Origin of the sequence: Achromobacter sp. MFA1 R4, assembly GCF_900156745.1 — a bacterium.
Lineage (GTDB): Bacteria > Pseudomonadota > Gammaproteobacteria > Burkholderiales > Burkholderiaceae_B > Achromobacter.
Genome location: NZ_LT707065.1, coordinates 5,902,317 through 5,958,089, shown reverse-complemented (window position 1 = coordinate 5,958,089; position 55,773 = coordinate 5,902,317). Strand labels below are relative to the sequence as shown.

At 68.0% G+C, this 55,773-nt stretch carries 51 protein-coding genes, 1 tRNA gene and 1 riboswitch (2 of these 53 running past the window's edge); of the genes, 29 read left to right on the top strand and 23 right to left on the bottom strand.

What is annotated here, in order from left to right:
* Window positions 1-279, top strand: partial view of an SDR family oxidoreductase gene (locus BXA00_RS27255; protein ID WP_076521489.1) — the 3' portion only. 444 nt of this gene lie to the left of the window's left edge; the window shows 279 of its 723 coding nt (coding positions 445-723); its start codon lies beyond the left edge, outside the window; it ends in the stop codon at window positions 277-279.
* A gap of 86 nt (window positions 280-365) precedes the next feature.
* Entirely contained in the window at window positions 366-1,040 is a 675-nt protein-coding gene (locus tag BXA00_RS27250; RefSeq protein ID WP_076521488.1) for a DJ-1/PfpI family protein, read from the top strand.
* Between the two features lie 52 nt (window positions 1,041-1,092).
* Here BXA00_RS27250 and BXA00_RS27245 read toward each other — a convergent pair whose 3' ends face one another.
* Together BXA00_RS27245 and BXA00_RS27240 are read right to left on the bottom strand one after the other, a co-directional pair.
* Window positions 1,093-2,979 carry an ABC transporter ATP-binding protein gene (locus tag BXA00_RS27245; RefSeq protein WP_076521487.1) on the bottom strand — a complete coding sequence of 629 codons (1,887 nt, stop codon included), beginning with the start codon at window positions 2,977-2,979 and terminating at the stop codon, window positions 1,093-1,095.
* Window positions 2,980-3,333: 354 nt separating this feature from the next.
* The gene (locus BXA00_RS27240; RefSeq protein ID WP_076521486.1) at window positions 3,334-6,936 is read right to left on the bottom strand and encodes an ABC transporter ATP-binding protein; all 3,603 of its coding nucleotides are present in this window, start codon (window positions 6,934-6,936) and stop codon (window positions 3,334-3,336) included.
* 94 nt (window positions 6,937-7,030) lie between these two features.
* On the opposite strand from BXA00_RS27240, the gene BXA00_RS27235 reads away from it, so the two are divergent.
* Window positions 7,031-7,966, top strand: coding sequence for a LysR substrate-binding domain-containing protein (locus BXA00_RS27235; protein ID WP_076521483.1), 936 nt, complete (start codon window positions 7,031-7,033; stop codon window positions 7,964-7,966).
* A gap of 38 nt (window positions 7,967-8,004) precedes the next feature.
* On the opposite strand, the gene BXA00_RS27230 is transcribed toward BXA00_RS27235, so the two are convergent.
* The 4 genes from BXA00_RS27230 to BXA00_RS27215 form a co-directional block, all read right to left on the bottom strand.
* Window positions 8,005-8,793 (bottom strand): ABC transporter ATP-binding protein, encoded by a 789-nt coding sequence (locus tag BXA00_RS27230; RefSeq protein WP_076521482.1) that lies wholly within the window; start codon window positions 8,791-8,793, stop codon window positions 8,005-8,007.
* Complete coding sequence (locus BXA00_RS27225; RefSeq protein ID WP_076521480.1) at window positions 8,781-9,551, bottom strand: ABC transporter permease; 771 nt, start codon at window positions 9,549-9,551, stop codon at window positions 8,781-8,783. The genes BXA00_RS27230 and BXA00_RS27225 overlap by 13 nt, the downstream gene beginning before the upstream one ends.
* Window positions 9,552-9,569: 18 nt before the next feature.
* Window positions 9,570-10,568, bottom strand: coding sequence for an aliphatic sulfonate ABC transporter substrate-binding protein (locus tag BXA00_RS27220; RefSeq protein WP_076521478.1), 999 nt, complete (start codon window positions 10,566-10,568; stop codon window positions 9,570-9,572).
* Between the two features lie 208 nt (window positions 10,569-10,776).
* On the bottom strand, window positions 10,777-11,532 hold the full coding sequence (locus tag BXA00_RS27215) for an SDR family NAD(P)-dependent oxidoreductase (protein WP_076521477.1): 756 nt from the start codon (window positions 11,530-11,532) through the stop codon (window positions 10,777-10,779).
* A gap of 152 nt (window positions 11,533-11,684) precedes the next feature.
* On the opposite strand from BXA00_RS27215, the gene BXA00_RS27210 reads away from it, so the two are divergent.
* From BXA00_RS27210 to BXA00_RS27190, 5 genes are all read left to right on the top strand, one after another.
* Window positions 11,685-12,593 (top strand): AraC family transcriptional regulator N-terminal domain-containing protein, encoded by a 909-nt coding sequence (locus tag BXA00_RS27210; protein ID WP_369825587.1) that lies wholly within the window; start codon window positions 11,685-11,687, stop codon window positions 12,591-12,593.
* Window positions 12,594-12,713: 120 nt separating this feature from the next.
* The gene (locus tag BXA00_RS27205) at window positions 12,714-13,901 is read left to right on the top strand and encodes an FAD-binding oxidoreductase (protein ID WP_076521475.1); all 1,188 of its coding nucleotides are present in this window, start codon (window positions 12,714-12,716) and stop codon (window positions 13,899-13,901) included.
* On the top strand, window positions 13,885-14,568 hold the full coding sequence (locus tag BXA00_RS27200) for a HutD family protein (RefSeq protein ID WP_076521474.1): 684 nt from the start codon (window positions 13,885-13,887) through the stop codon (window positions 14,566-14,568). The genes BXA00_RS27205 and BXA00_RS27200 overlap by 17 nt, the downstream gene beginning before the upstream one ends.
* 98 nt (window positions 14,569-14,666) lie before the next feature.
* Complete coding sequence (locus BXA00_RS27195) at window positions 14,667-15,416, top strand: electron transfer flavoprotein subunit beta/FixA family protein (RefSeq protein WP_076521473.1); 750 nt, start codon at window positions 14,667-14,669, stop codon at window positions 15,414-15,416.
* Window positions 15,416-16,348, top strand: a complete 933-nt coding sequence (locus tag BXA00_RS27190) for an electron transfer flavoprotein subunit alpha/FixB family protein (protein ID WP_076521472.1) — start codon at window positions 15,416-15,418, stop codon at window positions 16,346-16,348. The genes BXA00_RS27195 and BXA00_RS27190 overlap by 1 nt, the downstream gene beginning before the upstream one ends.
* A gap of 9 nt (window positions 16,349-16,357) precedes the next feature.
* Here the strand turns inward: BXA00_RS27190 and BXA00_RS27185 are convergent, their stop codons facing one another.
* The 3 genes from BXA00_RS27185 to BXA00_RS27175 form a co-directional block, all read right to left on the bottom strand.
* The gene (locus tag BXA00_RS27185; RefSeq protein WP_076521470.1) at window positions 16,358-17,371 is read right to left on the bottom strand and encodes a LysR family transcriptional regulator; all 1,014 of its coding nucleotides are present in this window, start codon (window positions 17,369-17,371) and stop codon (window positions 16,358-16,360) included.
* A gap of 45 nt (window positions 17,372-17,416) precedes the next feature.
* Window positions 17,417-18,220: an N-formylglutamate deformylase gene (gene hutG / locus BXA00_RS27180; protein WP_076521469.1), complete on the bottom strand. Its 804-nt coding sequence runs from the start codon at window positions 18,218-18,220 to the stop codon at window positions 17,417-17,419.
* Between the two features lie 173 nt (window positions 18,221-18,393).
* Window positions 18,394-19,437, bottom strand: coding sequence for a LacI family DNA-binding transcriptional regulator (locus BXA00_RS27175; protein WP_076521467.1), 1,044 nt, complete (start codon window positions 19,435-19,437; stop codon window positions 18,394-18,396).
* Window positions 19,438-19,578: 141 nt separating this feature from the next.
* Here BXA00_RS27175 and BXA00_RS27170 point away from each other — a divergent pair, with 141 nt between their 5' ends.
* From BXA00_RS27170 to BXA00_RS27155, 4 genes are all read left to right on the top strand, one after another.
* Window positions 19,579-20,928: an MFS transporter gene (locus tag BXA00_RS27170; protein WP_076521466.1), complete on the top strand. Its 1,350-nt coding sequence runs from the start codon at window positions 19,579-19,581 to the stop codon at window positions 20,926-20,928.
* A complete protein-coding gene (locus BXA00_RS27165; protein WP_076521464.1) occupies window positions 20,925-22,304 on the top strand; it encodes an amidase in 1,380 nt (459 codons plus the stop codon). The genes BXA00_RS27170 and BXA00_RS27165 overlap by 4 nt, the downstream gene beginning before the upstream one ends.
* Window positions 22,305-22,399: 95 nt before the next feature.
* Window positions 22,400-23,083, top strand: coding sequence for a MarC family NAAT transporter (locus BXA00_RS27160; protein ID WP_076521463.1), 684 nt, complete (start codon window positions 22,400-22,402; stop codon window positions 23,081-23,083).
* A 316-nt stretch (window positions 23,084-23,399) separates the two neighbouring features.
* Window positions 23,400-23,582 carry a hypothetical protein gene (locus BXA00_RS27155; RefSeq protein WP_156902878.1) on the top strand — a complete coding sequence of 61 codons (183 nt, stop codon included), beginning with the start codon at window positions 23,400-23,402 and terminating at the stop codon, window positions 23,580-23,582.
* 39 nt (window positions 23,583-23,621) lie between these two features.
* Here BXA00_RS27155 and BXA00_RS27150 read toward each other — a convergent pair whose 3' ends face one another.
* Together BXA00_RS27150 and BXA00_RS27145 are read right to left on the bottom strand one after the other, a co-directional pair.
* Complete coding sequence (locus tag BXA00_RS27150) at window positions 23,622-24,827, bottom strand: fatty acid desaturase (RefSeq protein WP_076521460.1); 1,206 nt, start codon at window positions 24,825-24,827, stop codon at window positions 23,622-23,624.
* A 161-nt stretch (window positions 24,828-24,988) separates the two neighbouring features.
* The gene (locus BXA00_RS27145; protein WP_076521459.1) at window positions 24,989-26,275 is read right to left on the bottom strand and encodes an LLM class flavin-dependent oxidoreductase; all 1,287 of its coding nucleotides are present in this window, start codon (window positions 26,273-26,275) and stop codon (window positions 24,989-24,991) included.
* A 201-nt stretch (window positions 26,276-26,476) separates the two neighbouring features.
* Window positions 26,477-26,583, top strand: a riboswitch (TPP riboswitch).
* A gap of 99 nt (window positions 26,584-26,682) precedes the next feature.
* Here BXA00_RS27145 and BXA00_RS27140 point away from each other — a divergent pair.
* A complete protein-coding gene (locus tag BXA00_RS27140; RefSeq protein ID WP_076521458.1) occupies window positions 26,683-28,134 on the top strand; it encodes a sodium:solute symporter family protein in 1,452 nt (483 codons plus the stop codon).
* 70 nt (window positions 28,135-28,204) lie between these two features.
* Here BXA00_RS27140 and BXA00_RS27135 read toward each other — a convergent pair whose 3' ends face one another.
* The 3 genes from BXA00_RS27135 to xth form a co-directional block, all read right to left on the bottom strand.
* Window positions 28,205-28,627, bottom strand: a complete 423-nt coding sequence (locus BXA00_RS27135; protein ID WP_076521457.1) for a type II toxin-antitoxin system VapC family toxin — start codon at window positions 28,625-28,627, stop codon at window positions 28,205-28,207.
* A 173-nt stretch (window positions 28,628-28,800) separates the two neighbouring features.
* A tRNA-Ala gene (locus BXA00_RS27130) sits at window positions 28,801-28,876 on the bottom strand.
* 70 nt (window positions 28,877-28,946) lie between these two features.
* Complete coding sequence (xth, locus tag BXA00_RS27125; protein WP_076521456.1) at window positions 28,947-29,729, bottom strand: exodeoxyribonuclease III; 783 nt, start codon at window positions 29,727-29,729, stop codon at window positions 28,947-28,949.
* Between the two features lie 274 nt (window positions 29,730-30,003).
* Here xth and BXA00_RS27120 point away from each other — a divergent pair, with 274 nt between their 5' ends.
* Both BXA00_RS27120 and BXA00_RS29320 read left to right on the top strand, forming a co-directional pair.
* On the top strand, window positions 30,004-30,216 hold the full coding sequence (locus BXA00_RS27120; protein ID WP_076521454.1) for a hypothetical protein: 213 nt from the start codon (window positions 30,004-30,006) through the stop codon (window positions 30,214-30,216).
* Window positions 30,216-30,440 (top strand): Fic family protein, encoded by a 225-nt coding sequence (locus BXA00_RS29320; RefSeq protein ID WP_231952162.1) that lies wholly within the window; start codon window positions 30,216-30,218, stop codon window positions 30,438-30,440. The genes BXA00_RS27120 and BXA00_RS29320 overlap by 1 nt, the downstream gene beginning before the upstream one ends.
* Before the next feature lie 247 nt (window positions 30,441-30,687).
* On the opposite strand, the gene BXA00_RS27110 is transcribed toward BXA00_RS29320, so the two are convergent.
* Window positions 30,688-31,470 carry a 3-oxoacyl-ACP reductase gene (locus tag BXA00_RS27110; protein ID WP_076521453.1) on the bottom strand — a complete coding sequence of 261 codons (783 nt, stop codon included), beginning with the start codon at window positions 31,468-31,470 and terminating at the stop codon, window positions 30,688-30,690.
* Between the two features lie 18 nt (window positions 31,471-31,488).
* Complete coding sequence (locus BXA00_RS27105; RefSeq protein ID WP_076521452.1) at window positions 31,489-32,292, bottom strand: FadR/GntR family transcriptional regulator; 804 nt, start codon at window positions 32,290-32,292, stop codon at window positions 31,489-31,491.
* 294 nt (window positions 32,293-32,586) lie between these two features.
* Here BXA00_RS27105 and BXA00_RS27100 point away from each other — a divergent pair, with 294 nt between their 5' ends.
* Complete coding sequence (locus BXA00_RS27100; RefSeq protein WP_172805928.1) at window positions 32,587-34,023, top strand: aldehyde dehydrogenase family protein; 1,437 nt, start codon at window positions 32,587-32,589, stop codon at window positions 34,021-34,023.
* A gap of 100 nt (window positions 34,024-34,123) precedes the next feature.
* Complete coding sequence (locus BXA00_RS27095) at window positions 34,124-34,828, top strand: riboflavin synthase subunit alpha (RefSeq protein ID WP_076521449.1); 705 nt, start codon at window positions 34,124-34,126, stop codon at window positions 34,826-34,828.
* Window positions 34,829-34,873: 45 nt separating this feature from the next.
* Here BXA00_RS27095 and BXA00_RS27090 read toward each other — a convergent pair whose 3' ends face one another.
* Window positions 34,874-36,370: a M81 family metallopeptidase gene (locus BXA00_RS27090; protein ID WP_076521448.1), complete on the bottom strand. Its 1,497-nt coding sequence runs from the start codon at window positions 36,368-36,370 to the stop codon at window positions 34,874-34,876.
* 300 nt (window positions 36,371-36,670) lie between these two features.
* On the opposite strand from BXA00_RS27090, the gene BXA00_RS27085 reads away from it, so the two are divergent.
* The 9 genes from BXA00_RS27085 (at window position 36,671) to BXA00_RS27045 (ending at window position 46,654) form a co-directional block, all read left to right on the top strand.
* The gene (locus BXA00_RS27085) at window positions 36,671-38,104 is read left to right on the top strand and encodes an amidase (protein ID WP_076521447.1); all 1,434 of its coding nucleotides are present in this window, start codon (window positions 36,671-36,673) and stop codon (window positions 38,102-38,104) included.
* Between the two features lie 62 nt (window positions 38,105-38,166).
* Window positions 38,167-39,750 (top strand): ABC transporter substrate-binding protein, encoded by a 1,584-nt coding sequence (locus BXA00_RS27080; protein ID WP_156902876.1) that lies wholly within the window; start codon window positions 38,167-38,169, stop codon window positions 39,748-39,750.
* 18 nt (window positions 39,751-39,768) lie between these two features.
* Complete coding sequence (locus tag BXA00_RS27075; RefSeq protein ID WP_076521444.1) at window positions 39,769-40,710, top strand: ABC transporter permease; 942 nt, start codon at window positions 39,769-39,771, stop codon at window positions 40,708-40,710.
* An 8-nt stretch (window positions 40,711-40,718) separates the two neighbouring features.
* Window positions 40,719-41,582, top strand: a complete 864-nt coding sequence (locus BXA00_RS27070; RefSeq protein WP_076521443.1) for an ABC transporter permease — start codon at window positions 40,719-40,721, stop codon at window positions 41,580-41,582.
* 5 nt (window positions 41,583-41,587) lie between these two features.
* On the top strand, window positions 41,588-43,240 hold the full coding sequence (locus BXA00_RS27065) for an ABC transporter ATP-binding protein (RefSeq protein WP_076521442.1): 1,653 nt from the start codon (window positions 41,588-41,590) through the stop codon (window positions 43,238-43,240).
* An 11-nt stretch (window positions 43,241-43,251) separates the two neighbouring features.
* Window positions 43,252-44,178 carry a glyoxylate/hydroxypyruvate reductase A gene (locus BXA00_RS27060; protein ID WP_076521441.1) on the top strand — a complete coding sequence of 309 codons (927 nt, stop codon included), beginning with the start codon at window positions 43,252-43,254 and terminating at the stop codon, window positions 44,176-44,178.
* A gap of 76 nt (window positions 44,179-44,254) precedes the next feature.
* On the top strand, window positions 44,255-45,235 hold the full coding sequence (locus BXA00_RS27055; RefSeq protein WP_076521440.1) for an alpha/beta hydrolase fold domain-containing protein: 981 nt from the start codon (window positions 44,255-44,257) through the stop codon (window positions 45,233-45,235).
* 9 nt (window positions 45,236-45,244) lie between these two features.
* On the top strand, window positions 45,245-45,892 hold the full coding sequence (locus BXA00_RS27050; protein ID WP_076521439.1) for an FMN-binding negative transcriptional regulator: 648 nt from the start codon (window positions 45,245-45,247) through the stop codon (window positions 45,890-45,892).
* Window positions 45,893-45,910: 18 nt separating this feature from the next.
* A complete protein-coding gene (locus BXA00_RS27045) occupies window positions 45,911-46,654 on the top strand; it encodes a class II aldolase/adducin family protein (protein WP_076521438.1) in 744 nt (247 codons plus the stop codon).
* Between the two features lie 37 nt (window positions 46,655-46,691).
* On the opposite strand, the gene BXA00_RS27040 is transcribed toward BXA00_RS27045, so the two are convergent.
* The gene (locus BXA00_RS27040; RefSeq protein WP_076521437.1) at window positions 46,692-47,483 is read right to left on the bottom strand and encodes an IclR family transcriptional regulator; all 792 of its coding nucleotides are present in this window, start codon (window positions 47,481-47,483) and stop codon (window positions 46,692-46,694) included.
* A gap of 167 nt (window positions 47,484-47,650) precedes the next feature.
* On the opposite strand from BXA00_RS27040, the gene speG reads away from it, so the two are divergent.
* Window positions 47,651-48,235, top strand: a complete 585-nt coding sequence (speG, locus tag BXA00_RS27035; protein ID WP_076522144.1) for a spermidine N1-acetyltransferase — start codon at window positions 47,651-47,653, stop codon at window positions 48,233-48,235.
* Window positions 48,236-48,249: 14 nt separating this feature from the next.
* Here speG and BXA00_RS27030 read toward each other — a convergent pair whose 3' ends face one another.
* The 5 genes from BXA00_RS27030 to BXA00_RS27010 form a co-directional block, all read right to left on the bottom strand.
* Window positions 48,250-48,567, bottom strand: a complete 318-nt coding sequence (locus tag BXA00_RS27030; RefSeq protein ID WP_076521436.1) for an NIPSNAP family protein — start codon at window positions 48,565-48,567, stop codon at window positions 48,250-48,252.
* A gap of 34 nt (window positions 48,568-48,601) precedes the next feature.
* Window positions 48,602-49,591, bottom strand: a complete 990-nt coding sequence (locus BXA00_RS27025; RefSeq protein ID WP_076521435.1) for a tripartite tricarboxylate transporter substrate binding protein — start codon at window positions 49,589-49,591, stop codon at window positions 48,602-48,604.
* A 50-nt stretch (window positions 49,592-49,641) separates the two neighbouring features.
* On the bottom strand, window positions 49,642-51,327 hold the full coding sequence (locus BXA00_RS27020) for a thiamine pyrophosphate-binding protein (RefSeq protein ID WP_076521434.1): 1,686 nt from the start codon (window positions 51,325-51,327) through the stop codon (window positions 49,642-49,644).
* A 168-nt stretch (window positions 51,328-51,495) separates the two neighbouring features.
* Window positions 51,496-52,395: a helix-turn-helix domain-containing protein gene (locus BXA00_RS27015; RefSeq protein ID WP_076521433.1), complete on the bottom strand. Its 900-nt coding sequence runs from the start codon at window positions 52,393-52,395 to the stop codon at window positions 51,496-51,498.
* A gap of 66 nt (window positions 52,396-52,461) precedes the next feature.
* Window positions 52,462-54,906 (bottom strand): cation-translocating P-type ATPase, encoded by a 2,445-nt coding sequence (locus BXA00_RS27010; protein WP_076521432.1) that lies wholly within the window; start codon window positions 54,904-54,906, stop codon window positions 52,462-52,464.
* Window positions 54,907-55,004: 98 nt separating this feature from the next.
* Between BXA00_RS27010 and cadR the strand changes: the two genes are divergently transcribed.
* Together cadR and BXA00_RS27000 are read left to right on the top strand one after the other, a co-directional pair.
* Window positions 55,005-55,439 (top strand): Cd(II)/Pb(II)-responsive transcriptional regulator, encoded by a 435-nt coding sequence (gene cadR / locus BXA00_RS27005; RefSeq protein ID WP_076521431.1) that lies wholly within the window; start codon window positions 55,005-55,007, stop codon window positions 55,437-55,439.
* A gap of 104 nt (window positions 55,440-55,543) precedes the next feature.
* On the top strand, window positions 55,544-55,773 hold the 5' portion of the coding sequence (locus BXA00_RS27000; RefSeq protein WP_076521430.1) for a nitroreductase. The gene runs 364 nt beyond the window's last position; only the first 230 of its 594 coding nucleotides appear in the window; the start codon lies at window positions 55,544-55,546; its stop codon lies beyond the right edge, outside the window.

The window sequence follows — 55,773 nt, the reverse complement described above, 5'->3', positions numbered from 1 at the left end:
GCGGGCATGACCCGGACCTGGGCCCTGGAGCTGGCGGCCGACGGCATCACGGTGAACACCGTGGCGCCGGGGCCGGTCGCCACCGAGCTCTTCAATCAGTCCAATCCGCCGGGCGAGCCCAGGACGGTGGCGCTGGAAGCATCGATTCCGATGCGCCGCGTCGGCCGGCCCGACGAGGTGGCGCACACGGTGGCGATGTTCCTGGACCCGCGGGCCGGGTTCGTGACGGGGCAGGTGCTGTACGTGTGCGGCGGGATGTCGGTGGGATTGGCGGGGTAGCACGGGGCCGGCCCCGCGCAATGCGCCGTGTGCTCGGGGCCGGGCTCGCCTATGCTGGACGCTGGCGTTTTCAACGGAGCATCGTCATGCATGTGAATTTCGTCTTGTTTGAAGGATTGACCCAGCTGGACATGACCGGCCCCTACGAGGTGCTGGCGAACGCGCCGGGCTTTACCGTGGATTTTGTCGCGAAAACGGCGGAGCCGGTGCGCTGCGACCGGGGGCTGCGTTTCGTGCCCACCCAGACGCTGGCGTCCGCCCCGCCTTGCGACCTGCTCGTCCTGCCGGGAGGCCCCGGCACGGACGACGCCATCGTCGACCCGGACTGGGTGGCGTTCACGCGCCGCCAGGGGCTGGGCGCGAAATACCTGTTCGGTATCTGCACGGGGTCGCTGCTGCTGGGGGCGGCCGGGCTGCTGCGGGGCAAGCGGGCGTCCAGCCATTGGCGCGCGCGCGAGCTGCTGGCCCGCTTCGGGGCGACGCCGTGCGATGAGCGCCTGTGCGTGGACGGCAACGTGTTCACGGCGGGCGGCGTGACCTCGGGCATCGACATGGGCCTGAAGGTGGTGGCGGCGCTGTGCGGCGAGGACGTGGCCAAGCTCATCCAGCTACAGATCGAATACGACCCGAAGCCGCCGTTTCCCGGCGGCACGCCCAAGACCTCGGAGCCGGCGATCGTGGAACGCTATCTGGCGCTGTCGCAGGCGCGTTTCGAGCGCCGCAGCGCAGCCGTGGAGCGGGCGGCGGCGGCCATGCCGTGACCGCCGGCCGTCCCGCAGCCCAGCGGCTTCGGCCGATTGCGCGGGCGCGGGCTTACTTGCCGAAGGCGAAGGACGAGGCGTCCACCTCCTGCGTCCGGGCGGTCGGGGCCGCGGCCCCGTCTCCCAGCAGGTCGGCGGGGTCCAGGCCCTTGGTCAGCTCCAGCGCCTGGCGCTCGAACAGGCGCCGGTACAGGCCGCCCTTGAGCCGGATCAGCGCGTCGTGGCTGCCTTCTTCGATGACGCGGCCATGGTCCATCACCAGCAGGCGGTCCAGCGCCCGGACCGTCGACAGGCGGTGCGCCACGACCAGCGTCGTGCGGCCTTGCATCAGGCGGTCCATCGCGCGCTGGATCAGCACCTCGCTCTCGCTGTCCAGGCTGGAGGTGGCTTCGTCCAGGATCAGGATGGGCGCGTCCGCCAGGAACGCCCGCGCGATCGCCACGCGCTGGCGTTCGCCGCCCGACAGCTTCACGCCGCGCTCGCCCACCAGCGTGTCGTAGCCCTTGGGCAGCGCCACGATGAAGTCGTGCGCGCTGGCCAGCCGGGCCGCCTGCTCGATCTGCGCCTGCGTGGCGCCCGGCCGGGCATAGGCGATGTTCTCCGCCAGCGTCCGGTGAAACAGCACCGGCTCCTGCTGCACGATGGCGATCTGGCTGCGCAGCGACGCCTGCTTCACCTGCGCGATGTCCTGCCCGTCGATGGTGATGCGGCCGCCGTTTACGTCGTACAGGCGCTGGATGAGCTTGATGAAGGTCGTCTTGCCCGATCCCGAGTGGCCGACCAGACCCACCCGTTCGCCCGGCGCGATCCGCGCCGAGAACCGCTCGTACAGCGCCGTCTCGTGCGCGCCATAGCGAAACGTCACGTCCTCGAAACGGATCTCACCCGCGGTCACCGCGATGTCGCCCGCGCCCGGCCGGTCCTCCACGCCCAGCGGCTGCTTTTCCAGCGACACCAGTTCCTCCATGTCGTTGACCGAGCGCTGCAGGTTGCGGATGTGCATGCCCACGTCGCGCAGATAGCCTTGCAGGACGAAGAACATGGTCAGCGTGAACGTGATGTCGCCCACGCTGGCCTGGTTGCGCGACCACAGCAGCAGCGATGCGCCCAGGATGGCCGCCTGCATGGCCACCAGCATCGCGCCCTGGATGCCGCCGTTGAGCGTGCCGCGGATCCAGGTGCGGCGCGTGCGCCGGCGCCACTTGTCGATCACGCGCTCCAGGCGGGCCTCTTCGCGCGTCTCCGCGCCAAAGGCCTTGACCACGGCGTTGCAGCTCACGGCATCGGCCAGCGCGCCGCCCATGCGCGTGTCCCAGGCATTGCCCAGCCTTGCAGCGGGCGCGACGTAAGCCAGCGACAGGGCCGTCGTGACGGCGATATACAGCACCGAGCCCAGGCCCACCACCAGTCCCATCACGGGCCAGTACGCGCCCAGCAGGGCGGTGGCGCCCACCAGCATGACGACGGACGGCAGCAGGGCCACCAGCAGCGTGTCGTTCAGGAGGTCGACCGCCCACATCCCGCGCGTGATCTTGCGCACCGTGGAGCCGGCGAAGCTGTTGGCATGCCAGTCGGTCGAAAAGCGCTGCACACGGTAGAAGGCATTGGAGGCGATGCCGTTCATCATCTTCAAAGTGAACGTGATGATGTTCTGGAACACGGCCTGGCGCAGCAAGGTGCCGCCTACGCCCAGCGCGACCAGCAGCCAGAAGGCCGCGATGGCGGCGTCCCACGCCAGCGTGTCGCCGGCCGCGCCCGACGCCACCGCGTCGACCAGGCGGCCGGCGTACATCGGGGTCAGCACGTCGGCCACGGCGGACAGCAGCGCCAACGCCACGATGAGCGCGATGCGCAGGGGTTGCCGTCCCCAATAACGGAAGGTAAAGCCCAGGACATCCTTGAAGGCCTGTCCTCGAAAGTCGATTTTTTTTCTAGCCATTGGCATGGCCCGGCGCCAGGAGACGCGCCAGGTTCCTTGTAAGAAAGGAGGGAAAACATGCCGCGCGCCTGTCGGGCGTCGGCAACTGCGTTCAAGGGTTCAGATGGGCGCGGCGGACCCGTCGCCAGATAGGGAACTGGCGAGGAAGCCGCGCGGGCGACGACTTAATGGCGTCGCGGAGACACGCGCGGGACGGCGTTCGGCATGGGGTACATCATGCAGCCTCCCTGTCGGTGGGTGAGGGTGAAAAAAGAAGGGCGAAGGCCCGAACTGCCGATTCTAGCGAAGCGGTCCGGGCGAATCAACGGGCCTTGCGCGGCCGACGGCGGGCGCTGTCGGCTTTTTTCAACGCGGCTAGCCGCGCAACGACGCCGCGCCCGCGGATGCGTAGCCGCCCTGATGGCTGGCCAGGCGCGCATACACGCCCTGCCTGCGCAGCAACTGGTCGTGCGTGCCGGCCTCCGCCAGCGTGCCGCGGTCCAGCACCAGGATCAGGTCGGCGTCGCGGATGGTGGACAGGCGGTGCGCGATGACGAGCGTGGTGCGGTGGCGCATCAAGACGTCGAGCGCGCCGCGCACCTGCATCTCGGACAAGGTGTCCAGGTGCGACGTGGCTTCGTCCAGGATCAGCACGGGCGCGTTCTTCAGGAAGGCCCGCGCAATCGAAATGCGCTGGCGCTGGCCGCCCGAAAGCTGCATGCCGCGTTCGCCCACGCGTGTCGCCAGTCCGTCGGGCAGGCTCTTGACGAAGTCCGTCAGCGCCGCCTGTTCCAGCGCGCGCGCCAGGTCTTCGCGGCTGGCCTCGGGACGCGCCAGCCGGATGTTGCCTTCCAGCGTGTCGTTAAAGAGGTAGGTGTCCTGCGTGACCAGCGCCACGCGCTCGCGCAGTCCGTCCAGCTTGAGCTGACGCACGTCCATGCCGTCCAGCTTGACGGCGCCCGCGCGCGGATCCCAGAAGCGCAGCAGCAGGCTGGCGACCGTGCTCTTGCCGGCCCCCGAGGCGCCCACGATGGCGACGGTGGCGCCGGCGGGCGCCGTGAAGCTGAGGTCGCGCAGCGTGTCCTCGGTCTTGCCCGGGTAGGCGAAGCTGACATGCTCGAACGCGAGCGACAGGCCGTTCGCGGCAACCGGGGCGGGCAGGGGGCCGTCCACCACCGGCTCGGGTTCATTGGCCACCACGTGCAGGCGGCGCGTGGCCGCGATGGTGTCGGCCAGTTGCCGGCTGACCTGCGATATCTCCGACACCGGCAGGAACGTCGCCAGGGCGATCAGCACCAGCAAGGGCAGCATGCCGGCGGCCAGCGCGCCCGCCTGCACCTGCAGGGCGCCCACGACGGCCACGGCCAGGCCGCCCAGGCCCATCGCGGTCTCGAACCAGGCGGTCTGGCGCGACAGGTCGCGCAGGATCTCCAGGCGCCGCGCGCGGTACTGGTCGGCGACCTTCAGGAACTGGTCGCGGCGGCGGCCGGTGGCCTGGAAGGCGGTCAGGTCGGCCAGGCCCTGGATGGTGTCGGTGGTGTGGGCGCTCATGTCGCCCAGGGCCCCGCGCGCCTTGTCGCCCAGGGCGTCGACGCGGCGCCGGCCGCGCACCGGCGAGACGAGCGCATAAGCCAGGAACGGCAGCAGCGCCAGCGCCACGGGCCAGCTGTAGACGCCCAGGAAACCCAGCACGGACAGCGGCACCAGCACCGACACGATGGCGGGCGCGATGGTGTGCGCGTAGAAATACTCCACCATTTCCACGTCCTGCGTGGCCAGCGCGACCAAGTCGCCCGAGCGGCGCTGCAGCAGATACGCGGGCGCCAGCCGCTCCAGCTTGTCGTAGAGCTTGACGCGCATGTCGGCGAGCAACTGATAGGCCATGGCGTGCGCCAGCCAGGATTCCAGCCAATGAAAGAGCGCGGCCAGCGGCGCCGCGATCAGCAGGCCGGCGATCAGGGCGGACGTGTCGCGGCCGTCGCGAATGGCTGCGACGATCAGCGCGCTGAACACACCCACGCCGATGAACGCGGCCACGCGCGCCACGCCCAGCAGAATGGTCGCGATGAGCGTGCCGCGCCAGGGCCGCACCACCGACAGCAGGGTGCCCAGCGTGGCGCGCCAGCCGACCTGGGCCGCGTCGGCGTCCAGCGGGCGCAGGGCAGGGCCCTGGCCGCCGTCGCCGACGGGCGCGGCCGTGGCGTCCGGCCGCTGCGCCGCCGCGGGCTGCCCGGCGGCCGGATTGCGGTGCGCCGCGGCCTGCTCGTGCATGAGGCGGTAGTACAGCCCGCCCTGGCGCATCAGGTCGGCATGCGGACCGGCTTCGGCCACGCGGCCCTGGTCCAGCACCAGGATGCGGTCGGCGCCGATCACGCTGGCCAGCCGGTGCGCCAGGATCAGCGTCGTGCGGCCTGCCATGAGGCGGTCCAGCGCCTGCTGGATCAGCGCTTCGTTTTCGGTGTCCACGGACGACAGCGCCTCGTCCAGGATCAGGATGGGCGCATCGCGCAGCAGGGCGCGGGCGATGGCCACGCGCTGGCGCTGCCCGCCCGACAGTTGCAGGCCGCGTTCGCCGATGCGCGTGGCGTAGCCCTCGGGCAGCGCCATGATGAAGTCATCGATGTTGGCGGCGCGCGCGGCGGCGCGCACCTGTTCATGGGTGGCATCCGGACGGCCCAGGCGCAGGTTGTCGTCGATGGTGCCGTGGAACAGGGTGATGTCCTGGCTGACCAGCGCAATGTGCGACAGCAGCGCCTGCGTGTCCAGCGTGTTGATGTCGTGCCCGCCGACGCGCACGGTGCCCGCCTGCGGCACGCATTCGCGCAGCAGCAGCCGCACGATGGTGGACTTGCCCGCGCCGCTGGGTCCGACGATGCCGACCCGCTCGCCCGCCGCGATGTGCAAGTCCAGGCCCTGGTGGGCGCGCCGCTCGGGCGTGTACGAGAACGTGACGCCGTCGAACGCGATGGTCGGCGCGAGACGGGCCGGGGCCGATTGCGCGGCGCGCGCCTGCGGGGCGGGCGTCAGCGGTTGCGCGTCCAGCAGCGCGTGGATGCTGGCGGCGGCCGACTGGCCGAGCATGCCTCGGTGCAGCACCGCGCGCAGGTCGCGCAGCGGGCGGAAGATTTCGGTTCCCGCCATCAGCACGATCAGCAGCGCCTCGATGCTCATGTCGCCCGAGGCCACGCGCCAGGCGCCCAGCGTCAACGCCAGCGCTGCGCCCAGCGCCACGCCCAGGTCGCTGATGCCGCGTGTCAGCAGGCTGACGGACAGCACCCAGAACGTGTTGTCCGACAGGGCGCGCGCGCGGGCGGCCAGCCGCTGGCCCCAGGCCTTGCCCTGGCCATAGGACTTGAGGGTAGGCAGGCCCTGCACGGCGTCCAGGAATTCTTCGCCGAAATCATTGAGCGACCGCGTGCGCGCCAGGCTGGCGCGCCGGTCCAGCATGTGCACCGCCATCGGCCCGAACAGCGCAAAAAGCGCCGCGGCCAGCAAGACCAGCGCGGTCGGCACGTCCCAGAACGCAATGACCGCGAAGATGGCGAAGGGCGCGGCCGCGGCAATGGCCACTTGCGGCAGGTATTGCCCGAAGAAGGTCTGCAACTGCTCCACGCCGTCCACCACCGTGAGCATGACGCCGCCCGTGCGCTGGTTGGCGAACCACGCCGGCCCCAGCGCGACGATGCGGTCGTACAGCCGCGCCCGCAGCGTGTGCTGGATGGCGGCGGACGTGCGATTGGCCTGCACCGTGCGCCAGTCGTCGAAGAACGCACGCAACAGCACCATGGCCGCCACGCACAGCGCCGGCGCCATCCAGTCCTGCCAGGGCGCGCCGTCGAACACGCGCGCGAGCAACTGTCCCAGGAACACGTAGCGCGCAATGCCGGCCGCCAGGGCCAACAGACCCAGGAATATGCCGCCCGCCATGCCGGCGCGCAGACCCTCGGTCAGGCGCCACAGCCTCGAATCGAAATACATAGCCATTACTCCATCCAGAGCCTGCATGGTCCCCGATCCGGCGCGCGTGCGAAAGCGATGATTTTTCAATCTTGGGTTGAGATAAACTCAACCGATGCCCGACACCCCCCACCGCACTCCGCCTCTTGCCGCCTTGCGCGCGTTCGAAGCCGTTGCCCGATTGGGCAGCCTGAGCCGCGCCGCCGCGGAGCTGAACGTCACGAAAAGCGCCGTCAGCCATCAGTTGCGCGCGCTGGAGGCGGATCTGGGGACGCCGCTGTTGCTGCGCGGCGGCACGGTGCGCCGGGCGCAGACCACCGAAGCTGGGGCCGCCCTGCTGGCTTCCGTACAACAGGCCTTGACCCTTTTGGAGACCGCCTGCCGCAACGTCCGGGCCGCCGCGCGCGGCAAGCGCCGCTACACGCTGAATGTGTCCGCCAACCCGTCGCTGGCCGCGCTGTGGCTCGCGCCGCGCATCGGCCGCTTCATCGAATTGCATCCGGACATCGACATCCAGGTGTATCTGCACGCCAGCCAGGATCCGGCCTGGAAAACCCAGGACATCGATCTGGCCTTCCTGCACGTGCGGGCGCGGGGGCCGCACACCGCCGAGCCCGGCGACATCCCGCTCATGACCGAGACGGTCGTGCCGGTCTGCAGCCCGGCGCTGGTCGCCGAGGCCGACCGGAACGATCCGCGCGTGTTCCTGCGCCACCGCTGGCTGGAAGAGAAACACATCGACAGCCCGGAGACCGACTGGCGCACCTGGAGCCCCAGGCTGGGCCTGGCGGATGCCGACTGGCAGGATCCGATGGTGCTGAGCGGGCTGAGCACCGTGGTGGCCGCCGCCGCGGCGGGCGTGGGCATCGCGCTGGGCCGCGCCCCGCTGATCGACGAAGACCTGGCGAGCGGCCGGCTGGTGCCGCTGGTGCCGCACCTGCGCATGGCCGGGTCGTGGGGGTATGTGATGCGCATCCACGCCAACCGGCCGATGGACCCGTCCCTGCCCGCGCTGGTGGAGTTCCTGGCCGAGGAAGGCCGCCGGGTTTAGTGGGGCACGCCGAGTGGGGCGCGCCGAGTGGGGCGCGCCTAGTCGGCGGTCAGCTCCATGCTGCGCGTGACCTCTTCCTGCACGCGTTCCCAGATCGCGCGCTTCAGGTCCACGAAGCGCGGCGACAACTGCACGTCGGCGCTGCGGGGATGCGGCAGGTCGTTCTGGATGTCCTGCACGATGCGTCCCGGCTTGGAGCCCATGACCGCCATGCGCGTGGACAGGGTCAGCGCCTCGTCGATGGAGTGCGTGATGAAGACGATGGTCTTGCCGCTCTGCTCGTAGATGGACAGCAGCTGGTCCTGCAGCACCTGCCGCGTCATGGCGTCCAGCGCGGCGAAGGGCTCGTCGAACAGCATCACGTCCGGGTCGTTGGCCAGCACGCGCGCGATCGACACGCGCTGCTTCATCCCGCCCGACAGCGCGTGCGGATATTTGTCCGCCGCATGCTTCAGGCCCACCATCTCGATGAACTTGCGGGCGATCGGCGCGCGTTCCTGGCGCGACATGCCGCGCATCTTCAGGCCGAATTCCACGTTTTCCTGCACCGTGCGCCACGGGAACAGCGCGTATTGCTGGAACACCATGCCGCAGGCGGCGGTCACGTCGGTGACCTGCTTGCCGTTGATTTCCACCGAACCCGTGTTGGGCGTGATGAAGCCCGCCATCAGGTTCAGCAGCGTCGACTTGCCGCAGCCCGAGGCGCCCAGCAGGACCAGGAATTCCCCGCGCTTGACCTCGAGGTTGACCTTGTCCAGCACGGTGACGTCGCCGTAGGCCTTGGAGACATCCGTCAGCCGGATCATCGTGTCGTTCATCGCTGCCATGCCAGCACCCATCGTTCAAGAAGCCGCAAACACAGATCGGTCACCAGCACGGTGAAACTGATCAGCACCATGCCCAGCACCACGGTATCGGTCTGGAAGAATTCCTTGCCGTTCATGATCATGAAGCCCAGGCCTTCCTTGGAGGCCACCAGCTCGGCGGAGATGACGCAGGTCCAGGACAGGCCCAGGATGATCTTCATGCCCGACAGGATCTGCGGCAGACAGCCCGGGAAGAGCACCTCGCGCATGACCTGCCAGCGATTGGCGCCCAGGTTGCGCGCCGCGCGCACCAGCACCGGATCGATGCTGCGCGAGGCCTCCATCACATACAGCAGGGCGGGCACGAACGAACCCATGAACACGATGCTGTATTTCTGCGTTTCGGTGATGCCGAACCACAGCAGCGACAGCGGAATCCAGCTCATGGACGGCAGCGGGCGCAGGAACGAGATGATGGGGTCGAAGACCGCGCGCGCCACCTTCGACGTGCCCAGCAGGATGCCCAGCGGGATGGCGACCATCACCGCGGCCAGGAACCCGACCATGACCCGGCGCGTCGAGGCCAGCACGTTGTAGAACAGCGTGCCCTGGTCCGACATGGACAGCGCCCGCGCCAGGACCTGGGACGGCGCGGGCAGGAAAATGGGATCGACCGCGCCGGCGCGGCACAGGCCTTCCCACAGCAAGAGAAAGCTGAGCAGGGAAAACACGCTGACCCAGAGCAGGCGTGTTTCCCGTGAAGACGAACGCGAGGACATAGGCAGGCCGTCCGGGGTTCAGAGGTACGAGGACTGGACCCAGTCCCTGACGGCGGGCGCGCGGTCGATCTGCTTGAGCGACACCAGCATGTCGGCCAGCTTCTGCATGCCGTTGACGAAGTTGCCCGGTTCCACCATCAATGCTTTCTGGTCTTCGGCCGAGTACCACTGCGTCTGCTTGATGACGGCAAGCTGCTCGTCCTTGGACAGGCCGGTCAGTTCCAGCAGCACCGCGGCGGCTTCCTCGGGCTGGTTGCTCAGCATGGCGTTGGCCTGGAACACCGCCGCCAGGAACTTGCGCACCGCTTCCGGATTCTCCTTGCCCAGCTTCGCATGGGTCAGCAGCACGTCGGGGCCGGGGGTGATGGCGTATTGCTTGTAGAGAGAGAACGCGGTGTCGTCCAGCAGGACGCGGGTGCCCGGCACGGCCTTGATGCGGTCGAAGGCCGGCGTCCAGGCCACGGCCGCGTCGATCTGGCCGCCCTGGTAGGCCGACAGCAGGTTGGTGGCCGGCAGGTTGATGATGGAGACGTCGCGGTCCGGGTTCATGCCCGCCTGGCGCAGCACGTCCAGCAGCAGCACATGGGCGCTGGAGGCATACGTGACGCCGATCTTCTTGCCCTTCAGGTCGGCGACCGACTTGACGTTGTCGCGCACCAGCACGCCCTCGGCGCGGCCGAAGTTGTTGGGGGTGGCGATGACCTGGAACTGGCGCGCGCCCGCCGCCATCAGCGCCAGCGACGACACCACGCCGGTGCCCGCCAGGTCGATGTTGCCCGCCATCACCGCGCTCATGCGGTCCGATGACGTGGCGAAACTCTGCCATTTGATGTCCAGGCCCTGCTTGGCGAAGAGCCCCGTCTTCAGCGCGATGTAGGCGGAGTAATGGCCCAGCCACGCGGAGCCGCCGTAGGTGTAGGACGCGCCCGCGGCGCGGCCGATCATCGGGAAGCCCAGGGCGCTTGCGCCCGCGAGCGCGGCGGTGCGCACCAGCATGGCGCGGCGATTCATGTTCATATTTTTCCCCTACTTGAATGTAGATTGACCGATAGATTCCATGTCGCCAGCACTCTGGGGTGCGGCAGACGAGACTTTCGCCCGAGCGCCTGGCGGCGGCATGAATATAAGGAGCGGCGATGGTCAACATCAGCAGCGCTTAAGAGGAAGAGGCGCATGCCTTCGCAGGGGGAGGGGATGACGGGCCGCGCGGCGCGGCCCGCAGGCGTCAGATGCCTTGCCCGCCGGACACTTCGATGCGCTGGGCGTTGACCCACCGGTTGTCTTCGGACAGCAGGCTGGCGATCATCGGCCCGATGTCGTCGGCCACGCCCACGCGGCCCAGCGCGGTCATGTCCGCAAAGGCGCGGTTGAATTCGGGCGTATCGCGCACGGCGCCGCCCAGGAAGTCGGTCTCGATGGCGCCGGGCGCCACGGCGTTGACCGCGATTCTGCGCGGGCCGAGTTCCTTGGCCATGTAGACCGTCAGCACCTCGACCGCGCCCTTGGCCGCGGCATACGCCGCCCAGCCCGGCGCCGACACGCGCGTCAAGCCGCTGGACAGGTTCACGATGCGGCCGCCGTCGGCCAGCAGCGGCAGCAGGCTCTGGGTCAGGAAGAACACGCCCTTGAAATGCACGTCGATCAGCTTGTCGAAGGCCTGCACGCTCATGTCGGCGATCGGCGCCATGTCGCCGTGCCCGGCATTGTTGACGAGGTGATCGAAGGTGTCGCGCCGCCAGGTTTCGGCCAGCGCGGCCTTCAGGCGCGCCACGAAGTCGGGAAAGGCGGCGACATTGCCCGCGTCGAGCTGCAGCGCCACGGCCTTGCGGCCTAGCCGCTCGATCTCGGCGACGACCTCCCGGGCTTGCGCCTCGCGGCTCTGGTAGGTGATGACGACGTCGTCGCCCTTGCGGGCGATGGCCAGGGCGGCGTTGCGGCCCAGGCCCCGGCTTGAACCCGTGACGAGAGAAATCTTGCTCATGGATCGGCTCCTTGGTGATCGGTGGGGGGAGGCTTCATTCTGCGGCGCGGGCGGCGGATCTCCTTTGCCTGAACGTTGGCGTTGTTGGCCTGATCCTCCAAATGTGCGTGCGGACGGACCAGAACCCATTACGATGGCCTCGTGGAAAATCCTTGCCATTTCTGCTCATGAACGACACCTTGCTCGCCGCCGTCAGCCGCTATGCTCAGGCCCTGGCCAGCCCGTCCGGCGTGGCGCTGACGCCCATTCCGGGGCTGGCCGTCATCCGGGCGCTGCAGCCCAGCGGCCTGGACCATGCGATTTCGCGGCCGCTCGTCTGCCTGGTGCTGCAGGGCGGCAAGCGCGTGGCGCTGGGCGCCCAGTCCTTCGATTTCATGGCGGGCGATTCGCTGCTGATCACGGCGGACGTGCCCACCGTCAGCCAGATCACCCGCGCCAGCGCCGCGCAGCCCTATTTTTCGTTGGTCCTGGAACTGGATCTGGCGGTGATTTCCGAGCTGGCCCTGGAGATGAAGCTGGGGCCCGAGGACCCCGGCGCGCCAGTGCGGATGGAACAGACCGACACCGAGGTCGCCGACGCCGCGCTGCGCCTGATGCGCCTGCTCGAGCGGCCGGCGGCGCTGCCGGTGCTGCAGGCCCAGCTTGTGCGCGAAATGCACTATTGGCTGCTGGTGGGCCGGCACGGGCAGGCGATCCGCCAGCTGGGCTGGCCCGGCAGCGGGACCCAGCGCATCGCGCGCGCCGTCGCGCTGCTGCGGGCCGAGTTCGCGCAGCCGCTGCCGGTCGAGCGGCTGGCGGCCGTGGCCGGGATGAGCCCCTCGTCGTTCCACCAGCACTTCCGCGCGGCCACGTCGCTGTCGCCGCTGCAGTTCCAGAAGCAGTTGCGCCTCATCGAGGCGCGCCGGCGCATGACCGTGGAAGGCGCCTCGGCCAGCAGCGCGGCGTTTGCGGTGGGCTATGAGAGCGTCCAGCAGTTCACCCGCGAGTACCGCCGGATGTTCGGCCTGCCGCCCGGCAAGGACGCCGAGGCGATACGCGGCGCCGTCGGCGCGGCGGCCTAAGCGCAGCCGGGGCGCGCCGCGCTGCACGGCGCGCTTTTATTAAGTATTCGCGGCGCTTATATTGCAGCGGCTCCGAAATGCCGGGTCCACACTCGCGGCACTTGTCCTTGGAGCCTTGTCGTGAAAAGTTTTGACGTGATCGTGATTGGTGCCGGCGTGATCGGCAGTTCGGTGGCCTTTCACCTGGCCGAGCTCGGCGCGAAGAACGTGCTGGTGCTGGACCGCGCGACCATCGGCGCGGGCACCACATCGCAGTCGTCCGGCATCCTGCGCACGCATTATTCCGTGCGCGAGAACGTGGAGCTGGCGCAGCGGTCGTGGAGCGTGTTCAACAACTTCGCCAGCTATCTCGGCGACGAAGAGGCCTCCTGCGGCCTGGTCAAGTGCGGTTACCTCATTACCGCGGCCGATGACGACAAGCTGGAGCCCCTGCGCGGCGCGTTGGCGCAGCAGCAGGCGCAGGGCATCGCGCTGGAACTGCTGGACGCCGCGCAGGCCCGCGAGCTGCTGCCCATTGCCTCCTTCGACCATGCCGCGCTGATCGGCTATGAGCCCGAGGCGGGCTTTGCCGACGCGTATCTGGTGGCCACCAGCTTTGCGCGCGGCGCCCGCCGCCGCGGCGTCACCATCCGCGAGAACGTCAACGTCCAGCGCCTGCTCATCGACAATGGCCGCGTGACTGGCGTGTCCACGTCCGAGGGCGACTACGCCGCCCCGCTGGTCATCAGCACCCAGAACATCTGGACGCCAGAGCTCGCCGGCTGGACCGGCGTTTCCATGCCGGTGGTGCCGGAGCGCCACGCCGTGCTGGCGCTGGAATGCGACGCGGCGCCCTATACGTATTCGATGCCGGTCTTCAAGGACCTGGCCTCGCCCGGCATGCTGTATTGCCGCAGCTACGGCGGCAACCAGATGCTGGTGAGCGAAGGCGTCGTGGGCGAAGCGCTGCAGAAGAGCGACGCCGAACAGGGCGATATTCCGCTGGACTACGTGGCCGAAGTGGGCGCGCAGGTGGCGGACCGGTTCCCGGCCTATGAGACCGCGGGGCTGGCCTCGTCCTGGACCGGCGTGTACGACGTGACGCCGGACTGGAACCCGGTGCTGGGCCGCGTGCCCGGCGTCCAGGGGCTGATCGTGGGCTTCGGTTTCTCTGGGCACGGCTTCAAGCTGTCGCCCACCGTGGGCCGCGTGCTGGCGCAAGAGGCGCTGGGACTGCCGACGGACGTCTCGCTCACGCCCTACGAACTGGGCCGCTTCCAGCGCGGCGCGCTGCTGACCGGGAAGTACGGCCTTGGCGCGGTCTCCTGATCCGCGCGCCCCGGTGCGCGCGAGCTGGCTGGCGCTGCCGCCCGAGCCCTGGAAGAACGGCGGGGGCGTCACCCGCACGCTGGCCGCTGACCCGGCCGGGCGCTGGCGCGTCAGCATCGCCGACATCGGGCAGGACGGACCGTATTCGCGCTTTCCCGGCTACGACCGCGTGTCGGTCGTGCTGTCGGGCGAGGGCGTGGCGCTGCAAGGCGAGGGCGTTGCCGTGGCGCTGCGGCCCCGGTCGCCCACCTTGTTTGCCGGGGACGAGGTGCTGCAGTCGCGCCTGGTCCAAGGGCCGGTGAGGGTGCTGAACCTGTTCGTGCTGCGCGGCTCGGCCGAGGCGCGGGTGGAATGCGTGACGGGCCCGGCGTGCAGGGCGGGTTCGCTGGCGGGCGCGGGCGGGCGGCGGGTGACGCGGATCGTCGTGGCGGTGGACGCCGGCCGGTTCCCGGGGGCGCCCGGGGGCGCGCCTTGGGTGCTGGACGGCGGGGACTATGCGTGGGACGCGGACATCGGCGCGGCGTGGGGGGCGGCTTGGGACTCGGCGTGGGCGCCGGCTTCGGAAGCCGATTCCATGGCGCCGCCCGGCCTGGCCTGTGCCCCCGCCCCGGACGCCCCGTTCGCCGTGGGCCTGGACATCGCGGTCCACACGCACGGCGCTGGCTGACCCGGCGAGGCCCGTCCCCCCAGGCGGAGGGCCGGCCTTGATTTCTCATTGATTTCTCATTGATTCCTCATTGATCTCATTTACCCAGGAGTGATCCCATGAAGGTGCTTGCCGCGGTCAAGCGCGTGGTTGACTACAACGTCAACGTGCGCGTCAAGGCCGACCAGAGCGGCGTGGACATCGGCAACGTCAAGATGTCGATGAACCCGTTCGATGAAATCGCCGTCGAGGCGGCTGTGCGTCTGAAGGAGCAGGGCGTTGCGGCCGAGGTGGTGGCCGTGTCTTGCGGCACGGCGCAATCGCAGGAGACCTTGCGCACCGCGCTGGCCATCGGCGCCGACCGGGGCGTGCTGGTGCAGACCGACGTGGCGCTGCAACCGCTGGAAGTGGCCAAGCTGCTGCGCGCCGTTGTGCAGAAGGAAGCGCCCGCGCTGGTGATCCTGGGCAAGCAGGCCATCGACGACGACGCCTGCCAGACCGGCCAGATGCTGGCGGCCCTGCTGGGCTGGCCGCAGGCCACCAATGCCAGCGCCATCGAGATCGGCGCCGGCACGGCGCGCGTCACGCGCGAGGTCGACGGCGGCCTGGAAGTGGTGGAACTGACGCTGCCGGCCATCGTCACGGCGGACCTGCGCCTGAACGAACCGCGCTACGTCACCCTGCCCAACATCATGAAGGCCAAGAAGAAGCCCCTGGACGTCGAAACGCCGCAGGCCCTGGGCGTGGACCCCGTGTCCCGCCTGCAAACGCTGCGCGTCGAAGAGCCCGCGGCGCGCGCGCCCGGCGTCAAGGTCGCCGACGTGGCCGCGCTGGTCGACAAACTGAAGAACGAAGCCAAGGTGATCTGATGACGGTCCTAGTTATTGCCGAACACGACAATCGGGCGCTCAATGGCGCCACGCTCAACGCCATCGCCGCGGCCGCGACGCTGGCCATGCCGGTGCACGTGCTGGTCGCGGGCGCGGAGGCCGGACCGGCGGCCGAGGCCGCAGCGCGGGTCGCCGGCGTCGACAAGGTATTGCTGGCGCAGGCGCCGCAGCTTGCCGACGGCCTTGCAGAAAACCTGGCCGCGCAGGCAGCCGCCGTGGCGGCGGGCTACTCGCACGTGTTCCTCGCGGCCACGGCGCAGGGCAAGGGCGTGGCGCCGCGCGTCGCCGCCTTGCTGGACGTGGCTCAGGTGTCGGACGTGATCGAGGTGCTGGCGCCCGACACGTTCAAGCGTCCCATCTACGCCGGTAACGCCATCGCCACGGTCAAGAGCGGCTATCCGGTGATCGTGGCCACGATACGGCCGACGGCGTTCGACCCGGCCGCCGCCGAGGGCGGCAGCGCGTCGGTGGAAGCCATCGAAGCCGTGGCCGGGGCCGGGCTGTCGCGTTTCGTCAGCCGCGAAATCGCGGTGTCCGAGCGCCCCGACCTGGGCAGCGCCCGCGCCGTGGTGTCGGGCGGCCGGGGCCTGGGCAGCGCCGACAACTTCAAGCTGCTGGATCCGCTGGCCGAGAAGCTGGGCGCGGCCCTGGGCGCCTCGCGCGCCGCCGTCGACGCGGGCTACGCGCCGAACGACTGGCAGGTCGGGCAGACGGGCAAGATCGTCGCGCCCGACCTGTACGTCGCGGTCGGGATCTCGGGGGCCATCCAGCATCTGGCGGGCATGAAGGATTCCAAGGTCATCGTCGCGATCAACAAGGACGGCGACGCGCCGATCTTCGGCGTGGCGGACTACGGCCTGGTCGGCGACCTGTTCGAGGCCGTGCCGGCCCTGACGTCTTCGCTGCCCTGAACCGCGCGCCTAGCGCCGCAGGCTGCGCCAGAGCGTGGCCGGCGGCAGCCCGAGGGCCGGGGCGAGCTCCTTGTGGATCAGGCGTTCCATCGCCATCAGGATCACGTCCCGCGCCTCGGCGGGCAGCTTGCCCACCTCCTGCTGGCGCGCCGCCAGGTACAGCGTGCGCGACAGGCTGGGGTCGTCCGCGCGCGTGGCGCCCAGGTAGGGCGCCAGCGGCAGCACGCGCAACTGATCCAGGAAGTGGCGCGACTGCCAGATGCACAGCGGGGTGCTGATGCCGAATCCCAGGCCGGCCGTGACCAGGCTGAGCAACGGATCGGTGTTGTCGAATTCGTAGGTGCGCTCGATCATCACGCCGTGCGATTCGACCAGCCGGTCGATTTCGGCGCCGATGAACGAGCGGGCGCTGTAGCGGATGAACTGGGCGCGTTTGCCCAGTTCCTTGAGCGTATCGAGCCGGTCCATGTTCATCGACCGCGGCACGATCAGCACATAGGGTTCGCTGAACAGGCTGTATTTGCGGATCGTGGGCTTGCCGGCCGACGCGCTGGTGGTCACCACCAGGTCGAGCTGACGGTCTTCCAGCTGCTTGTCCAGCACCGGGGTGATGCCGGACCACAGGCGGATCTGGCGCGACGCGCCGGACAGCCCATGGATCAGCGTCGGCCCCAGCGTGCCCGCGAACGAGTCCACGCAGCCGAACCGCACGATGTTGCGCTTGGCGCGGCTGAGATTGCGCACGCTCTCGGTCATGTCGCCAGCCTGCGCCAGCAGGCGCGCGGCGTGTTCGAACAGCAGCTCGCCCGCGGGCGTGGGCCGCGCCGGGCGGGTGCTGCGGTCCAGAAGCTCGGTCGACATGGCGGCCTCGAGCTGCTTGATCCGCTGCGACACCGCCGCCTGCGAAAACCCCAGCAGACGCGCCGCGCCCGAGACCGAGGCGGCTTCGACCACCGCCACCCAGGTCAGCAGCAGGCTCCACTCGGGATAGTTTTCCGTGGTGGTGAACGAAAAGCGGTTCATGGCGGCGTCCTGCTCGCGGCGCGCAATCGGTGTCGGCGCGGGGTGTCAGCGCGGACGCGCGACGGTCTGGCGCAAGGCGGCCGTCACCATGCCTTCGACCACCGGAATGACCTTGTCGGCCAGGTCGGGGCGATAGCCGTACGGATGGGTCTCGTCCATGTAGGTGGACTGGCACATCTCGAGCTGGATGGCGTGTACGTTGTCGGCCGGCGCGCCGTAATGGCGCGTGATGTAGCCGCCCTTGAAGCGGCCGTTGACGGCCCAGGTGTAGTCCTTGCAATCGTCCAGCCGGGCCTGCACGGCGGCCAGGATGTCGGGCGCGCAGGCGGCGCCGTCGGACGTGCCGATGTTCAGGTCGGGCAGCTTGCCCTCGAACAGGCGCGGCAGCACGCTGGCGATGGAATGCGCTTCCCACAGCAGCACGGTGCCGTGCTCGGCCTTGATGCGGCCCAGTTCTTCGCGCAGCTTGGCGTGGTAGGGCTTCCAGTAGGCGTCCAGGCGGTGCGCGCGTTCCGCGTCCGTCAGCACGGCCTCGTCCTGGTACAGCGCCTCGCCGCGAAACGTCTGGGTGGGGCACAGGCCGGTCTTGGTCTGGCCGGGGTACAGGCTTTCATCGTTGGGCGGGCGGTTCAGGTCCACCACATAGCGCGAGTAGCGCGCGCCCAACACGGACGCGCCCAGCGCCTCAGCGAAGCGGTACAGCGTGTCCAGGTGCCAGTCGGTGTCGCCGGACTGCAGGGCCAGCGGCGTCATCTGCGGGCGCTGCGCGTCGGGAATCTGGCTGCCGAGATGGGGAATGGAGATCAGCAGCGGCGCGGCGCCGCGGCTGAAGTGATAGAGGTCGCTCAAAGGGAAACTCCGGGGTGGCAAGGGCAATGGCAAGGGCGATGCGCCGCGGCACCGCCGCGGACGGCGGACGTTCGTATGCTAGGCAGCACGGCCCGCCGCGCGTTTTGCATCAGTTTAATGGATGTTGATGATCAGCCCCGCTGATGCAATGGGCGGGGGAGCCCCGGCGCGCCTCAGCCCGCAATCCTGCGGTTGCTGCTGTCGCGCACCACCAGCCAAGGCGCCAGCCGCTGGCTTGGCGGCTGGCCGCCGGCCAGCTTCTGCAGCAGCAACTCCAGCCCCAGCCGGCCCATCTGGTGCATCGGCGAATGAATGGTGGTCAGGCCGATGGGCAGGGCGCCCGCCAGCGGCGTGTCGTTGTAGCCCACGATGGCGACGTCGCGGCCCGCCTCCAGGCCGTGGTCGCGCGCGGCGCCCATCACGCCAACGGCCAGGAAGTCGTTGACGGCGAAGATGGCGGTGGGGCGGTCGGCCGTGTCCAGCAGCCGGGCGCCCAGCGCCCGGCCCGCATCGGTGTCGAAGGGGCTGGCGATGCGCCAGTGCGCCGGAACCTCCACGCCGTGGCGCGAGCAGTAGTCCAGGAAGCCATTGGACCGGTCCCGGCCCGTGCTGGCGAAGGGTTCGCCCATCATGACGGCGATGCGCCGGTGGCCCATGGCCAGCAGGTGTTCGGCAGCCAGGCGTCCGCCCTCGATGTCGTCGCAGGTGACGGCGCAATGGCTGCCGGCATGGCGGCTGACCAGCACGAACGGGACGTCGCGGGCCGCCAGGTCGGCCAGCAGCGGATTGGGCGGCGCGTCGTCCGGACCGCTGTGCGCGTCGCCCAGGATCAGGCCATCGACGCGGCGCGCGACGGCCATGTCGATGAGCTTGCGCTGCTTGTCCGGCACGTCCTGGGTGTTCGACACGAAGGTCAGGTAGCCGTGTTCGGCCGCGGCTTCGTCGATGCCTTCGTAGATGGTGGCCAGCACCATGTCGGACAGCCGGGGCACCAGCACGCCGATGGTGCGGCTACGCCGCGTTTTCAGGCTGGCCGCATGGGGATTGGTCTGATAGTGCAACTCGGCGGCAAGCGCCCGGATGCGTTTCACGGTGTCCGGCGCGGCGGCGCCGCGCGCGTCGTCTTCGGATCCGTTCAGGACCCGCGACACGGTCGAAACGTTCAAACCGAGCTGCCGCGCCAGGCTTTGCAGGGTGACGGGGCGCGTTTTGTTCATGGGGCTGGAGGATACACGCGGAAATAGCGCAGGGGTGCGCATGGCGGCAACCTAGGGTTTACACCGAATCGATTTTTGGTTTTTTACCCCGTAGCATTGCCCGACCCAAACGTTTGGGTAAACCGATTGGATCGAAACGCTATGACAACTGAAAGCCAGAACTCCCGGTTCAGGTACCGGATCTTCACCATGGTCGTGCTGCTGGCGCTGATCAACTACATCGACCGCGGCGCCATGTCCTATGCCGCCGCGCACATCACCGGGGAATACGGCCTGGACCGGGGCGAGTGGGGCTCGGTGCTGGGTTACTTCGGTTACGGCTACATGGTCGGCGCGCTGTTCGGCGGCATGCTGTCCGACCGCTACGGCCCGCGCAAGGTCTGGATCGTGGCCGGCATCGCATGGTCGCTCTTCGAAATCGCCACCGCCTGGGCGGGGGACTTCGGCCTGGCCTTCCTGGGCGGGTCCGCGCTGGCGGGCTTTGCCACCATCCGCATCCTGTTCGGCGCCGCCGAGGGGCCGGCGTATTCGATCATCAACAAGACCATCGCCAACTGGGCCACGACGCGCGAACGCGGCTTCGTGGTGGGCTTTGGCCTGCTGAGCACGCCGCTGGGCGCCTTGCTGACCGCGCCGGTGGCCGTGGGCCTGCTGACGCTGACCGACAGCTGGCGCGCCATGTTCTTCGTGCTGGGCGGGGCAGGGCTGGTCGTGCTGGTGTTCTTCATGCGCATCTTCACCGACCGCCCCGAAACCAATCCCCGCGTTTCCCCGCAGGAACTGGCAGAGATCCAGGCGTCGCGCGTGCAGTCTGCCGCCGCCGCCGAGGCGCCCGACGCGCCGGCGCTGCCCTGGTGGAGCTTTTTCCGCAGCAAGACGCTGGTGCTGAACACGCTGGGCTATTTCTCGTTCATGTACGTGAACTTCCTGCTGCTGACCTGGACGCCCAAGTACCTGCAGGACAACTTTGGCTACAGCCTGTCCTCGCTCTGGTACATGGGCATGATCCCGTGGGTGGGCGCCTGCTTCACGGTGCTGCTGGGCGGCCGCATTTCGGACCTGCTGTTCAAGCGCACGGGCAGCCTGAAAGTCGCGCGCAGCTGGTTCGCCGCGGGGTGCCTGCTGGCCACCACGCTGTGCTTCCTGCTGGTGTCGCAGGCGCAGTCGGTGTTCGCCGTGATCGCCCTCATGACGCTGGCCAACGCGCTGAACGCCTTGCCCAACTCGGTCTACTGGGCCGTGGTGATCGACACCGCGCCCTCCAACCGCGTCGGCACCTTCAGCGGCCTGATGCACTTTTTCGCCAATATCGCGTCCATCCTGGCGCCCACGCTGACCGGCTACCTGACCGCCCGCCACGGTTATTCAGTGATGTTCATCGCGGCATCGGTCGCCACCGCGGTCGGCATGTTCGCTATGCTTCAGGTGCGTCCCGGCGTCGGGCCCCGCATGCCCGCCCGCCCGACGCTGCAACCTGGAGCCGCCAAATGACCGACCGCAGTGTTTCCGTCCCTCCGCTGGCCGTCGAGCCCGGCTTCTTCCGTGGCCGCACCATCGCCGAACTGCAGCAGGCCATGACTGAAGGCGGCCTCACCGCGCAGGACCTGGTGCGCCACGCCGGCGCGGCGATCGAACGGCTCAATCCGCAGCTGAACGCCTTCGTCCACGTTGATATCGACGCCGCGCTGGCCGCGGCGCGCGAACGCGACGCCGAACGGGCGCAGGGCAGGGTCCGCGGGCCCCTGCACGGCATTCCGGTCGCCATCAAGGACAACGTCGATACGGCGGACATGCCCACCACGATGGGGGCGGCCCACTTCCTGGGCCACCGTCCGGGGGCGGACGCGCGTTGCGTGGCGCTGCTGCGCGAGGCCGGCGCCATCGTCGTGGGCAAGACGCTGACCCACGAATTCGCCTACGGTCCCACCGGCGACCGCAGCGCGCAGGGCGCCTCGCGCAATCCCTGGCGGACCAGCCAGATCACCGGCGGCTCCAGCGCGGGCAGCGCCGCCGCCGTGGCCGCGGGCATGGTGCCGGTGGCGCTGGGCACCGACACCGGCGGCTCGGTGCGCGTGCCCTCCGCGCTGTGCGGCCTGGTCGGTTTCAAGCCCACGCATGGCCGCATCGCGTCCGAGGGCGTGTTCCCGTTGTCGCCCACGCTGGAAGATCCCGGCGTGCTGGCCAATTGCGTGCAGGACGCGCAAATGTTCATGCTGGCGATGAGCGCGGGCGCCATCGCCCCAACGGCTGGCGGCGATGACGCGCCGCGCGTGGCCTGGGTGCCCAACGCGCCATTCGCGATGGACGATGCGGCGGTCACGGCCTGCGTGCGCGAAGCGGCGCAGCGCCTGGCCGGCGGCCCGCTGAACGAGGCCCCGCAGGTCACCCGCCATGCGCGCGCGCTGCAAACCGCGCTGGGCGCCATCCAGCGCGCCGAAGCCTACGAAGTGCACGCCGAACGCGTCGACAGCCAGCCGGAGAAATTCGACCCGGAAGTGCTGGAGCGCCTGCGCGCGTCGCGCGGGGTGCTGGGCTGGGAATACGTACGCGCCCTGAAGGAGCGAACCCGGCTGCAGGCGGAGTTCGCGCGCCTGTTCCAGGAATTCGACGTCCTGGCCATGCCTGCCGTGGCCATCACCGCGCCCGCGCTGCAGCAGCGCAGCGTGGCCGGTCCGGGCAGCGCCGGCGTGCGCGAGACCCTGCTGGGACTGACCAATCCGTGGAATGTGCTGGGGCTGCCGGCCATCAGCCTGCCGGCGGGCTGGGTGAACGGCCTGCCGGTCGGCCTGCATCTGGTTGCGGCGGCAGGCGCCGACGAGGCCTTGCTGGCGCTGGCCGCGCGCCGCTGGCATCCGCCGGGGGAATGACGCGCAAAGGCTGGTAAGGTAGAGGCGCGTGGCGCACCCCGCCGGCCGGGGTCCGATTGTGCGGGCGCATGCCGCGCCCACTCTAGCGAGCCTCCATGACCGATGAACTGATCCAACTGGCCAAGCTGGTCAGCCTGGGCCTTGCGCTGATGCTGCCGCTGGCCAATCCGCTGACCTCCATGACGCTCCTGTTGTCGCTGGGCCAGCAGATTCCCTTCAAGGAGCGGCAACGCCAGGTCACCCAGGCGGCGTTCTACGTGGTCGGCATCATGCTGGTGACGTACTACGCCGGCGCGCTGCTGATGAATACCTTTGGCATCTCCATTCCGGGCCTGCGCATCGCGGGCGGCCTCATCGTGGTGACCATCGGCTTCAGCATGCTGTTCCCCTCGGACCAGCCGCGCGCGCTGGAAGCCGAGGCGGCGGCCGACGCGCTCGAGCGCCAGAGCCCCAACATCGCGTTCGTGCCCCTGGCGCTGCCGGGCACGGCGGGGCCAGGCACCATCGCCATGATCATCAGCGGCGCTTCGTCCGTGGATACCGCCATCGCGCCCGATTACGCCAGGTGGGTCGTGGCCGTGACGCCGGTCATCGTGTTTTCGCTGCTGGGCGTGCTGTTCTGGGTCTGCCTGCATTGGGCGGGCCGGATCGTGGCGGTGATCGGCAAGAGCGGCGTCGAAGCCATTTCGCGCGTCATGGGCTTCCTGCTGGTGTGCATGGGAGTGCAGTTCGTCATCAACGGTGTGCTCGAAATCATCGGCAAATATCCGAACGTGTGAACAGCCCTCCCTTTTGTCCGAAAAGGTCCGAAACGGGCTTGGCTGGCTGCTGTAACCAGGTAATGTGGAGTACATTGCGGTGTTGAAACTCATTTCGCAATGGCGTGGCTGCCTGGCTACGCGTTGCAGCGGTCTTGCAAGACCGAATCATGACTGCTTACCTCGTTCAGTCGGACGCGGGGGCCAGCCCCGGGCCGATGTTGCATCCTGACTTGTCGCATCCCTCCAGTTACGCCTTTTGCATTGCGTCCGTGACCGCCGTTGCCGGCAGCCGTCGCACGGCCTGCGCGCGCGCCTGTCCATGCCGGAGGCCGCGATGACGGCCTGGCTGTTCTGGGTTGTCGGCGCCTTGGCGGCCATGGGTGTCGTCATGGCGCTGGTGCGCCGTCCCGGCGTTGTCCTCTACGACTGGTGCGCCACGCGGGCCCGCAGGCCGGCAACGGCTGACCAGACGCAGCTTGACGATGACGCGCCCAAGCCGGCCACCCAGGCTGGCTGACGGGTTGCCTCTTCCGCGCCGGCCCGCCCGCGGCGGCGCTCAGGCGTAGCGCGACAGGTCCCGCGCAAATCGGGTCAGGCCAGTGATGCCGCTGCCGCTGGCCTGTGTCAGCCACGCGCGCAGTTGCTGCAGCAACTGGTCGCTGCTTGCGGACGAGCTTTCCCACAGTCGGGCCAGCGCCTGCCGCATGTCCACCAGCCGCTGCAACTGCTCCATCCCGCTGAGCGCGGAGTCCAGCTGGCTGCGCTGGGGCTCGCTCAGCAGCGCTTCCTGGCGCAACAGAAATTTGCGCAGCACCGACCGGCGCCATTTGAGCGTGGCGCGCGCGTCCACCTTCCTGCGCTCGCGCAGTTCGCGCAAGGCAGTCTGCTTGAGCAGCGCGCCAAAGCGGCGCATCACGTCGTAACGGTGGGTCTGCACCGCCTCCAGCGTGCGCAGGTCCGCCGCAAGGCCGGCCTGCGTTCGGTCGCGCAGCACGCGCTTGGGCGCCACGCGGCGCACCTTGGCCAGGCCCAGTGCCTGGAGAATGCGGATATACATCCAGCCCAGGTCGAACTCATACCACTTGCTGGAGAACTTGGCCGAGGTCGCATGCGCATGATGGTTGTTGTGCAGCTCCTCGCCGCCGATCACCAGGCCCAGGGGCGACAGGTTGGTGCTGGCGTCCGGACTGGAAAAATTGCGGTAGCCGACGAAGTGCCCCAGCCCATTGACCACGCCCGCCGCCCAAAAGGGGATCCACGCCATCTGAACGGCCCACACCGTCAGGCCCAGGGCGCCGAACGCCAGCAGGTCGATGACGAGCATGATGAGGATGCCCCAGGTGCTGTGGGGGGTGTAGACATTGCGCTCCAGCCAGTCGTCCGGCGTGCCGCGGCCGTAGCGTTCCAGCGTGGACGCCATGGACGCCTCGACGCGGTACAGGTCGGCGCCGCGCAGGAACACGCGCATCACGCCATACACCGCGGGCGAATGCGGATCGCCTTCGCGTTCGCATTTGGCGTGGTGCTTGCGGTGGACCGCGACCCATTCGCGGGTCTTCATGCCGCTGGTCAGCCAGAGCCAGAAGCGGAAAAAGTGGGCGACCGCGGGATGGAAATCCACGCCGCGATGGGTCTGGCTGCGATGCAGGTAAAGGGTGGTGCCCGCAATGGTGATGTGCGTGGCCGCGAGCGTGAAGAGGACGATCTGCCAGATGCTGAAATGAAACAGGCCGTGCGCAAGAAATTCCAGGAAGGATTGCATTCAAAAAACCAGGGATACGACTGTGGGGTAGCGGACGCAACGCCTGAGCCGAACCCCGCGCCGCCGCCCGGACGATTCTAGCGACCGCGCGGCGATACAAATATGGGGCCTGGTGGGTCGATCTATTGCTGGAACGGCAATAATGAAGCCCGGGCCACGGCTCAGCGTTGCGGCCTTTCCAGCCCCAAGTGGCCGCGCAGCGTGCGATGTTCATACTCGGTGCGGAACAGCCCGCGCCGTTGCAGCACGGGCACCACCTGCTCCACGAAGTCGTCGATGCCGCCCGGCAATGACGGCGGCATCAGGTTGAAGCCGTCGGCGCCTTCGTTCCTGAACCATTGCTCCATCCGGTCCGCGATCTGCTCGGGCGTGCCCACCATCGTGCAGTGGCCTCCGCCGGCCGCCAGCCGGCCCAGCAACTGGCGCACGGTGAGCTGTTCGGTTTCGATGATGCGCAGGATGGTGGCGTAGCGGCCCTTGGGGCCGGTGAATTCGGCCAAGGGGGGCAGGGGCGGCACGGGCGCATCCAGTTCCCAGCCGGTGCAGTCCTGCAGCACGAACATGCCCAACTGGCGCAGCGAGGCGTCGCTGGGCAGCAGTTCGTCCAGTTCGCGCTGCTTGGCGCGGGCCTCGGCTTCGGTCGAGCCCACGTAGGTCACCAGTCCCGGCATGATGGGCACGAAGGCATCGCGGCCCGCGGCGCGCACGCGCTGCTTGATGTCGCGGTAATAAGACTGCGCTGCGGCCAGGTCGTAGGCCACCGCGTAGATGGCTTCGGCGCGCCGCGCCGCCAGATCGCGGCCCTGATCCGAGGCGCCGGCCTGGAACAGCACCGGGTGGCCCTGAGGCGGGCGCGGCACGGTCAGGGGGCCGTCGACCAGGAAATGCGCCCCATGGTGATGAATCTTGTGCAGGCGGTCGGGCACGCCATAGAAGCCCGCGCGATCAATGGCCAGCGCGTCGTCTTCCCAGGAATCGAACAGGCGCAGCGCGACGTCGACGAATTCTTCGGCGCGGGCGTAGCGCCAGTCGTGGTCCGGCATGGATTCGTAGCCGTGATTGCGCGCCTCGGCGTCGAACATCGACGTCACCACGTTCCAGCCCATGCGGCCGCCCGAGATGTGGTCCAGCGAGGCGACCATGCGTGCCGCGTGAAAGGGCGTGAAGAAGGTGCTGGAGACCGTGCTGATCAGGCCGATGTGCGTGGTGGCGCGTGCGATGGCCGCCATGGTGGTCAGCGGTTCCAGATACCAGCGCGGCCCATCGCCGATGTTATCCATCGACTGCCCGTCGGCAAAGAAAATGGCGTCGAGCTTGCCGCGCTCGGCCGTGCGGGCCAGTTCCTCGTAGTAGCGGATGTCGCCCAGGCGCTCGGCCGCCGAGTCGGGGTGGCGCCAGGCCGCGCGGTGGTGGCCGCAGCCGAAAATGAACAGGTTCAGGTGCATCATGGCGATCGGCTCGTCGGTTGCGTCGTCGGGGCGGCAGCGATGGCGGGGGCGTGGCGCCTGGGCGCCTGGGCGTTTTCCTGCCCGCCCGCGGGCGCCGCAAGCGGGCGAACTTAGCATAAAACCGCCACGCGGGCGTGCGCCAGCGGCCGCGCGCCCCGGGCGTGCCGCGTTGACATCGCCGCGCCGCTCTCCTAACCTTGCGGCAATTCCTGGGGGAGCCCTGTACGGGCTGAGATTCCGCGCCAACGCGGTAACCCTTTGAACCTGATCCGGGTAATGCCGGCGAAGGGAAGGACTCCGCAAGTCTCGCGCGCCCTCCCTGATTCCATTCATCATTCGGCCCTCCGCACGGCGGGCCGCAGCGTTGCGCGTCCGGCTTTAGGCCGTCCGCCGGAGGACCGACTTTCATGCTGACCCAAACCACCGCCCTGATGTGGCTGCTGCTGTTTTCCGGCGGCTTTGCCATCGCCAGCGTGCTCTATACGCGCCGCAAGCGCGGCACGCTGGAGGACTACATCGTGGCGCGCAACAGCCAGGGGTCTTTCGGCACGATCCTGACCCTGATGGCCTCCACACTGGGCGCCTGGATTCTCTTTTCGCCCGCCCAGGCGGCCACGTGGGGCGGGCTGGCGGCGGTCATCGGCTACGCGCTGGGATCGATGTCGCCGCGCCTGGTCATGATCCCGCTGGGACGGCGCATGCGCGAACTGATCCCGCACGGTCACACGCTGACCGAATTCCTGATGGCGCGCTACGGCCGGCCCATGTACGGGCTGGCGCTTTTCATCATGCTGTTCTACCTGTTCATCGCGCTGTCGGCCGAGATCACGGCAATCGCCAAGCTGGTTGCCATGCTGGCCCCCGTGCCGCTGTGGGCAACGGCCGCGATCGTGATGGGCACGACCTTGCTCTACACCACCTATGGCGGGCTGCGGTCGTCCATCTTCACCGATCAGGTGCAAATGATGATCATCGTGCCGTTGCTGGTCATCCTGTGCTTCTTCGGCTGGCAGGTGGCGGGGGGCGCCACGCCCACCATCGAGGCGCTGCAGGCCAAGGCGCCGCAATTGCTGGACCTGACCGATCCGGTCGGCGTGAAGGCGGGGTTGACGTTCTTCGTCGCCATCCTGCTGACCGGCATCTTCCACCAGGGCAACTGGCAGCGCATCTACGCCGCGCGCGATGCGCGCACCATGCGCAATGGCTTCCTGCTGGGCGGTGCGCTGGTGGCGCCGTTCATTTTCCTGATGGGCCTGTTTGGCCTGGCGTTCGTCGCGCTCGCGCCCGCGGGCGATAGTTCGATCGCGCTGTTCAGCGTCATCATGCCGAACGCCCCGGTCTGGTTCGTCATCGCCCTGATTCCCCTGGGGCTGGCCCTGGTCATGAGCACCGCCGATACCGCGATCAGCGCCGTGACGAGCATCATCGCGGTCGACCTGCGCCGCCTGATGCCCCATGCCCAAGGCGCGACCATGAAGCGCCTGGCGCGTTGGCTGGTGCTGCTGATGGCGATTCCCGTCATGATCGTGGCCTCGCAGGGCTACAGCGTGCTGTACCTGTTCCTGCTGGCCGACCTGCTGTGCTCGGCCGCCGCCTTTCCGGTGTTCTACGGCCTGTTCAGCCGCAAGCACGACGGCTTCACCGCCACGGCCGCCACGATCGCGGGCCTGATCGCCGGGCTGTTCTTCTTTCCCGCGCCGGGGGACAAGCCGGTATTCCTCTTGGAATCGTTCCTGCTGGCGGCATTTGTGCCGGTGGTGGTGACGCTATTGATCCGTCTGGTGCTGCGCGGGCGCAAGGAATTCGATTTCGCGACGCTGAGCGCGGCAGTGCGCAGGCTGGATCAGGACAGGGTTTGAGGCAGCGCGGGCCGTCTGTCGAAGACGGTGCCGCCCCTGTTACCGAGGGGGCGGACAGATGCTCGCGTCCTTATGTGTCGTTCCAGGGGTTGATGGTGGCAACGCCGGCCGCCTCGAAGGGGCCCGTATCTCGGCTGGCGACGATCATGCCACGTGCCGCAGCCGTGGCTGCGATGTAGCCGTCGGCGGGGCTGATGGTCTTGCCCGCTTTGCGCGCCTTGGCCATCAGGTGGGAATAGGCGCCCGACGCCTCCAGATCGAACGGGAGGACGCGGCCGAAAAATGCGGGCAACAGCGCCTGTTCCAAAAGTCGGCCATAGTGATCGCGCCGCTTGCTTTGGGGCATGGCGGCCAAGCCGAAACGTAGTTCCGCGATCGTGACGGCCGATACATAGAGCGTTTCGGCGCTCTGGGCATCCAGCCAACGCACGACCTGACCAGCGGGTTGCGGCTTCCAGGCTTCCGATATGACGTTGGCATCAAGAACGATCATTCAAAATCCATCGACCTGGCGGGAGACTTGTCACGAACCTGGTTGATGGTCGAGTTTGCGTGAACTGATTCTGTGCTCCTGACAGCAACCGAGCGACGCCAAGGCCCAGAAAATCGGACGCAAAAACAAAAAAGCCCTGGACCACAAGGTCCAAGGCTTTTCTGTCTGGAATTTGGTGGAGCGGAGGAGGATCGAACTCCCGACCTTCGCATTGCGAACGCGACGCTCTCCCAGCTGAGCTACCGCCCCAAATCAAGCAAGACCAGAAATATACAGGAATTCAGTAGGCCTGCGCAACACGTTCCGGCGCATCGCCGCGTCAGGCGAACTCGAGCGTCGCAATGACCGGCGCGTGGTCGGACGGTTGCTCGTTGCGGCGAGGTTCCTTGTCGATGACGCAGGCGACGCAGCGCTTGACCAGCGGGGCGGACAGCAGCACGTGGTCGATGCGCAGGCCGGCGTTGCGGCGGAAGGCGAATTGGCGGTAATCCCACCAGCTGAACGACTTTTCCGGCTGCTCGAACAGGCGGAACGAGTCGGTCAGGCCCAGATCCAGCAGGGAGCGCAGCGCCTGGCGCTCCGGCTCGGACACCAGGACCTGGCCTTCCCACTTCTCGGGGTTGTGCACGTCCTCGTCGGCCGGCGCGACGTTGTAGTCGCCCAGCACGGCAAGGCGCGGGAACTGCTTGATCTCGTCGGCCAGCCACTTGCGCATGGCTTCGAACCATTCCAGCTTGTACGTGTACTTGTCCGACCCGACCGACTGGCCATTGGGGCAGTACGCGCACACGACGCGCACATCGCCCTCGGGGCTGGGGAAAGTCAGGGCCAGCACGCGCTGCTGGGCGTCTTCATAGCCGGGGATGTTGCGCACCATGGTCGTGCCGGGCACGCGCGAAATGATGGCGACGCCGTTGTAGGTCTTCTGGCCGGCCCAGACCGCGTGGTAGCCGGCTTCCTTGAACGCCGCTTCGGGGAACTTGTCGTCGGTGAGCTTGAGCTCCTGGATGCACAGCACGTCGACGGGGTTGGCGGCGAGCCAGTCCAGCACTTGCTGCAGGCGCACGTTCAGGGAGTTGACGTTCCAGGTGGCGAGTTTCATGTTGTTGGTAGTTCGTTCGTGTATGCGGCTTTCCGGCCGTCTTATTCTGGATCAAGGCCTCTGGCTCCGCATGAGAGCGAGGGCGGGTGGGCGCAGCCATTTCCTACGGAAGCGGAATGATACCGCGCCCCTACGATGCCTTGCCTTCGCGAGAACCAGCGAGTGATGCGTCGAAAGCCTATTCCGACGCCGCCGAGCGGGAAGCAGTTACGTTGCCCTGGGGTGTAGGAATCAAGTACATTTTCGTCATGGCTCCGCTACTGGAGAGAGAGAAATGTCAGATTTCAAGCACTCGATTTCGTATTACAAAGACATTGTCAAACAAGCCAAGACGACGAGCCGCGCGGCGATACTTCCCAAGTCGCTGACGGTGGGCGACACCTTCACACCGACGACCAAGGAACAGGCCAAGGATAGGACGAAGGCGCGAGTACAGGTGATTCTGCGCCATCATGGCGCAGTCCTTCGTGCACTTAAAGATCGCTGATGCCGCTCCTGGACCTGGACCAAGTCATTGCCGTCCATGATGAAATCATCGAGCGACTTGGTGGGATCGTCGGATTCGCTAACGGAGGCAGGGGTGGCGTGGAAGGCGCATTGAAGCGCATTGAAATGCACCAACTATATGGCCATATGGTTGATGTTTTCTCCATCGCTGCTCTTTACGCGGCGGCCTTGGCCCGTGGGCATGTGTTTAACGATGGAAATTAACGCACGGCGCTTTCCTGTGCGCTCGATTACCTATTGAGCGAGGATATTCTTATCCCTACCAGTTTCGCGCTTGAAGACGCAGTTGTTTATCTTGCGGATGGCAGGCTGGAAGCCGAAGAGTTCGCCGAGTATCTGAATTATTTGTGGACGGAGGCGGGGCAGCCGCCTGCTCCGTCGGAAGCACGCTAGTTAGTCGTTCAAATCCTGCAGTCTTCCTTCCCCAGCTTCTGGTTGCCAGACGCGCCCATCACCCCTTCACCAGCCCCCCATCGACAATCAGATTCTGTCCCGTCACCGCCCGCGACCACGGGCTGGCGAAGAACAGCACCGCGTCGGCGAACTGCTCGGGCGTGGTGACTTCGCGCAGCGGGGTGCCGGCGGCGATCATGTCGAAGACGGCGTCGGGCGTGGCGGCCGAGGCGTCGGTGGTGCGCAGCAGGCCGCCGGACACCATGTTGACGGTGATGCCGTCCGCGCCCAGCTCGTGCGACAGGGTGCGGGTGAAGGCGAGCAGGGCGGCCTTGGCGGCGGTGTAGTCGTGGTAGGGGACGACCGGGTTTTGGACCAGGTTGGTGCCGACGTTGATGATGCGTCCGCCGCCGGCGGCGCGCATGCCGGGCAGGGCGGCCTGCGTGGTGTTCAGGGCGGCGCGCACGCTGCCTTCGAGCTGGGCGTTCATCTGCGCCCAGTCCAGCGTGTCGGCGTGGGGGCGGGCGTCGCCGTTGAACTGGAAGGCGGGCAGGGCGTTGTTGACGATGGTGTGAACCGGCCGGCCGAAATGCTGGCTGGCGCGCGCGACCATGGCGGCGACGGCGGCCGGGTCGCGCACGTCGGCCTGCACGGCCAGGGCGCGATCCGGGGCGGACGCCGCGAGCGCCTGCGCGCGATCGGCGCTGTTCAGGTAGTTGATGACCACCCGGGCGCCTTCACGCAGGAAGGCTTGGGCGATGGCGGCGCCCAGGCCGCGGCTGGCGCCGGTGACGATGACGAGTTGCTGGTCCAGGTTCAGTTGCGGGCGTTGCGATGACATGGGGAAACGGTTTCCTGCTTAGTGTTCGGAGCCGCTGTTGAGCATGCGGCTGCGGGCTTTTTCGATGTGGGCGCGCATGACGTTGCGCGCGCCGTCGGCGTCCTGGTCGCGGATCAGGGTGTAGATGTGGCGATGCTCGTCGATGGCCGCGCGCGTGCGCTTCCAGGGTTCGATGTGCACCAGATGGCGCATGACGTTCACGGCGTGGCTGACGTCGTATTCCAGCGACTTGAGCACCTGCACGAAGCGCTGGTTGCCGGTGGCGGACGCAATCGCGCGGTGAAAGCCGTAGTCGTGATGGTGGGCGATGGCGCCGGACGCGTCGGCTTCTTCGTAGCCGGTCAGCATGCGGTCCATTTCCTGCAGATCCTCGGGGGTGCGGCGCAGCGCGGCGAGGTGGGCGCACTCGGGTTCGATCACCATGCGTAGTTCCAGGCCTTCGAGGATGTGGCCGACCCGGCGCGCGGGGTCGATTGCCGGCATGCCGCCCATCAGGTCCGGCTTGGACTTCACGTAGGTGCCCGATCCCCGGATGGAATCCACGAGCTGGTCTTCGCGCAGCCGGTCCAGCGCCTGGCGCACGACGGGGCGCGACACCTCGAACAGCGCAGCCAGTTCCAGCTCCGTGGGCAGCTTGTTGCCGGGCGCGATCTTGCCGGTGGCGATCGCGTAGAAGAGGCTTTCGTAGACGCGCTCGGCAAAGCGCTCGGCGCGGACGTAGCCCAGGCCGGACGCCACTTCCGCCAGCACGTCCAGCTCGGGACGGGGGCGGGTGGCCGCGGCCAACAGCGATTCGAGCTGCGGGTCACGCACGTTGCTCATCAGGCGCGCTCCTTGAAGATGGGGGACAGGTTGTCATCCTTCATGACTAACCCGTGGGGCGCTAAGCCCCTGAAATATTAGGGATAACCCGGTCATTCAGAAAAATGTCCCGAAGCTTGGGATAAAAGCTGTCATTCCAATTGACAAGTTGCGGGGCGCTCCCGTACCTTGCCATCAAACCACAACGCCCGCGCGCACGACGCGCCGGCGGCGCAACCGGCCCAGCCGCCGGGAAGCGCCTGGAGACACGCAGATCCCCCCAACCGGCCGTTCGGCCGCTACTTTACTCCGCACATCGTGACTCAGAAGAACTTTATCGCCAACCAATGGGTGGCCGCTGCCACCGGTGAAACCATTCCCGTCCTGAACCCGTCCGATGGCAAGCCGTTCGAGGCGCTGGCCCGCTCGAACGAAGCCGACGTGGACCGCGCCGTGCAGGCCGCGCGCCAGGCCTTCGAGGGCGAGTGGGGCCAGATGGCGCCCGCCGTTCGCAGCCGGCTGCTGATGAAGATCGCGTTTGCCCTGCTGGACCGCCAGGAAGAACTGGCCCAGCTTGAATCGGCAGACACCGGCAAGCCCATCAAGCAGGCCCGCGCCGACGCCGCCGCCGTGGCGCGCTACTTCGAGTTCTACGCCGGCGCGGTCGACAAGCTGCACGGCGAGACCATTCCCTACACGCCGGGCTTCACCGTCCTGACGGTGCGCGAGCCGCACGGCGTCACCGGCCACATCGTGCCCTGGAACTACCCCCTGCAGATCTTCGGGCGCAGCGTCGGCGCGGCGCTGGCCGCGGGCAATGCCTGCGTGGTCAAGCCTGCCGAAGACGCCTGCCTGTCGCTGCTCAAGCTGGCCGAGATCGCCGCCGAGGTGGGGCTGCCCGCGGGCGCGCTGAACATCGTCACCGGCTACGGCCACGAAGCGGGCGCCGCGCTGTCCGCGCATCCCGGCATCGACCACATCTCTTTCACCGGCTCGCCGCAGACGGGCAAGATGGTGGCCCACGCCGCCGCGGAAAACCACGTGCCCGTCACGCTGGAACTGGGTGGCAAGTCGCCGCAGATCGTGTTCGACGATGCCGACCTGGACGCCGCGATGCCCGTGCTGCTGGGCGCCATCATCCAGAACGCGGGCCAGACGTGCTCGGCTGGCAGCCGCGTGCTGATCCAGCGCGGCGTGTATGAAACCGTGCTCAAGCGCCTGTCGGACGCGTTCGCGGCCACGGTGACCGGCCCGGCCGCCGCCGACCTGGACGTCGGCCCGCTGATCAACGCCCGCCAGCAGGACCGCGTGCGCGGGTTCCTCGCCGAGGCCGAAGCGCAAGGCATGAAAGTGGCCGCGCGCGGCAAGCTGAAGGACGGCACGCCGGAAGCGGGCTTCTACCAGCCGCCCGTCCTGTTCCGCGACGTGCCGCCGGATAGCCGCCTGGCGCAGGAAGAGGTCTTCGGTCCGGTGCTGGCCGCCATGGTCTTCGACACCGAGGAAGAAGCGCTGGAAATCGCCAATGGCACGCTCTACGGCCTGGTGGCCGGCGTGTGGACCCGCGATGGCGGCCGCCAGATGCGCCTGGCGCGCAAGCTGCGCGCCGGCCAGGTGTTCATCAACAACTACGGCGCGGGCGGCGGCGTGGAGCTGCCGTTCGGCGGGTCGCGCCAGTCGGGCTATGGCCGCGAGAAGGGCTTTGAGGCGCTCTACGGCTTCACCTCCCTGAAGACCATCGCCATTCGCCACTGATCGCGATACGGATCGCGGGACGGGCGGCGGCCCCGGGCAAAATATCGGTTAACGTTGATGTTTTGCTTCCGGGGCGCGCCGCCCCGCATTCAGGATCCGTATGTTCACCGGTATTGTTCAAGGCACCGCGAAGATCGCAAAGATCGCGGATCGCGAGGGCCTGCGCACGTTCACGCTGGATTTCCCCCCGGGCTTCTGCACCGACCTGGCCATCGGCGCCAGCGTATCGACGGACGGCGTGTGCCTGACCGTCACTGAAATCCTGTCGGAAACCCAGGCCACCTTCGATGTCATGCTGCAAAGCCTGGCCATCACCACGCTGGGCCGCTACGCCGAGGGCGACCGCGCCAACGTCGAGCGCGCGGCCAAGGACGGCGCCGAGATCGGCGGCCATCCGCTGTCGGGCCACGTCGATTTCACGTCGGAAGTGCTGATGGTGAAGTCCTCCGACACCAATCGCCTGATGCGCTTCAGCATCCCCGAGGCGTTTCGCAAGTACGTGTTCGCCAAGGGCTACATCGCCATCAACGGCGCCAGCCTCACCGTGTCGGAAGTGAACCGCGCCGAGGGCTGGTTCGAGGTCTGGCTGATCCCCGAGACGCGCCGCATGACGGTCTTCGAGGACAAGCAGGTGGGCGACGCGGTCAATATCGAGATCGAGCGCAGCACCCAGGTCATCGTCGACACCGTGCGCGAGACCGTCCAGGAAAGCCTGGGCAAGCTGCAGCCGCTGCTTGAAGCGATCCTGAAGGAAAAGGGGCTGACGTTGGAAGACTTCGTCAGCCCGCAGGGCAAGCTGAAGTAATCCGGCCGCCCGGCGGGCCGCTGCCGACCCGCCAGACCACAGCCCTCACTTCGCCGCGAACGGCTGCCCCTGCGGCCGCACCCGCATCCCCGGCGCCAGTCGGGTCCAGGGCAGGTCCGCGGGGTCGGCCTGCATCGGGCCGGGCGCCTTGGCCACCAACACTTCGTGCGCGATGGGCTGGAAATCGGCGCGGAAGTGCACCGAGCTTTTCACCACCAGCATCCCCATCTCCTCGGGCTGCACGCCGCCGACGCGGAACAGGTTGCGGTCCAGCATCTGCGCCTTGCCGGCGCTGACCACGACGCGCACGCCGCCGATGCGCAGCGTGGCGACCGCGCCCAGGTCCACGTCCATGCCGTTCATCATCGGCCCGTCGAAACGCAGCTTGCCGTCTGACAGCGCCTCGACCTCGAATTCGCCTTCGAACGGCGCATCGCCCGCCACGCCGGATTGTCCGCCCAGGCTGAGCCTGACGGTGGCGCCTACGCCTGCGTTCGTCGCCTGGCGCACCGCCTCGGGGTCATAAAGCAGCCCCAACGCCGCGTTCTGCGCGTCGGCCTGCACCAGCGCGCGCAGCATGCCGGTCGTGTTCGCGTCGCCGCCCGCGCCGGGATTGTCCTGCGTGTCCGCGATGACCACGGGTCGCGTGGCGCTGGCGGCCAGGGCCTGCGCGCGCCGCACGGCTTCGGCCGGCTCCAGGAAATCGGGCGACCATTCGGGCTCCAGCGCCTGCACGCGGGCGTACAGCGATTCCACCGCCTGTGTCACTGCCGCGGCGTCCGTGCCGTAGGCCCACACCACCGGCCCGCACTCCGGAAAATCCGCCGCCGGAAAGCCCGGCGCGAACGAGATCGACGCGATCCCGGGCGCCTGTTCCAGTTCCGCCAGCAGTTCGTACACGCCCTGCGAGGGCTGGAGCATGGTGCACATGCCGTTGATCGGAATCAGGAAAGGCAGCCGGCGTTCGCTGCGCGTCCATTGCTCGCCGGCCTGGATGCGGGCGGCCAGCAGGCGCGCGGCCCGCTCGCCGGTGTCGGCCATGTCCACGTGCGGATAGGTGCGGAACGCGACCAGTCCGTCCGCCATCTGCAGCATGCGCGCGGTGACGTTCGCGTGCAGGTCAAGGCTGGCGACCACCGGCACGTCCGGCCCCACGATCTCGCGCACGCGGGCCAGGAGTTCGCCTTCGCCGTCGTCCAGATGCTCGGTGACCATCGCGCCGTGCAGGTCCAGGTAGATGGCGTCAAAGCCGCCCGCCCGGACCGCGTCCAGGATCTCGCCGGCGATGCGCTCGTAGGCGTCCTGCGTCACATGGGCCGACGGACTCGCGCCAGCCCAGATCACGGTCTTGACGGTGTGGCCTTCGGCCTCCACGGCATTGATGAAGCCGCCCGCCGGAATGTTGACCTCGCGCAGCCCCAGCACATCCGCGCCGCGCACCATCGCGGGAAAGCCCTCGCCGCGGACGAAGTTCTCGTAGCCCGCCTTGGACGGCGCGAAGGTGTTGGTTTCGTGCTGGAAGCCTGCAACCAGGATGTGCATGTTCGTTTTCCTCGCCGATGGGGCGTGAATTCAAGGGTCCGGGAATTATTGGGGGCGGCGCCGCCTTCAGCAATACCGCTAGTGCCGCATAGGTCCGCCCATGGCCGCCCACGCCCGTTATCGCGGGAAATCCCTGATCAATCCTGCGTTGCACGCCGCGAAGTTGCTCGCTTAGAATATTTTTATGAACTACGTAGGTATTGCTAATCAATACTTCAAAAGTTGACCCGTGATCGCGCATCGAACCGGATGCGCCGTGTCGCGCCCGCCGCTCAGGCGCATCAAATTTGCAGGGAAGTCATGCGGATAGACGAATACGAAAAGCTGGATGGGTTGGACCTGGCGGCGCTGCTTGCGCGCAGGCAGGCGACGCCGGCGGAACTGATGGAATGCGCGCTGCAGTTGGCCGAGGAACGCGGCTCGCCGCTGAACGCGCTGACCTACGCGCAGCCCGACACCGGCCGCCGCCTGGCGGAACAATGGAACGAACGCGGCCTGTTCCGCGGCATTCCTTTCTTGCTGAAGGATTCCGGCCTGCCCAGCCGGCGCTTTCCGTCCAGCCTGGGTTCGGCGTTGTTCGACGACACCGAGTATGGGTTCGACGCGACGCTGGCCGAGCGTTTCGAGGCGCTGGGGCTGATCCCCTTCGCCCGCACGACCGTATCTGAACTGTGCATGGGACCGTCCACGGAAGCGCGCCGCAACGGCGGGCCCACGCTGAATCCGCGCGCGCTCGACCGGTCGGTGGGCGGTTCGAGCGGCGGCGCGGCGGCCGCGGTGGCGGCCGGCATCGTGCCGGTGGCCCATGGCAGCGACGGCGGCGGTTCGATCCGCATTCCGGCGGCCTGCTGCGGCGTGTTCGGACTCAAGCCCAGCCGCGGGCGCGTGCCCATGGGGCCGGCGCGTGGCGAAGGGTGGGGCGGCATGGCCTGCGAAGGCGTGCTGACCCGCAGCGTGCGCGATACCGCGGCCGCCATGGATGGCATCGGCGGTTACGCCCCGGGCGCGCCATACGCCGCGCCGCCCGCGCCGGGTTCCTATCTGGATTCGGTGCGCGAGCAGCGCCGCGAGCCGCTGCGCATCGCGTTGTGGCGGCAGGCCTGGAATGGCATTCCCATTGCCCCGGAATGCCTTGCCGCCGTCGAGCGGACGGCCCGCCTGTGCCAGGAGCTGGGCCACGAGGTCGTGGAAGCGCCGTTGCCCGACCTGGACTATTCCGGATTCGTCCGCGCCCATGGCACGGTGCTGGCCACCAATATCGTGCTGGCCGTGCAGGCCAGGCTGGCCATTCGCGGCCGCACCTTGCGCGACGACGACCTGGAACCGGTCATCCGCGATGGCCTGTCGATCGGACGCGAGTTGTCGTCCACGCAATACGTCGATTCGATCAACCGCTTCCACGCGATTGGACGCGCCATCGAGTCGGCCATGACCGGCTTCGACCTGGTGCTGACGCCCACGCTGGCGCAACTGCCCGCCAAGCTGGGCGACCTGGCGCTGGAAGGGGAGTTCTGGGCGTTCCGCGAAAAGGTGTCGCGCTACGCGACCTTTCTGGCGGTGATCAATGCGTCGGGCCAGCCGGCAGCCAGCCTGCCGCTGGACTGGACGGAATCGGGAGTGCCTGTGGCAAGCCAGTTGATCGGGCACTTCGGGCGCGAGGACCAGGTCCTGCGCATGGCAGCCGAGCTGGAGCGGGCCGCTCCGTGGGCGGGGCGGCAGATCTTGCTGCCCTGATCGGCATCGCGGTCCGCCGGCACGATCCGGCGGCGCCGTACCAAATCACACAAGGGGAAGAAATGAAACGATCCTTTATGTTTTCCGCAGCCATGTTCCTGGCCGTGGCGGGCCCGCTGGCTGCGGCGCCCACCGCCAGCCAGGCCGAGACCTCCGCCAAGTTCGTGATGCATGCGCCGCTGCGCGTGCTGGACCCGATCCTGACCTCGGCCTATGTAACGCGCAACCACGGCTATCTGGTGTACGACACGCTGTTCTCCATGGATGCCGCGGGCCGTCCGCAGCCGCAGATGGTGGACTCGTGGACGGTATCTGAAGACGGCATGGCCTATACCTTCAAGTTGCGTCCGGGGCTGGTCTTCCATGACGGCGCGCCGGTGACGGCCGACGACGTGGTCGCGTCCCTGCAGCGCTGGGAGGCCGGCGATGCCACGATCGGCAATCGGCTCAAGAACGCCACGGCGGAGCTGGCCGCGTCGGGCGCGGACACCTTCACGCTGAAGCTCAAGACCCCTTATGGCCTGGTGCTGGAATCGCTGGCAAAGGAAAGCTCGCCGGTGCCTTTCATCATGCCCAAGCGCATCGCCTCCGCGCCGGCCTCCCAGGCAATTACCGAGACCGTGGGATCGGGCCCGTATCGATTCGTGCAGGCTGACTTCCAGGCGGGCGTAAAGGCCACCTATGTGAAGTTCGCCGGCTACGTGCCGCGCAAGGAACCCGCTAGCGCGTTCGCGGGCGGCAAGGTCGCCAAGGTCGACCGGCTGGAATTGGTCAACATCCCGGACAGCCAGACAGCGGTGAATGCCCTGCGTAACGGCGAGATCGACTTTCTGGAGGATGTGCCGCCGGATCTGATGCCGCAGTTGAAGGACGCCAAGGGCATCGCGTTGAAATCCTATGGCAAGAACTCCAACATGTTCACCCTGAGGATGAATTGGCTGCAGGCGCCTTTCAACAATGTGAAGGTGCGGCGGGCGGCGCTGGCGGCCCTTTACCAGCAGGATTACCTGGATGCGCAGATCGGTGACCCCGAGGTCTACCAGGTGTGCGGCGCGGTCCTGACCTGCGTGTCGCCCTATGCGTCCGAGGAAGGCGCCACGCAGATCAAGGCGCCGGACCTGGCGCACGCCCGCAAGCTGCTCAAGGAAAGCGGTTATGCCGGTGAAAAGGTCGTGGTGCTGCATCCGACCGACCTGCCCATCTTCGCCAACATCGCGCCCGTCACGGCGCAGGCCCTGCGCAGCATCGGCATGAACGTCGAGATCCAGTCGATGGACTGGGCCACGCTGCTCAGCCGCCGCAGCAAAAAGGAGGGCGTGGACGAAGGCGGCTGGAGCATCTTCCAGTCCAACATGTCCAGCCTGGACCTGATCTCGGCCGTGGGCAATCCCAACCTGGACGGGCGCGCCGGCACCACTTATCCCGGCTGGACCCACGACGAGGTCATGGACTCCCTGCGCAACCGCTTCGCCGCCGCCCGCAGCGAGGACGAGCGCCGCGAACTGGCCCTGGCGATCCAGCGCCGCAATTACGAGCAGGTGATGTATGTGCCGCTGGGCGGGTATTCCAAGTTCAAGGGATACAACGCCAAGTTCGCCGATCTGGTCGACGCGCCGATTCCGCTCTTCTGGACCTCGCCCAAGTAGCGCAAGGGGATCTCCATCATGCTCAACCTGATCTTCAAGCGCGTGCTGGCCGCCATCCCCGTGATGCTGGTGGTGGCCACCGTGGTGTTCCTGCTGTTGCGGCTGGCGCCGGGCGACCCCGCCCGCGTCATCGCCGGCGACATGGCCAGCGAGCAGGCCGTGGCGGAGGTCCGCGCCGAAATGGGCCTGGATCGACCGCTGCCCACGCAGTACCTGCTGGCCATGGGCGCATTGCTCAAGGGCGACCTGGGTTCCTCGATCATTTCCAAGGACCCGGTGGCGACCCTGATCGGCCAGCGGCTGGGCCCGACGATGGCGCTGGCGATCTGCGCGATCCTGCTGACCATCTGCGCCGCGATTCCGCTGGGGGTCTTCTCGGCGTGGTGGCACAAGGGCCTGTTCGACCGCATCACCCTGGCGTTGACGGTGCTGGCGTTCTCGGTGCCGGCGTTCGTGGTCGGCTATCTGCTGATCCTGGTGTTTTCGGTGAAGCTCAATTGGCTGCCGGTGCAGGGCTACGCGGAGCTGGCCTCGGGCTTTGGCACGTTTCTGTACCACATGGCCCTGCCGACCATCACGCTGGCGACGGTGTTCGTGGCGCTGATCACCCGCATCACGCGGGGCAGCATGCTGGAAGTGCTGGGCGAGGACTTCGTGCGCACGGCGCGCGCCAAGGGGGTGCCCGAACGCTATGTCCTGTATCGCCATGCCTTGCGCAACGCCGCGGTGCCCATCGTGACCGTCATCGGCCTGGCGCTCACCACGCTCATCAGCGGCGTGGTCGTCACCGAAACCATCTTCAACATTCCGGGCGTCGGGCGCCTGATCGTCGACGCCGTGCTGGCGCGCGACTATCCGGTGGTGCAGGGCACGATCCTGTTCTTTTCGTTCGTGTATGTCTTCATCAACCTGGCGATCGACCTGCTTTACGTGGTCCTCGATCCGCGCATCCGCTATTGAGGCCGGACATGAACACAACCGTTTTGGACCGACCCCGCTCGTTCTGGCCCGCGCTGACGCGCGATCCGCTGATGTTCACCGGCCTCGCGCTGTTGGTGGCCCTGGTAGGGCTGGCGATGCTGGCGCCCCTCATCACCTGGCACGATCCGGCCACGCTGGCTCCCCGGATGCGGCTCAAGCCGGTCAGCCTGGAATACCTGCTGGGCACCGATTCGCTGGGCCGCGACCTGTTCTCGCGCGTGCTGTACGGCGGACGCCTGTCGATCACGCTGGCCGCCCTGGTCAGCGTGATCTCGGTGTGCGCCGGTCTGTTGCTCGGCCTGCTGGCAGGCTACTTCCGCAGGCTCGACGCGGTGGTCATGCGCATCATCGACGGCATCATGGCCATTCCCGGCCTGCTGCTGGCCATTGCCATGGTGGCCCTGGGCGGGGCGACCATCCCGACCATGGTGACGGCCATCGCCATTCCGGAGATTCCGCGCGTGGCCCGGCTGGTGCGCAGCGTGGTGCTGTCGGTGCGCGAGGAGCCCTATGTCGAAGCCTCGCTTGGCATGGGCACCCCGACGTGGCGCGTGCTGTGGCGCCACGTCCTGCCCAGCACGATCAATCCGCTGGTGGTGCAGGCCACGTTCATCTGCGCGTCGGCCATCCTGATCGAAGCCGTGCTGGGATTCCTGGGACTGGGCTTTCCGCCCGAGATCCCCAGCCTGGGCAGCATCATTTCCGAGGGTCGCGCGTTCTTCCAGCGCGCGCCGTGGATCGTCCTGTTTCCGGGTGTCTTCCTGGCGCTGCTGATCCTGTCCGTGAACCTGTTCGGCGACGCGCTGCGCGACCGCCTGGACCCGCGCATGGCGCGCCAACGCAAGGGCTGAAGCCGATGTCTTCCACACCCATCCTGGAAATCCGCGACCTGAAGGTCAGACTGCCCGGCGCCGGCGACCGGCGGTATGCCGCCGAGGGCATCGCGCTTACCGTCAATCCGCGCGAAATCGTATGCATCGTCGGCGAATCCGGCTCTGGCAAATCCGTCACGGCCAGCGCCGTCATGGGCCTGCTGCCCAAGCATGCGCTGACGCTCGAAAGTGGCCAGATCCTGCTGTCCGGCCGGGACATCACGCACGCCTCCCTGGCCGAACTGCGCGCCCTGCGGGGCGACCGGATGGCAATGATCTTCCAGGAGCCGATGACGGCCCTGAACCCGCTGATGCAGGTGGGCGAGCAGATCGCCGAGATCTTCCAGTTCCATGGTCCGTCGCTGTCGCGCCGGGACGTCGACCAGCGCGTGCTGGCCCTGCTGGCCGACATGCGGCTGCCTTCGCCCGAGACGCTGCGCCACGCCTTTCCGCACCAGTTGTCGGGGGGGCAGCGCCAGCGGGTGATGATCGCCATGGCGCTGGCGATGGAGCCGGCGCTGATCATTGCCGACGAACCGACCACCGCCCTGGACGTGACGTCCCAGGCCCAGGTGCTGCGCCTGCTGCACGGCCTGCGCGAGCGCCACGACACCGGCATCCTGTTCATCACGCACGACTTCGACGTGGTGGCCGAGATCGCGGACCGGGTGATCGTGATGCAGCACGGCCGCATCGTCGAGACCGGCGCTGCCGACGAGGTGCTGGCCAATCCCCAGCATCCGTATACCCGCAAGCTGATCGACGCCGTGCCCCGGGGGCAGTTCGGCGCCGGCGCGCTCCTGCCCGACGGCGACCCCGTCATCTCGGTCGAGAACCTGGGCATGCGCTTCGTGACGTCCAGCCTGTTGCGCGCCAAACGCCGCGAGGTCAACGCGCTGGACGGCGTCTCGCTGTCCCTGGCCCGTGGCGAAACGCTGGGCATCGTCGGCGAATCGGGGTCGGGCAAGACCACGCTGGGGCGTTGCCTGGCGCACTTCGCGCGCCCCACGTCCGGGCGCATCGTCATGAACGGCGAAGATGTGTCGCACCTGTCCCGCGCGGCCTGGCGGCAGTGGTGCAAACGCATCCAGATGGTGTTCCAGGACCCTTACCGCTCGTTCAATCCGCGCCTGACCATCGAAGCGACGCTCTCGGAGGGACCGCTGAACTACGGCGAGGATCCGGCGCGCGTGCAGGCGCGGATGCGCGACATGCTGGCGCTGGTCAGCATCGACGACAGCGCGCTCAAGCGATACCCGCACGAGTTCTCCGGGGGCCAGCGCCAGCGGATTTCGATCGCGCGGGCGCTGATGATGGAGCCCGAGATCCTGATTGCCGACGAGGCGGTGTCGGCGCTGGACGTGTCCGTGCAGGCCCAGATCCTGGATCTGCTGGAACGGATCCGCGCGCAGTTGAACCTGAGCATGATCTTCATCACCCACGACCTGCGCGTGGCGGCCAGGCTGTGCCATCGCATTGCGGTGATGCAGCGCGGCCGCGTCATGGAGATCGGCCCCGCCGAACAGATCTTCACGCGGCCGGGCAGCGCCTACACCCAGGAACTGCTGGCCGCCATCCCCGGCAAGGAAGGGCTGGGCAGCCGCTGCGCGCCCGGCCTGGCCCTGGCCGGCGCTTGAAGGAGACGGCGATGACACGCGTTGCCTTATTGAGCCGGTCGGCCAATCTTTCCTACTTCCAGCCCCTGTTGCAGGGCCTGGCGCCCGAGCTGGACGTTGCCGTCTGGCCCGACCCGCGCAGCCTGCAGGCCGACGTGGCGGTGTGCTGGAATCCGCCCGAGGGCGTGTATGACGACATGCCCAACCTGAAACTGATCCACAGCATCGCCGCCGGCGTGGACAACCTGCTGGACGGCCAGCGCACGCGCGGGCTGCCGGTCTGCCGCGTGGTGGATCCGCAACTGGCGCAGGGGATGCTGCAGTACGTGCTGTGGTGCGTGCTGACCTTCCATCGCAGACTGGATCTGGCGCTGTCCAACCAGCGCGCCGCGCGCTGGCACCGTCCCGCGCAGACACCCGCCTCGCAATGCCGGGTCGGCCTGATGGGCCTGGGCGAGCTGGGCGGCGCGATCGCCGCCGTGCTGCCGGGGCTGGGCTATGCCGTCAATGGGTGGTCGCGCACGCCCCGGCAGATCGAGGGCGTGCGCGTCTATGCGGGCGAGGGCGCTTTCGAGGCGTTTCTTGCCAACACCGACATATTGGTGTGCCTGGTGCCGCTGACCCGCGCCACCCGCGGCATCCTGAACCGGCGCACGTTCGACGCCCTGCCGCAAGGCGCGGCGGTGGTCAATTGCGGCCGCGGCGAACACCTGGTCGAGGCGGACCTGATCGACGCGCTGGCCGGCGGGCAATTGCGCGGGGCGGTCCTGGACGTGTTTGCCCAGGAGCCGCTGGATTCGGCCAATCCGCTGTGGTCCACGCCCGGCGTGATCGTGACCCCGCACATGGCCACCATGCCGGCGCCCGCCACCGTGGCCGAGCAGGTCGTGGCCAATATCCGCCGCCTCGGGCAGGGCCAAGCCCTGGCCAACGCGGTGGACCTGACGCGCGGCTACTGACTCCGACAGCCCATCAGCTCATCAGCCCATCAGCCCAGCCCGTTATCCGATTGCCAACCCTAGACGAGAAACTTCCATGTATTTTGATGACCCCGCGTTCACCATTCCGACCGGCGCGCCCGCGCCCCTGGACCCGCAGATCGCAGAATTCCTGAAGCGCATGGCGGCGGACGCTTCCCAGTATCCGCGCCGCGACACCCTGTCCATCGAGCAGGGCCGCGCCAACGCCGAAAAGGTGCGGCTGCCGTGGGCCCAGGGCGGTCCCGCCATGGCGCGCACCGATGAGCGCCAAGTCACGACGCGGCACGGCCAGGTGCGCGTGCGCGTCTATTACCCGGCGCAGCGCCGGCTGCCCGGCGCCTTCATGTACATCCACGGCGGCGGCTTTGTGCTGTTCAGCATCGATACGCATGACCGCGTAATGCGCGAGTACGCCGAGCGGGCCGGGATCGTGGTCGTCGGCGTGGACTACACCCGCGCGCCGGAAGCCAAGTTTCCCCAGCCGCTGGAGGAGTGCGTGGACGTGCTGCGCTGGATCGCCGCGTCGGCATCCGACCTGGACATCGACGCGGGCCAGATCTTCGTGGGCGGCGATTCCGCCGGCGCCAATCTGTCCATGGGCACGGCGCTGACGCTGCGCGACGAGGGCACCCCACTCATCAAGGGGCTGGTGCTGAACTACGGCGGCTTCGGCAGCAACCTGTTCCGCAATTCCGTCGTCCGCTACGGCGCGGGGGAATACGGGCTGTCGCTGCACATGATGATCTGGTTCCGCGGCATGCATATCCGCCACGGCAAGGACTTCTTCGACCCCCGGGTGGATATCCTGCGCGCCGACCTGACGGGCCTGCCGCCGGCGTGGCTGGTGGTGACCGAATGCGATCCGCTGCATGACGACAGCATCGAGCTGGAGCGCAAGCTGCGCGAAGCCGGCGTGGACGTCGCGTCCAAGGTCTACCCCGGCACCGCGCACAGCTTCCTGGAGGCCGTATCGATCGCGGCGGTGGCTGGCGAGGCGTTCGACGACACGGCGAGCTGGCTGCACGCCAAGGCCTAGGAGCGCGCAATGTATACCCCGCCGGCCTATGCCGAAACCGATATCGGCGTGCTGCACGCGTTCATCCGTGCGCACAGTTTCGCCACCCTGGTGACCGTGGGCGCGGAAGGCGCGAATGCCACGCATCTGCCGTTCCTGCTGCGCGACGACGGCGGGCGGGGCGTCCTGGTCACCCACCTGGCCCGCGCCAACCCGCAATGGCGGGACTTGCAGGGCGGCGCGCAGGCGCTGGTGCTTTTCCAGGGACCGCACGCGTTCATTTCGCCCAGCTGGTACGTCAACCGCCAGACGTTTCCCACCTGGAACTACACGGCGGTCCATGTGCGCGGCGCGCCGCGCCTGATCGAGGCGCCCGAGGCCATCCGCGCGGTGCTCTCCGAGACGGTCGCGCGCTATGACGCGCCGCTGGGCGGCGAGTGGACCTTCCCGTCCATGCGCGAATCCCTGACGGCGCCGCGCCTGCAGGCGATCGCGGCGCTGGAGATCCCCATCGGCACGCTGGAAGGAAAAATGAAGCTGAATCAGGACAAATCGGTGGCCGACCGCCTCGGGGTGATACGCGAACTGGAGCGCCTGGGCGACACTGGCAGTCTGGCCATTGCCCGACTGATCCGTGCCCAGCCTGATCTGGCGGCGCAGGCGGCCGGCCCAGCCTGACCACAACCGGAGTCCCTCATGATTCAAGATGCAAACGAAGCGCGCGTGCGCGACGAACTGGCCGCGTTGTACCGCCTTGTCGCCCACTTCCGCATGACCGACCTGATCGACACCCACATCAGTGCGCGGGTCCCAGGCACGGATAACCATTTCCTGATCAACCGCTACGGCGTGCTGTTCCATGAGATGCGTCCGCAGGATCTGGTGAAGATCGACCTGGAGGGCAATCCGGTCGATCCCGGCGACGCCGAAAGCCAGATGGTCAACGCTGCGGGGTTCACCATTCATTCGGCGGTGCATGCCGCGCGCCATGACCTGGCCTGCGTGGTGCATACGCACACGGCCGATGGCATTGCGGTGGCATGCCAGCGCGACGGCCTGTTGCCGATTACCCAGCATGCGCTGCGCTTTTACCAGCGGCTGGGCTATCACGACTACCAGGGCATCGCGCTGGATCTGGAAGAGCGTGAAAGCCTGGTCGCCAGTCTTGGACCCCACAAGGCCATGATCCTGCGCAACCACGGCCTGCTCGCGGCCGGTTCGTCGGTGGCGGAGGCCTTCGTCAACATCTATTACCTGGAGCGCGCCTGCCAGGCGCAGGTCAAGGCGCAATCGACCGGCGCGCCGCTGGTGTTCCCGTCGGAGGCGGTGTGCGAGCGCACCGCGAGCCAGTACGAACGGCCGACCGCCCCGATCTACACGCAGCGGGTATGGACCGCGGCGCGGCGCCTGCTGGAGCCGGACTTGGAGACGGTCGAATGAAAGACAGCCTGGCCAACCTGGATGGGCGGGCCGGCGTTCAGGACAAGCCGACCTTTCCGCTCAGGCCGCGCGCCGCGGTCAGCAGCAGCGGCGAATAGCGCCGCGCGAACTCCGCCGGCGTGGCCCATTCGGACACCAGCCCCGCGATCTGGATGGCCGCCACCGGGCGATGACGATGGTCCAGGATGGCGGCGGCCAGGTTCAGTTCGCCGAGCATGCTTTCCTCGATGGCAATGGCATAGCCGTCCTGGCGCGCCTGCTCGACCAGGGCGCGGATGCGGTCCGGATCGTTGTCGGTCTTGGGCGTGGTCGGGATGGCGGCGAGCGGCATCTGCGCCGACCGGGCCAGGATGTCTTCGACCTCTTCGGCGGGCAGGTGGGACATGATGGCGCGCCCGCCGGCCGTCTGCACCATCGGCAAGGCGCGGCCGGCCAGCGTGCTGCTGAAGGTCTGGCGCTTGGTCTGGCGGCGCAGCGCAAAAATGATGTAGAGGTCGTCGAACAGGCTCAGCTCGACGCGTTCGTTGGTTTCGCGCTGCATTTCGGCGATGAGCGGGGTGGCGCGTTCAAGCAGCGGCACGCTGCGCATGTAGTCGAAGCTGCGCTGCAGGATCTTCTTGCCGGGCGTGTAGCCCTTGCCGCCCGCGCCGCGTTCCAGGTAGCCCAGCGTGACCAGGGTGTGCGTCATGCGCTGCGTGGTGCTGCGGTCAAATCCCGTAATCTCCATGAGTTCATTCATGCTCATGGTGGACGGGCGCTGGGCGAAGGCTTCGAGCAGCTCGAAGCCTTTGGCCAGGGATTGAACGAACAGGGGGTCGGGACGGCTCATGGATATCGCTTCCAGGGCGATGGCTCGCCCGCTCAGATAGGAACCCAGGGATTTTATAAAGGTTCTTAAGTATTTCCTATAGATACTTGCGTGCTTACCGGCAAGACCGTGCGCAGCAGGCCGATTGGCATAGAATGCCCTACATCAGCGGCCATACCGAGGTCATCATGTCGGTCACATCCGATATCAAGATTCGCCCCCTCGAGCGCGGCGACCTGCACTTCGTGCACAAGATCAACAATAACGACGTCATCATGCGCTACTGGTTCGAAGAGCCCTACGAGGCCTATGACGAACTGGTCGCCCTGTACGACCGCCATCTGCACGACCAGAACGAGCGGCGCTTCATCATCGAGCACGACACCGGGCAGCCCGCGGGGCTGGTCGAACTGGTGGAGATCGATTACATCCACCGCCGCGCCGAATTCCAGATCATCATCGCGCCCAGCTACCAGGGCAGGGGCTACGCCAAGGCCGCGACCCGCATCGCCGTGGGCTATGCGTTCCGCGTGCTGAACCTGCACAAGGTGTATCTAGTGGTGGACAAGGACAATACCGCGGCCGTGCACATCTACGAGCGCTGCGGTTTCCAGATCGAAGGCCTGCTGAAGGAAGAGTTCTTTTCCAACGGCGCGTACCGCGACGCCTACCGGATGGCGCTGCTGCAGCACGAGCATCTGCGCGACGTCGGGCCGGGCGCGCCGGATGCGCCCGTGCTGCGCGACTGGCCGCAGGAAGAGCAGGCGGGCTGACGCCCGCCGCCCGCTCAGGGCTTGAAGAACGCCGTGGGCGTCATCAGCCGGTTTTCCTGGCTGATCAGGTATCCGGCATCCGCGCTCTTGGTCAGGTAGGTGGCCCAGTCCGGGTCCTTCTGCAAGGCCTGGCGCTTGGCTTCGCGGTCGGCGGCGCTCTCATACACCCAGATGTGCATGTAGGTGTTGACGTTGCCCGTCTCGGTCTGCATGTAGGCGAGCGGCTTGCCCAGATGGCGGCTCTGCACCTCGTAGCCGTGCTCGGCGTAGAGCGCCAGGTGCTTCTTGATGGTGCCGGCGCGGCAAGTGTAGGTACGTACGTCGTAAAGCATGGTGCATCCTCGATGAATGTTGCGTAAAAGCCTGCTAGTCGGCCGTGGCGCCGGACTGCTTGACCAGCGCGCTCCAGCGTTTGACTTCGTTGTTCACGTATTGCTGGAAGGCGGCATGGCCGTCGCCCACGGGATCGGCGCCCAGGCCCTTGAGCTTGTCCTGCACCGCGGGGTCCGCGACGCCGTCGGTGATGGCCTTGGACAGCTTTTCGACCACCGGCGCGGGCGTGGCCGCAGGCACGAACAGGCCAAACCAGGAGCGCGCGTTCATGGCCGTGTAGGGCGTTTCGGAAAACGCGGGCACGTCGGGCAGGGCGGCGTGGCGCTGGGTGCCGGTGACGGCGATGGGCGTGAGGCGGCCCGCCTGCACCTGCGACAGCACTTCGGGCAGGTTGGCGAACATGATCTGCACCTGGCCGCCCATCAGGTCATTGAGCGCCTGCGCGCCGCCCTTGTACGGCACATGGGTCATCTGCGCGTCCGCCAGCGAATTGAATTGCGCGCCGGCCAGGTGCGACGCGGTGCCGGTGCCGCCGGACGCATAGTTGACGCGGTTGCCGTTGGCCTTGGCGTAGGCGGCCAGCTCCTGCGGCGTCTTGGCCGGCACCGAGGGGTTCACCACCAGCAGCAGGGGCACCGACGCCAGGTTGGACAGGCCCGCGAAGTCGCGCGTCAGGTTGTAGTCCAGCTTGTGGTAGAGCGTGGCGTTGATGGCATGGCTGGAGGTGGCCATCAGCAAGGTGTAGCCGTCGGGCTCGGCGCGCGCGGCCATGACGGCGCCGATATTGCCGTTGGCGCCCGCCTTGTTTTCCACCACCACGGGCTGCCCCAGGCGGGTGGACATGGATTGCGCGACGGTGCGGGCGATCACGTCGGTGGCGCCGCCGGCCGCGAAGGGCACGATGATGCGCAGGGGGCGGTCGGGGTAATCCGCCGCGGCGGACGTGGCCATCGCGCCCAGCGAGGCGGCGGCCAGCATGGCGGCGCCGGCGAGGCGCCGCGCGCGGGTCAGGGAACTTGTCATGTCTCTCTCCAGTGTTGGATTTTTTTATGGGGGTGCCGGACCTGCGTGCGTCAGGTCCTGGCGGCGCGCGCCTTGTCGCGCAGGCTCGTCAGGGTGGCCCGGGGCGTGATCACCTCGGGGTCCAGACTGAGTTCGATGAGATAAGGGGAGCCGCTGTCCAGCGCACGCGCCAGGGCGGGGGCGAAGTCTTCATGGCTCGCCACGCGTTCGGCGGTCAGGCCGAACGACTGCGCGTAGGCCACGAAATCGGGGTTGCACAGGTCCGTGCCGATGGTGCGGCCGGGGTAATGGATCTCCTGGTGCATGCGGATCGTGCCGTACATGCCGTTGTTGAACACGATGAATACGATTCCCAGCCGATGCTGTTTCACGGTGGCCAGCTCCTGCGACGTCATCAGGAAGCAGCCGTCGCCGGCCAGGCAGATGACCTGGCGGTCGGGGTGGCGCAGCTTGGCCGCAATGGCCGCCGGCACGCCGTAACCCATGGCGCCGCTGGTGGGCGCGAGCTGGGTGCGGGGCTGGCTGAAGCGGTAATAGCGATGCGCCCAGGCGCTGTAGTTGCCGGCGCCATTGGTCAGGATCGCGCTGGGCTCCAGCGTGTCGCGCAGGGTCAGCATGACGCGCGCGGGGTCCAGCCGCGCCGTCGAGGCGGGCGGTTCCGTGTAGCGCAGGTAGTTGTCGCGCAGGCCGCTCGCCCAGCCGCGCCAGGGCGCCGCATCCAGGGGCTCCAGTTCCGCGGACATCCGGGCGAAGGCGTCCATGCCAGACTGGATCTTGAGGGCCGGCTGGTAGACGCGGCCCAGTTCTTCCGCGCTGGCCAGCACATGGATCAGCTTCTGGGCGGGCACCGGCGATTGCAGCAGCGTGTAGCCGCCCGTCACCATCTCTCCCAGCCGCGCGCCCACGGCCAGGATGACGTCGGCGCTGCGCACCGCCTCGGCCAGTTCGGGGTTCACGCCAATGCCGACTTCGCCCACGTACTGCGCGTGGCGGTTGTCGAACAGGTCCTGGCGGCGGAACGAGGCCGCAACGGGCAGACCGTTCAGGGTGGCAAAGCGGGTCAGGCTCGCCAGTCCCGCGTCGGTCCATCCGGAGCCGCCCACGATCATGAGGGGGCGTTGCGCGCCGGCCAGCAGCGCGCGCATGTCGGCCAGCGCCTCGGGCGCCGGGTAGGCCTGCGGCACCTGGATCGACCCGCAGGGCAGGGCCGGGGCCACGTCGGTCAGCATGTCCTCGGGCAGCGCCAGGACCACCGGGCCGGGGCGGCCGGAGGTCGCGACGGAAAACGCGCGGTTCATGTATTCGGTGACGCGCGCGGGGCTGTCGATCTGCGCCACCCACTTGGTGAACTGGCCGAACATGCGGCGGTAGTCGATCTCCTGGAACGCCTCGCGCTCGACCATGTCGCTGCCGACCTGCCCGACCAGCACGATGAGCGGCGTGGAGTCCTGGAACGCGGTCTGCACGCCGATGCTGGCGTTGGTGGCGCCGGGGCCGCGCGTGACCATGCAGATGCCCGGGCGTCCGGTCAGCTTGCCGTGCGCCTCGGCCATGAAGGCGGCTGCGCCTTCATGGCGGCAGGACACCAGGCGGATCTGGTCGCCCGCCGTGTACAGGGCGTCCAATACGTCCAGGTAGCTTTCGCCGGGGACACCGAAAACCGTATCCACGCCGTGTTCCAGCAAGGCCCGCACCACATGCTGGCCGCCCGTCATCAAAGTTGAAGTGTCGTTCATCGCCGTTTCAGTTCATCGCCGTTTCAATCAGGCCGCAGCGCGGCGGGTTGAGTCTGGATGAACTGTACGCAGCCCCGGCCGGGGCGCGTTAGGACAGATCAGAGCTTGTTTTGCACTTTTTTGCGGCCCGGCCCGGGGTGGCCGGCAGCGTGGGCGCCGACGAGGGCGTCATTCGACGGGGCGGTAGTACTTCTTGCGAAAGTCGCCCGGCGGGCAGCCGGTATGCTTTTTGAAGAAGCGGGCGAAGTACGCGGGGTCTTCGATGTTCAACTGGAATCCGATCTCGGCGATGCTCAGATCGGTATTGCACAGGAGCCGCTTGGCTTCCAGCGCGATGCGTTCCTGGACGAGCCGGCTGGCGGTGCGCCCCACGCTGCGCTTGACGGCGTCGTTGAGCTGGCGTTCGCTGACGCACAGGGCGTCGGCGTACTGGCGGATGGCGGTGAAGTCCAGGTAGTGCTCTTCGATCAGCATGGTGAACCGCTTGGCCAGCGAATAGCTGGGGCCGGCGGCGGTCTCGCGTTCGTCGGCGGGGTACAGGCGGCGAAGCTGCGTCAGGAGGATCAGCAGGTAGGAGCGCACCACGTCGAAGCGCCCCGTCTGGCGGTCGCGCGTTTCGCGTTCGATCTCGCCCAGCAGCGGCAGCATGGCGTCGTGCTGGTCGCGGGTCAGGTAAATGACCGGCGAGCCGCCCGCCAGGTGAAAGAACGGAAATTTGGCAATGTCGTCCGCGCGCGGAAACATCTGCGCAAAGAACTCCGTGCTGATGTTCATGACGTAGCCGCTCGGCTTGACCGACGACGTCCAGGCGTGGATCTGGCCGGGCGACAGGAAGAACACCGAATGGTCGCGCACCTCGTGCTGTTCGAAGTCCAGCATGTGCGTGCCGCGCGCCTGCGTCATCCAGAGCAGGTGGTAATAGCGGTGCCGGTGCAGGAAGCCGCGGGGGATGTCGTCGTGATCCTGCAGGCGCACGAGATCGAAGTAGAAGGAACCCTCTCCCGAGAAATCGGACGATTCAAAGGTGGGAAACGTCTCCGGGGAGGGCGAATGCGTACCTGCGGACAAGCGGAGTCTCCTTGACGGCGCGCGGGGCGGCTCTGTTTTTCGCCATCATATAGGCAATCTCCGCGGTCACCGCGCGGCGCGCAGCAGCCGCAGGCCGTTGGCCACCACCAGCAGGCTGGCGCCCACGTCCGCAAACACCGCCATCCACAGCGTCGCGTGCCCGGTCACCGCCAGGGCCAGGAATACCGCCTTGATGCCCAGGGCCAGCGCGATGTTCTGGACCAGCACGCGATGCGTGGCGCGCGACAGGCGCAGGAAGGTGCCGATCTTGCGCAGGTCGTCGTCCATGAGGGCCACGTCGGCGGTCTCGATCGCCGTGCCGGTGCCGGCCGCGCCCATGGCGAAGCCGATGTCGGCGCGGGCCAGCGCGGGCGCGTCGTTGATGCCATCGCCCACCATGCCGACGCGGATGTCCGGGGCCAGCTTGCTTTCGATGGCGGCCAGCTTGTCTTCGGGCAACTGATCGCCGCGCGCTTCGTCGATGCCGACCTGGCGCGCGATGGCCTGCGCGGTCGGCGTGTTGTCGCCGGTCAGCATCAGCGTGCGCACGCCCAGTCCGTGCAGGTCCGCGATGGCCTCGCCGCTGGTGGGCTTGACCGTGTCGGCCACGGCGGCCAGCGCCAGCACGCGGCGGCCATCGGTCAGCGCGATCGCGCTCTTGCCCTGGCTTTCCAGTTCATCCAGGCGGGCTTCCAGCCGGTCGCTGGACACGCCCAGTTCGCGCATCAGGCGGCGGTTGCCCAACTGGTACGTCACGCCGTCGAGCCGCGCGCTGACGCCGCGGCCGGGCAGGGCGGTGAAGGCGTCCACGTCGCGCAGCGCGCTGCCGGCCTCGCGCGCGGCGGTGGCCACCGCGAGCGACACCGGGTGATCCGACCGGGCGGCCAGGCTGGCCGCGACCAGGGCGGCCGCGGGGCGTCCCGGTTCGGCGGCGTCCCAGTCCTGGAAGTCGGTCTGCACCGGCTTGCCATGCGTCAGCGTGCCTGTCTTGTCCAGCGCCAGCCATTTCAGGCTGCGGCCTTCTTCGAGATACACGCCGCCCTTGACCAGGATGCCGCGGCGCGAGGCCGCGGTCAGGCCGCTGACGATGCTGACGGGCGTGGAGATCACCAGGGCGCAGGGGCAGGCGATGATCAGCAGCGCCAGCGCGCGGTAGATGGCGTCGAACCAGGGCTGTGCCCACAGCAGCGGCGGCAGCACCGCCACCGCCAGCGCGACGGCGACCACGGCGGGCGTGTAGACGCGCGAGAAGCGGTCGATGAAGCGCTGGGTCGGCGCGCGCGCGCCCTGCGCCTGCTCCACGGCGTGGATGATGCGCGCCAGCGTGGTGTTGCCCGCCGCGGCGGTCACGCGATAGTCGAAGGAGCCGGCCGCGTTGACGGTGGCGGCGAAGACGGGGTCGTCCTGGGCCTTTTCGACGGGCAGGCTTTCGCCGGTGATGGGGGACTGGTCCACGGCCGAGCTGCCGCTGACGATGATGCCGTCCGCCGCGATGCGCTCGCCGGGACGCACACGCACGATGTCGCCCGGTTGCAGGGAGGTTGCGGGCACCTCGGTCCAATTGCCGTCGGGCTGGCGCACCGTGGCGGTTTCGGGGGCGAGGTCCAGCAGGCCGCGCACGGCGTTGCGCGCCCGGTCCAGCGACCGCGCTTCGATCAGCTCGGCCACGTTGAACAGGAACATCACCATGGCGGCCTCGGGCCATTGGCCGATCAGGACCGCGCCGGTGACGGCGATGCTCATGAGGGCGTTGATGTTCAGGTTGCCGTTGCGCACCGCGATCCAGCCCTTGCGGTAGGTGCTGACACCGCATGCCAGGATGGCCGCCACGGCCAGCGCCGCGGTCAGCAGCAGGGGGCCGCCGGCGAAGTGCGAGAACTCGGACAGCGCGGCCAGCACGCCTGCGCCGCCGATCAGCCACCAGTTCACCGCCTTGGCGGCGGGCGCGGGGGAGGGCGCCGCGCCGTCGGCCAGCGCCTCGGGCGTCATGTCGAGCGACTTGATGGCGGTGACGATGCGGTCCAGCGCGCCGTCGGCGTGGACCACTGTCAGCACGCGCTGCATCAGGTTGAAGTCCAGCGCATGCACCCCGTCCACGCCGGCCAGCTTTTTGCGGATCAGCGTTTCCTCGGTGGGGCAGTCCATCTGGCCGATGCGCAGGCGCGCCAGCCGCTGGCCGGGGCCGGCCGACAGGGCGCTGGGGGCGGGGTCGGCGGCGTCCAGGCTGGCGGGCGGATGGTCGTGGCCGCAGCACGGCGCGTCGGCGTGCGCATGGCGGTGCCCGGCGTCAGGCGCCGGGTCGTGGCGTTGTCCGCCGCAGCCGGCGTGGCCATGATCATGGCCGTGGCCGTGGCCGTGGCCGTGGCCGTGGTCGTGACCGTGGTCGGGCGCAGGGCCGTCCGCGCGGCGCTGCGTTTCGCACGCCTTCGGTTCCCGCGTGTGCCCGCCGCAGCAGGCGCCGCCGCGCTCGGCGGGCTGATGTTCGCGTTGTTTGACCGGCGGTAAAGACATCTGCTTGACCCTTCAAATAAGCTGGTGACGCAATTCCACACCTTGGAGTTACTATAGGGTCAACCCCCTAACCATCGGATTTGATCCGGGAGGCAGCCATGCGTATAGGAGAATTGGCCACGGCGGCCGGCACCACGGTCGAAACCGTCAGGTACTACGAAAAGGAAGGGCTGCTGCCCGCGCCGGAGCGGGGACTGAACAATTACCGCAGCTACGGCCAGACGCACCTGGAGCGCCTGCGGCTGATCCGCAATTGCCGGGCGCTGGACATGACGCAGGACGAAATCCGCGCCATCCTGTCCGTGGCCGACAACCACCGGACAGGATGCGGCCCCATCAATGAACTGTTCGACGCGCACATCTCGCACGTCGATGCGCGCATCTCCGAACTGATGCAGTTGAAAGCCCAGTTGACCGAATTGCGCCAGCGCTGCGTCTCCGCGCGGCCCGACACGGACGATTGCGGCATTCTGCACGGCCTGAGCGAAATGCAGGTCGAAGAGCGGCAGGAGCGGCATACGCACCTGGGGTGAGGGCGCGGCGTCGATATCCTTGCTGCAGGCCGGGGGATGGCCGCCTCGGCCGGCCTCATCGCTTAATATGAGAATCTGTTTCTTTCCCATTTGCGCACGAATCAATGACCGAAAATCAGACCGCCGCCCCGATCCACGCCCTGACCACGCGCCGCTCCACCAAGTTCCTGCGCGCGCCCGCGCCCAAGCCCGACGAACTCCAGCAGATCCTGCAGGCCGCCATGTCGGCGCCCGACCACGGCGCGCTGCGCCCGTGGCGCTTTGTCGTGATCCAGGGCGAGGCTATCGGCAAGCTGGCGGACGTGGCGCTGGAGGCCGTCAAGCGCAGCGGCGA

Excerpts from the sequence above, each read along its gene's own strand:
- BXA00_RS27190 (WP_076521472.1), top strand. The coding sequence starts at position 15,416 with ATGACGGTCCTAGTTATTGCCGAACACGACAATCGGGCGCTCAATGGC.
- BXA00_RS27185 (WP_076521470.1), bottom strand. The coding sequence starts at position 17,371 with ATGAACCGCTTTTCGTTCACCACCACGGAAAACTATCCCGAGTGGAGC.
- BXA00_RS27155 (WP_156902878.1), top strand. The coding sequence starts at position 23,400 with ATGACGGCCTGGCTGTTCTGGGTTGTCGGCGCCTTGGCGGCCATGGGT.
- BXA00_RS27140 (WP_076521458.1), top strand. The coding sequence starts at position 26,683 with ATGCTGACCCAAACCACCGCCCTGATGTGGCTGCTGCTGTTTTCCGGC.
- BXA00_RS27135 (WP_076521457.1), bottom strand. The coding sequence starts at position 28,627 with ATGATCGTTCTTGATGCCAACGTCATATCGGAAGCCTGGAAGCCGCAA.
- speG (WP_076522144.1), top strand. The coding sequence starts at position 47,651 with ATGTCGGTCACATCCGATATCAAGATTCGCCCCCTCGAGCGCGGCGAC.
- BXA00_RS27060 (WP_076521441.1), top strand. The coding sequence starts at position 43,252 with ATGACACGCGTTGCCTTATTGAGCCGGTCGGCCAATCTTTCCTACTTC.
- BXA00_RS27095 (WP_076521449.1), top strand. The coding sequence starts at position 34,124 with ATGTTCACCGGTATTGTTCAAGGCACCGCGAAGATCGCAAAGATCGCG.
- BXA00_RS27240 (WP_076521486.1), bottom strand. The coding sequence starts at position 6,936 with ATGTATTTCGATTCGAGGCTGTGGCGCCTGACCGAGGGTCTGCGCGCC.
- cadR (WP_076521431.1), top strand. The coding sequence starts at position 55,005 with ATGCGTATAGGAGAATTGGCCACGGCGGCCGGCACCACGGTCGAAACC.
- BXA00_RS27145 (WP_076521459.1), bottom strand. The coding sequence starts at position 26,275 with ATGATGCACCTGAACCTGTTCATTTTCGGCTGCGGCCACCACCGCGCG.
- BXA00_RS27110 (WP_076521453.1), bottom strand. The coding sequence starts at position 31,470 with ATGTCATCGCAACGCCCGCAACTGAACCTGGACCAGCAACTCGTCATC.
- BXA00_RS27245 (WP_076521487.1), bottom strand. The coding sequence starts at position 2,979 with ATGGCTAGAAAAAAAATCGACTTTCGAGGACAGGCCTTCAAGGATGTC.
- BXA00_RS27170 (WP_076521466.1), top strand. The coding sequence starts at position 19,579 with ATGACAACTGAAAGCCAGAACTCCCGGTTCAGGTACCGGATCTTCACC.
- BXA00_RS27230 (WP_076521482.1), bottom strand. The coding sequence starts at position 8,793 with ATGGCAGCGATGAACGACACGATGATCCGGCTGACGGATGTCTCCAAG.
- BXA00_RS27235 (WP_076521483.1), top strand. The coding sequence starts at position 7,031 with ATGCCCGACACCCCCCACCGCACTCCGCCTCTTGCCGCCTTGCGCGCG.
- BXA00_RS29320 (WP_231952162.1), top strand. The coding sequence starts at position 30,216 with ATGCCGCTCCTGGACCTGGACCAAGTCATTGCCGTCCATGATGAAATC.
- BXA00_RS27010 (WP_076521432.1), bottom strand. The coding sequence starts at position 54,906 with ATGTCTTTACCGCCGGTCAAACAACGCGAACATCAGCCCGCCGAGCGC.
- BXA00_RS27195 (WP_076521473.1), top strand. The coding sequence starts at position 14,667 with ATGAAGGTGCTTGCCGCGGTCAAGCGCGTGGTTGACTACAACGTCAAC.
- xth (WP_076521456.1), bottom strand. The coding sequence starts at position 29,729 with ATGAAACTCGCCACCTGGAACGTCAACTCCCTGAACGTGCGCCTGCAG.
- BXA00_RS27160 (WP_076521463.1), top strand. The coding sequence starts at position 22,400 with ATGACCGATGAACTGATCCAACTGGCCAAGCTGGTCAGCCTGGGCCTT.
- BXA00_RS27065 (WP_076521442.1), top strand. The coding sequence starts at position 41,588 with ATGTCTTCCACACCCATCCTGGAAATCCGCGACCTGAAGGTCAGACTG.
- BXA00_RS27120 (WP_076521454.1), top strand. The coding sequence starts at position 30,004 with ATGTCAGATTTCAAGCACTCGATTTCGTATTACAAAGACATTGTCAAA.
- BXA00_RS27025 (WP_076521435.1), bottom strand. The coding sequence starts at position 49,591 with ATGACAAGTTCCCTGACCCGCGCGCGGCGCCTCGCCGGCGCCGCCATG.
- BXA00_RS27050 (WP_076521439.1), top strand. The coding sequence starts at position 45,245 with ATGTATACCCCGCCGGCCTATGCCGAAACCGATATCGGCGTGCTGCAC.
- BXA00_RS27040 (WP_076521437.1), bottom strand. The coding sequence starts at position 47,483 with ATGAGCCGTCCCGACCCCCTGTTCGTTCAATCCCTGGCCAAAGGCTTC.
- BXA00_RS27020 (WP_076521434.1), bottom strand. The coding sequence starts at position 51,327 with ATGAACGACACTTCAACTTTGATGACGGGCGGCCAGCATGTGGTGCGG.
- BXA00_RS27075 (WP_076521444.1), top strand. The coding sequence starts at position 39,769 with ATGCTCAACCTGATCTTCAAGCGCGTGCTGGCCGCCATCCCCGTGATG.
- BXA00_RS27225 (WP_076521480.1), bottom strand. The coding sequence starts at position 9,551 with ATGTCCTCGCGTTCGTCTTCACGGGAAACACGCCTGCTCTGGGTCAGC.
- BXA00_RS27250 (WP_076521488.1), top strand. The coding sequence starts at position 366 with ATGCATGTGAATTTCGTCTTGTTTGAAGGATTGACCCAGCTGGACATG.
- BXA00_RS27090 (WP_076521448.1), bottom strand. The coding sequence starts at position 36,370 with ATGCACATCCTGGTTGCAGGCTTCCAGCACGAAACCAACACCTTCGCG.
- BXA00_RS27105 (WP_076521452.1), bottom strand. The coding sequence starts at position 32,292 with ATGAGCAACGTGCGTGACCCGCAGCTCGAATCGCTGTTGGCCGCGGCC.
- BXA00_RS27070 (WP_076521443.1), top strand. The coding sequence starts at position 40,719 with ATGAACACAACCGTTTTGGACCGACCCCGCTCGTTCTGGCCCGCGCTG.
- BXA00_RS27150 (WP_076521460.1), bottom strand. The coding sequence starts at position 24,827 with ATGCAATCCTTCCTGGAATTTCTTGCGCACGGCCTGTTTCATTTCAGC.
- BXA00_RS27220 (WP_076521478.1), bottom strand. The coding sequence starts at position 10,568 with ATGAACATGAATCGCCGCGCCATGCTGGTGCGCACCGCCGCGCTCGCG.
- BXA00_RS27085 (WP_076521447.1), top strand. The coding sequence starts at position 36,671 with ATGCGGATAGACGAATACGAAAAGCTGGATGGGTTGGACCTGGCGGCG.
- BXA00_RS27165 (WP_076521464.1), top strand. The coding sequence starts at position 20,925 with ATGACCGACCGCAGTGTTTCCGTCCCTCCGCTGGCCGTCGAGCCCGGC.
- BXA00_RS27045 (WP_076521438.1), top strand. The coding sequence starts at position 45,911 with ATGATTCAAGATGCAAACGAAGCGCGCGTGCGCGACGAACTGGCCGCG.
- BXA00_RS27175 (WP_076521467.1), bottom strand. The coding sequence starts at position 19,437 with ATGAACAAAACGCGCCCCGTCACCCTGCAAAGCCTGGCGCGGCAGCTC.
- BXA00_RS27080 (WP_156902876.1), top strand. The coding sequence starts at position 38,167 with ATGAAACGATCCTTTATGTTTTCCGCAGCCATGTTCCTGGCCGTGGCG.
- BXA00_RS27215 (WP_076521477.1), bottom strand. The coding sequence starts at position 11,532 with ATGAGCAAGATTTCTCTCGTCACGGGTTCAAGCCGGGGCCTGGGCCGC.
- BXA00_RS27055 (WP_076521440.1), top strand. The coding sequence starts at position 44,255 with ATGTATTTTGATGACCCCGCGTTCACCATTCCGACCGGCGCGCCCGCG.
- BXA00_RS27030 (WP_076521436.1), bottom strand. The coding sequence starts at position 48,567 with ATGCTTTACGACGTACGTACCTACACTTGCCGCGCCGGCACCATCAAG.